A 57,671-nucleotide genomic window follows, 5' to 3' on the forward strand; every position below is an offset into this window, starting at 1 on the left:
GAAGTCAGACCGTAAGGACTGGTGGAGCGCTTAGAAGTGAGAATGCCGGTATGAGTAGCGAAAGACAAGTGAGAATCTTGTCCACCGAATGCCTAAGGTTTCCTGAGGAAGGCTCGTCCGCTCAGGGTTAGTCGGGACCTAAGCCGAGGCTGAAAAGCGTAGGCGATGGCCAACAGGTTGATATTCCTGTACCACCTCCCCGCCGTTTGAGTAATGGGGGGACGCAGTAGGATAGGGTAAGCGCGCTGCTGGATATGCGCGTTCAAGCAGTTAGGCTGATGAGTAGGCAAATCCGCTCATCATAAAGGCTGAGCTGTGATGACGAGGGAATTATAGTACCGAAGTTCCTGATTCCACACTGCCAAGAAAAGCCTCTAGCGAGGCGGGAGGTGCCCGTACCGCAAACCGACACAGGTAGGCGAGGAGAGAATCCTAAGGTGATCGAGAGAACTCTCGTTAAGGAACTCGGCAAAATGACCCCGTAACTTCGGGAGAAGGGGTGCTCTGGTAGGGTGTATAGCCCGAGAGAGCCGCAGTGAATAGGCCCAGGCGACTGTTTAGCAAAAACACAGGTCTCTGCGAAGCCGCAAGGCGAAGTATAGGGGCTGACGCCTGCCCGGTGCTGGAAGGTTAAGAGGAGGGGTTATCCTTTGGGAGAAGCTCTGAATCGAAGCCCCAGTAAACGGCGGCCGTAACTATAACGGTCCTAAGGTAGCGAAATTCCTTGTCGGGTAAGTTCCGACCCGCACGAAAGGCGTAACGATCTGGGCACTGTCTCAACGAGAGACTCGGTGAAATTATAGTACCTGTGAAGATGCAGGTTACCCGCGACAGGACGGAAAGACCCCGTGGAGCTTTACTGTAGCCTGATATTGAATTTTGGTACAGCTTGTACAGGATAGGTAGGAGCCTGAGAAGCCGGAGCGCTAGCTTCGGTGGAGGCGTCGGTGGGATACTACCCTGGCTGTATTGAAATTCTAACCCGCGGCCCTGATCGGGCCGGGAGACAGTGTCAGGTGGGCAGTTTGACTGGGGCGGTCGCCTCCTAAAATGTAACGGAGGCGCCCAAAGGTTCCCTCAGAATGGTTGGAAATCATTCGTAGAGTGTAAAGGCACAAGGGAGCTTGACTGCGAGACCTACAAGTCGAGCAGGGACGAAAGTCGGGCTTAGTGATCCGGTGGTTCCGCATGGAAGGGCCATCGCTCAACGGATAAAAGCTACCCCGGGGATAACAGGCTTATCTCCCCCAAGAGTCCACATCGACGGGGAGGTTTGGCACCTCGATGTCGGCTCATCGCATCCTGGGGCTGTAGTCGGTCCCAAGGGTTGGGCTGTTCGCCCATTAAAGCGGTACGCGAGCTGGGTTCAGAACGTCGTGAGACAGTTCGGTCCCTATCCGTCGTGGGCGTAGGAAATTTGAGAGGAGCTGTCCTTAGTACGAGAGGACCGGGATGGACACACCGCTGGTGTACCAGTTGTCTTGCCAAAGGCATCGCTGGGTAGCTATGTGTGGACGGGATAAGTGCTGAAAGCATCTAAGCATGAAGCCCCCCTCAAGATGAGATTTCCCATAGCGCAAGCTAGTAAGATCCCTGAAAGATGATCAGGTTGATAGGTCAGAGGTGGAAGCGTGGCGACATGTGTAGCTGACTGATACTAATCGATCGAGGACTTAACCAAACTTTAAAAGCGTAAGCTTTACTCAGCAAACTGTTATCTAGTTTTGAGAGAGCAATCTCTTGTCTGGTGGCGATAGCGAAGAGGTCACACCCGTTCCCATACCGAACACGGAAGTTAAGCTCTTTAGCGCCAATGGTAGTTGGGACTTTGTCCCTGTGAGAGTAGGACGTTGCCAGGCCAATAAAAAGACTAGTCATTCAATGACTAGTCTTTTTTGTTTCTAAAAATTACAGCGTGAATTTAACTTTTAAATTATGTTACACTATAGTGGATTCATTTAATTTTTTATTATAAAAGTTCTTTTTGACTTTGTAAGAAACTTCTTTCAAACTGGAGGCTGCATTTTGGGTAAGAAATCAAAAAAAGTACTATACGAATTACAGGAAAATGAAACAATCGCAAGTTGTTTAGATCGAATGAAAAAAGATGGGTATATGCCCGTTCGACGCATGGAAAAGCCTATCTTTGAAGAAAAAGAAATAAATGGTAAAAAAGAGTATGTTCCGGTAAAGCAACAGATTGTTTTCGAAGGGAAAAGTCTCTAAATACGAACATTTTAATGATAAAAATAGTAAACATTCGATTTTTAGGTTGACTTTTTTCCGGTTTGGCTGTTATTATTAAGTTGTCAATTGAGATATCCGAAACCTCATATAATAGTGGGAATATGGCCCACGAGTTTCTACCCGATGACCGTAAATCATTGGACTATGAGGAGAGTACAATTACTAAATAGGTAAACATGATTCCTTTTCAAAAGGAATGTTGATACATGAAACCTAGGGTAGTTGTGGCTTTCCTTTAGTGAGCCATAACGTACCCTAGGTTTTTTTATAACGTGAAAAAGGAGCTTTTATTCATGAATGTAAAAGTTGCTGTTGTAATGGGCAGTCAGTCAGACTGGAGCACTATGAAATATGCGTGTGACATTTTAGATGAATTAAATATTGAATATGAAAAGAAAGTTGTATCAGCACATCGAACGCCGGATTATATGTTTGAGTATGCTGAAACTGCTAAAGAACGAGGGATTAAAGTTATTATTGCTGGCGCTGGTGGCGCTGCTCACTTACCTGGTATGATTGCTGCAAAAACAATTTTACCTGTAATAGGTGTACCGGTTAAATCAAGTAACTTAAACGGTTTAGATTCACTTTTATCGATTGTTCAAATGCCAGGTGGCGTACCGGTAGCTACAGTAGCTATTGGAAAAGCTGGTTCTACGAACGCTGGCCTGCTAGCAGCACAAATCTTAGCAACACAGGATCCAACGTTAAGTGATCAACTTGAAAATCGTAGAGAGTCTATTAAATCATCTGTGTTAGAAAGTAGTGATCAACTTGTCTAATTTACTTATACCTCCTGGTAAAACAATTGGAATCGTAGGCGGTGGACAGCTAGGAAGAATGATTGCACTATCTGCTAAAGAAATGGGTTATTACATTGCAGTGCTTGAACCAACAGAAGATTCTCCTTGCGGTCAAGTAGCAGATATTAAAGTCATTGGCAACTATGATGATAGAAAAGCGGTTGAACAGCTTGCTGAAGTGTCAGATGTCATCACCTATGAATTTGAAAACGTTGATGTTGAGATGATGAAGTGGCTAGAAACAAAATGCTACGTGCCACAAGGCAGTCATTTACTAGCCGTTACACAAAATCGTCGTTTAGAAAAAGAAATGATTACAAAGCTTAATCTAGACGTTCCTGATTACGCAATCGTTACGACTGAAGAAGAACTTTTAAAAGCTGTCGAAACAATTGGTTATCCATGTGTCGTAAAAACTTGCCGAGGCGGATATGACGGTAAAGGGCAAGTTCTAGTGAAAAATGAGAATAATATTCGTGAAGCAGCTGAGCTATTAGCACAGTCGGAATGCATTGTAGAACAGTGGATGAACTTAGATAAAGAAGTATCAGTTATTGTACACCGCAATGCAAAAGGCGAAACGGTATGTTTACCAGTAGCTGAGAACATTCATAAGCATCATATTTTGCACCAAACGATTGTTCCGGCACGTATTACAGCAGATCAAGAAGCGAAAGCTCTTCAATATGCGCAAGAAATAGCAAAAGGATTAGATTTAGTTGGTACATTAGCAGTTGAGATGTTCCTAACTGAAGAAGGTCAGCTTTATATAAATGAAATGGCACCTAGACCTCATAATTCAGGTCATTATTCAATCAATGCTTGTGATCTTTCTCAATTTCAGCAGCATGTAAGAGCCATTTGTAACTGGACCCTAGCACAGCCGACTTTATTAAAACCTGCTGTTATGGTTAACCTATTAGGGGAACATATTGAGAACACAATGGCAAAAATCGAATGTTTAGATGATATGCACTTGCATTTGTACGGAAAAAAAGTTGCAAAAGAGAAGAGAAAAATGGGACATATCACGGTATTAGCTGATAAGATAGATGAGGCGATAGAAAAAGCCGAATCTCTAGGAATTTGGGAAAGAACGGAGGAAGTAACAACATGATTGAACGTTATACAAGACCAGAAATGGCAGCTATTTGGACAGAAGAAAATAAATTTAAAGCTTGGTTAGAAGTTGAAATTCTAGCTTGCGAAGCATGGTCAGAATTAGGACATATTCCGAAAGAAGATGTGAAGTTAATTCGTCAAAATGCATCTTTTGATATTAACCGCATCAATGAAATTGAATTGGAAACGCGTCATGACGTAGTAGCTTTCACTCGTGCAGTATCTGAAACGCTTGGTGAAGAGCGCAAGTGGGTACACTACGGTTTGACTTCAACTGACGTAGTTGATACAGCTCTATCTTATTTATTAAAGCAAGCTAATGAAATCTTGCTAAGTGACGTAGAGCGCTTTGTAGAAGTACTAAAGGAAAAAGCTCAAGAACATAAGTATACGGTTATGATGGGACGTACGCACGGTGTACACGCTGAGCCAACGACATTTGGTTTGAAAATGGGATTATGGTATGAAGAAATGAAGCGTAACCTAGAGCGTTTAAAACGTGCTGCAGCTGAAGTGGAATTCGGTAAAATGTCAGGAGCAGTTGGAACGTTCGCTAACATCGATCCTTTCGTTGAAAAATACGTATGTGAGAAGTTAGGAATTTCACCAGCACCAATCTCTACGCAAACATTACAGCGTGACCGTCATGCACACTATATGTCAGTACTAGCGTTAATTGCAACATCTATTGAGAAATTTGCAGTAGAAGTTCGCGGTCTTCAAAAGAGTGAAACACGTGAGGTTGAAGAGTACTTTGCAAAAGGTCAAAAAGGATCATCTGCAATGCCTCATAAACGTAATCCAATCGGTTCTGAGAACGTAACGGGACTTGCTCGCTTAATTCGCGGCTATATGGTTACAGCTTATGATAATGTACCGCTTTGGCATGAGCGTGACATCTCTCATTCATCGGTAGAGCGTGTCATCTTACCCGATGCAACGATTGCTTTAAATTACATGTTAAATCGTTTTGCAAACATTGTTAAAAACTTAACAGTATTCCCTGACAACATGAAGCGCAACATGGATCGTACACTAGGATTAATTTACTCACAGCGTGTACTGTTAACACTAATCAATAAAGGCATGGTACGCGAAGAAGCATACGACTTAGTGCAGCCAAAAGCAATGGAAGCATGGGAAACGCAAGTTCCTTTCCGTTCTTTAATTGAAGGTGAAGAGCGCATTACTCGCCACTTATCACCAGAAGAGATTGAAGATTGCTTCGATCATAAGCACCATTTAAAAAATGTAGATATGATTTTTGAACGTTTAGGTCTTTAATAAAAAAGGCAAGGCACGTCCTTGCCTTTATCTAAGAAAGTGTATCTGAATATTCTGTATGTAGAGGTGACAGCATGGAAAAGCAAGAGTTACTTTATGAAGGAAAAGCGAAAAAAATTTACGCTACTGATGAGCAAGATGTATTGTGGATTGCTTATAAAAATGAAGCTACAGCATTCAACGGTCAGAAAAAAGCGGAGATTAGCGGAAAAGCACAGTTGAACAATCAAATTAGTAGTTTACTATTTTCAATGTTACATGAGCAAGGGATTACAACTCACTTTGTGAAGCAGCTTTCAGATCATGAACAAGCGGTTAAGAAAGTAGAAATTGTTCCGCTTGAAGTTGTTGTACGAAATGCTACAGCAGGAAGCCTTGCGAAGCGAATTGGCGTAGAAGAAGGTATTCGTTTTGAACAGCCAATCGTTGAACTTTACTACAAAGATGATGCGCTTGGTGATCCATTAATTCTTGCAGAACATGCGATTTTCCTTAAGGCTGCAACTCAAGAAGAGATTGATAGTTTAAAGGCACAAGCACTTCAAATCAACGAAATATTATCGAAATTTTTCAAAGATAAAGATATTTTCTTAGTAGATTTTAAATTAGAATTCGGCCGTACTTCTCAAGGCGACATTATTTTAGCGGATGAAATTTCACCTGACACTTGCCGCTTCTGGGATGTTCATACGAACGAAAAATTAGATAAAGATGTATTCCGCAGAGATTTAGGCGGGTTAACAGAAGCATACGAAAAAATCTTACAGCGAATCGGAGGATAACCCAACCATGTATAAAGTAAAAGTATTTGTCACATTAAGAGAAAGTGTATTAGACCCTCAAGGAGTAGCCGTTAAAAATTCATTGCACCGTATGTCTTATGAAGAAGTAGAAGAAGTACGCATCGGTAAATTTTTAGAGCTAACAATCGACAACACAGATTCATTAGATGAACGCGTAAAAGAAATGTGTGAAAAGCTTTTAGTTAATACAGTAATTGAAGATTACCGTTACGAGGTTGAGGAGGTTGTCGTACAGTGAAATTTGCTGTAATTGTTTTTCCAGGATCAAACTGTGACGTCGATATGTATCATGCTATCAAAGATGAGCTTGGTGAAGAAGTAGATTACGTTTGGCACGATACAGAATCATTAGATCAATATGATGGTATCTTGCTTCCAGGTGGTTTCTCATATGGAGATTACCTTCGTTCAGGTGCTATCGCTCGCTTCTCAAATGTAATGGACGCTGTAAAAAAAGCAGCAAGCCAAGGAAAGCCAGTACTAGGTGTATGTAATGGATTCCAAATTTTATTAGAAGCAGGATTACTGCCAGGTGCTATGCGCCGTAATGAAAACTTAAAATTCATCTGTAAAACAGTGAATTTGAAAGTAGCTAATAACGAAACAATGTTTACAAATGCTTATGGCAAAGATGAAGTAATTGCTATTCCAGTGGCACACGGTGAAGGCAACTACTATTGTGATGAACACACGTTACAAAAATTGATTGAAAACAACCAGATTCTTTTCCAATACGCAGGTGATAATCCAAACGGAAGTCTTCAAGATATTGCAGGGATTACAAACGAAACAGGCAACGTATTAGGAATGATGCCTCACCCAGAAAGAGCGGTAAGCGATCTTTTAGGAAGCGCGGACGGACTTAAATTATTTCAATCAATCGTAAAGCAGTGGAGGGAACAAAATGTCGTTACTTCTTGAACCAAATGTAGAGCAAATTAAAGAACAAAAGTTATATCGAGACATGGGATTAACAGACGAAGAGTTTGCAAATGTAGAGCAACTGCTTGGTCGCACTCCTAATTATACAGAAACAGGTTTATTCTCTGTTATGTGGTCAGAGCACTGCAGTTATAAAAACTCTAAGCCTGTACTGAAAAAATTCCCTATCACGGGTGAAAAAGTATTACAAGGTCCTGGTGAAGGAGCTGGTATCGTTGATATTGGTGACAACCAAGCCGTTGTATTTAAAATCGAAAGTCATAACCATCCATCAGCGATTGAACCTTATCAAGGAGCAGCAACTGGTGTAGGTGGTATCATTCGTGACGTCTTTTCAATGGGAGCAAGACCGATTGCACTTTTAAACTCTTTGCGTTTTGGTGAATTAACATCTCCAAAGGTTCGTCATTTGTTTGAGGAAGTAGTAGCGGGAATCGCAGGTTACGGTAACTGTGTAGGAATCCCAACAGTAGGCGGAGAAATTCAGTTTGAAGCTTCATATGAAGGAAATCCGCTTGTTAACGCTATGTGTGTGGGTTTAATTAATCACGAAGACATTCAAAAAGGTCAAGCTAAAGGCGTTGGCAACACGGTTATGTACGTAGGAGCAAAAACGGGCCGCGACGGTATTCACGGTGCAACATTTGCTTCTGAGGAACTATCTGATCAGTCAGACGAAAAACGTCCTGCTGTACAAGTAGGAGATCCATTTATGGAAAAACTTCTTCTTGAAGCTTGCTTAGAACTTATCAAGTGTGACGCTTTAGTCGGTATTCAAGATATGGGTGCTGCGGGCTTAACAAGTTCTTCAGCAGAGATGGCAAGTAAAGCAGGTTCTGGTATTGAAATGAACCTTGATCTTGTACCTCAGCGTGAAACAGGTATGACACCATATGAAATGATGCTTTCAGAATCTCAAGAGCGCATGCTCATCGTTGTTGAAAAAGGCCGTGAAAATGAAATCGTAGAAATCGTAGAAAAATACGGATTAGAAGCTGTTTCAGTTGGTCACGTAACCGATGATAAGCGCCTTCGTTTAACGCATAACGGAGAAGTAGTAGCAGATGTTCCTGTAGATGCATTAGCAGAAGATGCACCGGTATACCACAAGCCATCTAAAGAGCCAGCATACTATCGTGAGTTCCAAGAGCAGTCAGCATATGCTCCTACTGTTGAAAATCACAGTGATATGTTAGTAACACTTTTAAAACAGCCTACTATTGCAAACAAAGAGTGGGTTTACAACCAATATGACTATCAAGTACGTACAAACACAGTTGTATCTCCTGGATCTGACGCGGCGGTTGTTCGTGTACGTGATACAAATAAAGCATTAGCGATGACAACAGACTGTAACTCTCGCTATTTATACCTAGACCCAGAAGTAGGCGGCCGTATTGCAGTAGCAGAAGCTGCTCGTAACCTTGTATGTTCAGGTGCACAGCCTCTTGCAATTACAGATTGCTTAAACTTCGGTAACCCTGAAAAACCAGAAATCTTCTGGCAAATTGAAAAAGCAACAGACGGTATGAGCGACGCTTGCCGTGAGCTATCGACTCCGGTTATCGGCGGTAACGTATCTCTTTACAATGAAACAAAAGGTGAAGCAATTTACCCAACTCCTGTTATCGGAATGGTTGGTTTGATCGACGATATCAACCATATTACAACTCAATATGCGAAGCAAAAAGATGACTTAATCTATGTTATTGGTAAAGCTGAAGCAGAATTCGCAGGTACTGAGCTTCAAAAAGTACTAGAAAACGGTACGGTATTTGGGCACTCACCTAAATTAGATTTAGCAGTTGAAAAAACACGTCAAGATCAGCTTCTTCAAGCAATTCGTGAAGGTGCAGTTCAATCTGCTCACGATATTGCAGAAGGAGGATTCGCGGTAGCCCTAGCTGAAAAAGTGATGAACGGCAGCGGATTAGGTGTGGACGTAACGGTAGACGGAGAAGCAACAGCAGAGCTATTCAGTGAAACACAATCGCGTTTTATCGTAACGGTTTCTCCAGAGAATAAAGAAAAATTCGAAATGCTTGTACAAGATGTAACATTAGTAGGACGCGTAACAGAAGACGCAACATTAACTGTTAAACATCAAGAAAATGTTCTTGTTCAATTATCAGTTGAAGAATTAACTACTGCTTGGAAAGGAGCGCTTCCATGCTTGCTGAAATCAAAGGCTTAAACGAAGAATGTGGCGTATTCGGTGTATGGGGACATGAAAATGCAAGCCAGATTGCTTATTACGGTTTGCATAGCTTGCAGCACCGCGGACAAGAAGGCGCTGGTATTGCTGTAACAGACGGAGAAAAAGTGACAGTAATGAAAGGCGTCGGTCTTGTTAACGAAGTATTTGGCCACGGAGAGTTAGAGCAACTAAACGGTAAAGCAGCAATTGGACACGTTCGTTATGCAACAGCTGGAGGCGGAGGGTTTGAAAATGTTCAACCCCTTCACTTCCGCTCTCATAGCGGAAGCCTTGCGTTAGCTCATAATGGAAACTTGGTTAATGCAAATGCATTAAAGCATCAGCTGGAAAACCAAGGGAGTATTTTTCAATCAACATCGGATACAGAAGTACTTGCTCATTTAATTAAGCGAAGCGGCTATGAAGATATGAAAGATAAAGTGAAAAATGCTTTATCAATGGTTAAAGGCGCATACGCATTCGTTATCTTAACAGAAGATACGATGATGGTTGCACTTGACCCTCACGGATTGCGTCCGTTATCAATTGGACGATTAGGTGATGCTTATGTAGTAGCTTCTGAGACATGTGCGTTCGATATTGTTGGAGCAGTTCATGAGCGTGATGTAGAGCCGGGTGAATTACTCATTATTAACGATGAAGGTATTCAATCAGAACGTTTCACATTAAATGTAAACCGCGCAATTTGCAGTATGGAATATATTTATTTCTCAAGACCAGATAGCAATATTGATGGAATCAATGTTCACTCTGCTCGTAAAAACCTTGGGAAACAACTTGCAGTTGAGTCGCCAATTGAAGCAGACGTTGTAACAGGCGTTCCCGATTCAAGCATTTCAGCAGCGATCGGTTTTGCAGAACAGTCAGGAATTCCATACGAATTAGGTTTAATTAAGAATCGATACGTAGGCCGTACATTCATTCAGCCTTCACAAGAACTGCGTGAACAAGGTGTAAAAATGAAGCTGTCTCCTGTACGTAAAATTGTAGAGGGTAAACGTGTTGTCATGGTAGATGATTCTATCGTTCGCGGCACAACAAGCCGTCGCATTGTTCGTATGCTTCGAGAAGCAGGAGCAACTGAAGTACATGTACGCATTAGTTCACCCCCTATTAAAAATCCATGTTTTTATGGAATTGACACGTCGTCATCCTCTGAGCTAATTGCTGCTACGCGCTCTGTTGAAGAAATTCGTGAATTGATTGAAGCAGATTCACTTGTTTTCTTAAGCAACGAAGGGTTAGTAGATGCAATCGGCAGACAGTATGAAGGCAACGGCGGACAGTGTATGGCATGTTTCACTGGAAAGTATCCAACTGAAATTTATCCAGATACTGTACACCCTCATGAAAAGGTAACTTGTTAGTTTTAACGTAAAAAAGGAGTGACAACATGTCATATTCATATAAACAAGCTGGAGTTGACTTAGAAGCAGGATATGAAGCTGTTTCACGTATTAAAAAGCACGTAGAACGCACTGCTCGTGCAGGTATTATGGGAACAGTCGGCGGCTTTGGCGGAATGTTCGATTTATCTACATTGAATTTAAAAGAGCCTGTTCTTGTTTCTGGTACAGATGGAGTAGGAACAAAATTGAAACTTGCTTTTCAAATGGATAAGCATGACACAATCGGTGTGGATGCAGTGGCCATGTGTGTAAACGATGTTTTAGCACAAGGAGCAGAGCCTCTTTACTTCTTAGATTATATTGCTTGCGGGAAAGCAGTTCCTGAAAAAATTGAATCGATTGTAAAAGGAATTGCAGACGGCTGTGAACAATCCAACTGTGCGTTAATTGGCGGAGAAACAGCTGAAATGCCAGGTTTATACGAAGAAGATGAATATGATCTTGCAGGATTTACAGTAGGAGCAGTAGAAAAGTCAGAAATTATTACTGGAGATGAGATTAAAGCTGGACAGCTGTTGATCGGTATTTCATCTAGCGGTATTCACAGCAACGGCTACTCTCTTGTACGTAAAATTGTTGATGATCAAGGATTAAATCTTCACGAAACTTACGCTGGTTTTAATGAAAAGCTTGGAGTTGAGTTATTAACACCAACAAAAATATACGTGAAGCCGGTCCTAAAAGCATTACATGCAGCTAAGATTGCAGGTATGGCTCATATTACTGGAGGCGGATTTGTTGAAAATATCCCTCGTATGCTTCCTGAAGGTCTAGGTGTAGAAATCGATTACGGTTCTTGGCCAATTCCATACGTGTTTGATTTCCTTGAAGAGCAAGGCAAGTTGGACCGTAAAGAAATGTTTGAAGTATTCAACATGGGAATCGGATTTGTTTTAGCTGTTGAACCTGAAGATATGAATAAAGTCATTGAAGCAATTGAAAACGAAGGCGAAAAAGCATTTGTTATCGGACGTGTAAAAGAAGGAACAGGTGTTGAGTTTGCTGGAGGGACGTTTGCATGATAAATATTGCAGTGTTTGCTTCTGGAAACGGCAGTAACTTTCAATCCATCTACGAAGCAACTCAGTCAGGTCGATTAAAAGCAAATATTGCGCTTGTTGTTTGTAATAAACCCGATGCATACGTAATTGAACGAGCAAAAGCATGTGGAATACCATGCTTTGTTTGTTCGCCTAAAAACTATGAAGATAAAGAAGCGTATGAAGCAGCAATTCTTGCAGAGCTTACATCAGCTAAAGTAGAATTTCTTGTTTTAGCAGGATATATGCGATTAGTTGGCTCGACGTTGCTTAAGCCATACAAAAATCGTATTGTTAATATTCATCCGTCGCTTTTACCTGCATTTCCTGGGATTGATGCTATTGGTCAAGCTTTTGATGCAGGAGTAAAAGTGATTGGAATTACCGTGCATTTTGTAGATGAAGGAATGGATACAGGACCAATTATTGATCAGCAGGCTATTCGCATTGAAAAAGGCGATACAAGAGAAACCGTTGAGGCCCGCATTCATGAAATTGAACATCAATTTTATCCCGCGGTACTAAATGAATTATTTGAACAAGCCGCAGTTAAATAAATAGGATGTAACCTTGTCAAAAAAGTTTTAATCCTTTACTATGGTAGAGTAGTAGTGAAATAAAGATTTTAAATGAGAGATCGGATCAGGAGGAGTTTACAAAATGACAGCAAAACGCGCGCTTATTAGCGTATCTGATAAAGAAGGTATTGTTTCATTTGCACAAGAATTAAAGGACTTAGGAGTAGAAATTATTTCAACTGGCGGTACAAAACGCACGCTAGAAGAAAACGGCATTGACGTTATCGGAATTTCTGAAGTAACTGGTTTCCCAGAAATTTTAGACGGCCGTTTAAAAACATTGCATCCTAACGTTCACGGTGCTTTATTAGCGTTACGCGATAACGAAGAGCATCAAGCACAAATGAAAGAGCATAATATCTCGCCAATCGACTTTGTAGTTGTAAACTTATATCCATTTAAAAAGACAATTGAAAAAGAGGATGTAACGCTTGCTGAAGCGATTGAGAATATTGACATCGGTGGACCTACAATGCTTCGTTCAGCTGCGAAAAACTATCGTTCTGTCTCAGTTGTAGTAGATCCAAGCGATTACGCAACCGTAGTAGAAGAGTTAAAAGCTGATGGCAATGTTTCGTTTGAAACCAATCAACGATTAGCAGCAAAAGTATTCCGTCATACGGCAGCTTATGATGCATTAATCGCTGAATACTTAACAAACATTACAGGTGAGACAACTCCTGAGAAATTAACAGTAACGTATGAGCGTGTTCAAGGCTTACGATACGGAGAAAATCCTCACCAACAAGCTTCTTTCTATAAAAAGCCGTTAACACAAAAAGGTTCTATTGCAACAGCTACGCAGCTGCATGGAAAAGAGTTATCATACAATAATATCAACGATGCAAATGCAGCTCTTCAAATCGTAAAAGAATTCAAAGAGCCGGCTATCGTAGCGATCAAACATATGAATCCTTGCGGTGTAGGTGTGGGTGAAACAATTGCTCAAGCTTATCAAAAAGCATACGAAGCGGATCCTACATCTATCTTTGGCGGTATCGTAGCAGCTAACCGTCCTATCGACCGTGAAACGGCTATTCAGTTAAAAGAAATTTTCTTAGAAATCATCATTGCTCCTGCGTTCGATCAAGAAGCATTAGATGTATTAACAGCTAAGAAAAACCTTCGTTTACTAACGATAGAGCTTGATGAAAAGGCAGAAAAAGAAGCTTTCTTAACATCTGTAAAAGGCGGCGTGCTTGTTCAGGATGAAGACGTATTCGGATTTGATGACGCAACGATTACTGTTTCAACGAAACGCGAGCCAACGGAAAAAGAGTGGGCAGATTTAAAATTAGCATGGAAAGTTGTTAAAAATGTTAAGTCTAATGCTATTGTACTTGCAAAAGATGACATGACAATTGGCGTAGGGGCTGGTCAAATGAATCGCGTAGGCGCTGCAAAAATTGCGATTGAACAAGCTGGTGAAAAAGCACAAGGTTCAGCTTTAGGTTCAGATGCGTTCTTCCCAATGGGGGATACAGTAGAAGCAGCAGCTAAAGCAGGAATCACAGCTATTATTCAGCCAGGCGGATCAATTCGTGATGAAGAGTCAATTGCAAAAGCAGATGAATACGGCATTGCAATGGTATTTACAGGCGTAAGACATTTTAAACATTAATGAGGTGAAGAACGTGAATGTTTTAGTTATTGGAAAAGGCGGAAGAGAGCATACAATTGCATGGAAAGCTTCAAAAAGTCCACTTGTTAACGAAGTGTTTGTAGCACCAGGAAATCCGGGCATGAGAGATGTGGCAACGATTGTACCAATCGATGAAAGCAGCCAAGAAGAGCTTGTGCTATTTGCAAAAGAAAACAAGATTGGATTAACAATTGTTGGACCAGAAAATCCGCTAATTGAAGGCATTGTTGATCGATTTGAACAAGAAGGTCTTCCAGTCTTTGGACCGCGCAAACAAGCAGCGATGATTGAAGGAAGCAAAAGCTTTGCAAAAGAGCTCATGAAAAAGTATGATATTCCAACCGCAGCGTATGAAACATTTACGTCTTACGAGGAAGCAAAAGCATATGTGGAAAAGCAAGGCGCTCCAATTGTTATTAAAGCAGACGGCTTAGCCGCTGGTAAAGGTGTAACTGTTGCTTTAACAGTGGAAGAAGCTGTAGATACATTACGTGATTTTCTAGTTGACCAAAAATTTAAAGAAGCAAGTGCAAAAGTAGTTGTAGAAGAATTTTTGGATGGTGAAGAATTTTCATTAATGGCATTTGTACGCGGTACAAATGTATATCCAATGGTAATTGCACAAGATCATAAGCGAGCTTTTGACGGAGATCAAGGTCCGAACACAGGAGGCATGGGAGCTTACTCTCCTGTTCCGCAAATCAGTGATGCAGAAGTACAAGAGGCTGTAGAAAACATCTTACTTCCAATGGCTAAAGGATTAGCTGAAGAAGGCTGTGAGTATACAGGAATTCTATATGCTGGTCTGATTCAAACACAAAAAGGGCCAAAAGTTATTGAATTTAATGCGCGTTTTGGAGATCCTGAAACACAGGTCGTACTGCCGCGTATGAAAAGTGATTTAGTCGATGTGCTTCTTCGCATTTTGAAAGAAGAAAAAGTAGAAATTGAATGGGATGATGAAGCGGCTATCGGAATCGTATTAGCAGCAGCAGGCTACCCAGAAGATTATCAAAAGGGTGCGCCAATTAACGGTTTGGATGCGATTAGTGAAGACGCGCTTGTTTTCCACGCTGGTACAGCTTTAGAAAACGACACATACGTTTCAAACGGCGGCCGTGTTCTATTAGTAGGTGCTAAAGGAGCAACTCTTCAAGAAGCGCAGCAAGAAGTATACAAGCAAATGGCTCATATCGATGTAGAAAAAGGCTTTTTCTATCGCAAAGACATCGGCCATCGTGCATTAACAAAAGCAGCTTTAAAATAAAAAAGGAGAGCTTAGGCTCTCCTTTTTACCTTATGAAGGATTATACGTTTCTTCATTTCCATTTGGATGGTGTTCATGTTCATCATGTTTTTGACATGAATCATATGCGTACGTAAGAGGGCAAAAACGCGTGATGCCTTCTGCAACTTTTAAAGCTCCCATTAACCCTAAGAAGATGTATGAATCTTTGTACGGTCTGCGAGATAAACGAGATGTTGTCCAAGAAAGAAGGGTAAAGCCCAGTGTAAGTCGAATTAATGCGTTAACAATACCGATATTTGGTTTCATGTTTTATCACCTTTATTCATAAAATTAATAACAGTTTCTGAATGCGTTTACATCACGGATGTGTTACGATAAAAATACATAGTAAATTAGGGGGAATTTAGCATGCCGGAACAAAGATATCGCTGGAAAAGCAAACATATTAGACAGCAGCTCTTAGTATTAAACGGTCAAAAAGCACCAACTATTGTCTTAAAAGATGCAACATATTTGAACGCTCGAATGAAGCAGTGGAAAAAAGCACATATTTGGGTTTACCAAGATCGTATTGTATACGTTGGCTCAGAGATGCCTAAGCACACAGACGCTTCTACAGAGATTATAGACTGCAGCGATAAATATGTGGTTCCTGGGTATATTGAGCCGCATGTTCACCCGTTTCAGTTATATAATCCCCAGACTTTTTCCCAATATGCAGCCAAGCACGGAACAACGACTTTATTTAATGATAATTTAATTCTCGCTTTACAGCTTGAACAAAAAACGGCATTTTCATTGATTGAAGAAATGAAAACGTTACCACAATCGCTGTACTGGTGGTGCAGATTTGATTCCCAGACGGAAATTGATGAAGAGGCTGACATCTTCTCACATACGAACATTACTTCTTGGCTACAAAATGAAGCTGTCTTACAAGGAGGCGAACTGACAAGTTGGCCGAAGCTTTTAGACGGAGATGATTTAATGCTTCACTGGGTTCAAGAGACAAAACGGATGAGAAAGCACATTGAAGGACATTTCCCGGGGGCGTCAGCATTTACCTTGGCAAAAATGAAATTGCTCGGGGCAGACAGCGATCATGAGTCTATGACGGGGGAAGATGTTGTTGCTCGGTTAACACAAGGCTATGACGTTGCTTTGCGCCACTCTTCAATTCGGCCGGATTTGCCAAAATTGCTTCAGGAGTTAAAAGAGCTTCAGGTAGATTATTTTGACCATATTACGATGAATACAGACGGTTCTCCGCCTTCTTTTTACCAAAATGGCGTGTCAGATATGTTAATTACATTAGCTATTTCAGAAGGGGTTCCCTTGTTAGATGCTTATAATATGGTGTCTGTAAATATTGCTCGCTATTATAACATGGAACATTTGCACGGGCATGTAGCAACAGGCTGTGTGGCTAATATTAATATTTTAGAAGATCCTATGCGGCCTACTCCGGTCTCTGTGCTAGCAAAAGGAAAGTGGATGAAAAAAGAAGGCAAAGAACAAGCATTAGCCTCAGCAGAATTTCCTTGGGAAAAGTTTGGTTTTTCACCGTTAAAGTTGGACTTTGATTTAACGATGGACGATTTTCAATTTTCAATGCCAGTAGGCGTAAAAATGAAAAATGCTGTTATTATGGAGCCGTATTCAATTCACTTGAATGTGAGCGGAGATGTATTAGCCTCTGATCATGATGAAAGTTTTTTAGTGTTGGTGGACCGAGAAGGCAAGTGGCGGATCAATACGCTGTTAAAAGGATTTGCGACAAATGTATCGGGACTGGCGAGTTCATTTTCAAATACAGGTGATTTTATTTTAATTGGAAAATCGAAAAAAGATATGATGTGTGCATTTAAACGTATGAAAGAAATTGGAGGCGGTATTGTCATTACCGAAGATGAGAAAGTAGTATACGAACTGGATCTTCCGTTAAAAGGAGTCATGTCGAATCTGCCGATGGAGGAGTTAAGTAAACGAGAGGTGGAACTCAAGAAAGTGCTGGGTGAGCGAGGATACAAACACGATGATCCTGTCTATTCACTGCTGTTCTTTTCGTCTACACATTTGCCTTATATTCGTATCACGCCAGTAGGAATTTATGATGTTATGAATAAAAAAGTACTTTTTCCGTCTATAATGCGTTAAAATATAAAAGTATCAAATGAATTTGAAATTTGTATGAAATTGGCTGTCTTCATACAGAATGAATGTATGTGCAAACAAATATAGAAACTGTATTTTATAGATAGAAACAACCAGTAAAGAAAGCCAATGATAAAGGAGTTCGATACGATGCAAATCAACAAACTACGAGGAAAAGAATTAGATCAGCTATTTCAAGCGATTTTATCATTAGAAAACATTGAAGAATGCTATCAATTTTTTGATGACCTGTGTACAGTTAATGAAATTCAATCATTAGCACAGCGCTTAGAAGTGGCAAGAATGCTGAGAGAAGGCAACACGTACCATAAAATTGAGACGGAAACTGGAGCAAGCACAGCGACTATTTCCCGTGTTAAACGCTGCTTGAATTATGGAAGCGATGCGTATCAAATGGTGTTAGAACGCCTTCAAGAAGATTCAAATCAAAAGTAAAGCGTATGGCTGAAGCAGCCATACGCTTATTTTTTAATTAAAATTGAGTTGCTTCTTCAATGATATTTTTAAGGTCGCTAATTGCTACACGTTTTTGTTCCATTGTGTCGCGGTTACGGATTGTTACTTGATTGTCCTCTAATGAATCGAAATCGAATGTAATACAGAACGGCGTACCGATTTCATCATGGCGACGGTAACGTTTACCGATTGAACCAGCATCATCATAGTCAATCATAAAGTATTTTGCTAAATCTTCAAAGACAGCGCGAGCTTCGTTAGAAAGCTTTTTAGAAAGTGGCAATACAGCAGCTTTAAATGGTGCTAAAGCAGGGTGAAGCTGCATAACTGTACGAGAAGAGCCATCTTCTAACGTTTCTTCTTCATATGCATCAATCATATAAGCTAATGTTACACGGTCAGCGCCTAAAGAAGGCTCGATGCAGTAAGGTACATAGCGTTCGTTTGTTTCTTGATCAACATATTGGAAGTCTTCTCCAGAGTGTTCCATGTGCTGCTTTAAGTCATAGTCTGTACGAGAAGCTACGCCCCATAGTTCGCCCCAGCCGAATGGGAACTTGTATTCAAAGTCCGTTGTTGCATTGCTGTAGTGAGAAAGTTCATCATCATCATGGTCGCGAAGACGAACGTTTTCTTCTTTCATACCAAGAGAAAGAAGCCAGTTGTTACATGTTTCTTTCCAGTAGTTAAACCACTCTAATTCAGTGCCTGGTTTACAGAAGAATTCAAGTTCCATTTGTTCAAATTCACGCGTACGGAATGTGAAGTTACCAGGTGTAATTTCGTTACGGAAGCTTTTACCCACTTGGCCGATACCGAACGGAAGCTTTTTACGCATTGAACGCTGAACGTTTTTAAAGTTTACGAAAATACCTTGAGCTGTTTCAGGACGAAGGTAAATTTCGTTTGTTGATGTTTCAGTTACACCTTGGTGAGTTTTGAACATTAAGTTAAATTGACGAATTTCAGTGAAGTTAGCTGAACCACACTCAGGACATGTAATTTCATGTTCTTTAATTAAGTCAGCCATTGCATCAAATGAAAGGCCGTCTACGATCATTTCAATGCCTTTTTCTTGAAGTTTTTCTTCAATTAATTTATCGGCACGATGACGAGCTTTACAATCCTTACAGTCGATCATTGGGTCATTAAAGTTTCCTAAGTGACCAGAAGCTTCCCATGTTTTTGGATTCATTAAAATCGCAGCGTCTAAACCAACGTTGTATGGAGATTCTTGAATGAATTTTTTCCACCATGCTTTTTTAATATTGTTTTTTAATTCTACGCCAAGCGGGCCGTAATCCCATGTATTTGCAAGACCGCCGTAAATTTCAGATCCTTGAAATACAAAGCCGCGGTGTTTAGCGTGAGATACGATTTGATCCATTGTTTTTGACATTCTAATTCCTCCTGTAAATGGTAGTGATTCAAGCGAAACAAAAAGAGCGGGTACAAAAAAACTCTCGTCCCTGGGCATATCAACAATATGCCCAGGGACGAGAGTTTTTCCCGCGGTTCCACCCTGGTTGATACAAAATGTATCCACCTTCGTCTGTATATACTCCAGATTGCCTTTTCCTTAAACCATTCTCTAGGCTCCCACCGTCCCTAGTTCGCTTTGTGAAGAGGATTTAAGTACTATTGATCCTTCAGCGTATATCATATGAATTTTAGTAGCTATATATTAGCATATCCTATGCAGAGAAACAATAACCTTGTGCAAAATGGGCTTTTTTTTGTGATGTTTTCTTCCGAAATTTGAGGACAAAACCATATCTTTTATACATATTTTTTGAAAACAAAAAACGTGATGAAAAGTTCGGTTTTCCTTTCATTTCACCCTCTTAGTTTTGTTATAATGAACAAATGGACGAGCGCGAACTTTTAAGTGTAAAGAAATGGAGGAACCTATATGTATGATATTAAAGAGTGGAGACATGTCTTTAAATTAGATCCTAATAAAGAGATTTCAGATGCAGATTTAGAGAAAATTTGCGAATCCGGCACGGACGCCGTTCTTGTCGGAGGATCTGACGGAGTGACTCTAGACAATGTACTGCAGTTGTTAATGCGTATTCGCCGCTACACGGTGCCGTGTGCGCTTGAAGTATCAACCATTGACTCTGTAACACCTGGTTTTGATTCTTATTTCATTCCGACCGTTTTAAACAGCAAAGATCCAAAGTGGATTGTTGACTTACATCATGCGGCGATGAAGGAATACGGAGAGATTATGGACTGGGATGAAATTTTTGTAGAAGGATACTGCGTTCTTAACCCAGAAGCAAAAGTGGCTGGCTTAACGGAAGCGAAAACTGATTTGGATGCAGAAGACGTTGTAGCGTATGCTCGCATGGCTGAACGCATGTTTCATTTGCCCGTTTTCTATCTAGAATACAGCGGAACATATGGAGATCCTGCATTAGTCGCAGAAGTGAAAAATTCGCTAAATGAGACGAAGTTATTTTACGGCGGAGGTATTGTAACAAAAGATCAAGCGAGCGAGATGGGAGAGCTAGCCGATACGGTGATTGTAGGAAATGTTATTTATACAGATTTATCTGAAGCGTTAAAAACTGTAAAAGCGGTAAAAAAGAATATTGCACAGTGAAAAATAAATAAAGTAGAATAGAGAATATATGTTCGATATAGGCGGTGAAAACGTGAATTTTTTAAGTGAAAAATTATTAACAGGATTAAACCCTCAGCAGCAAGAGGCAGTTAAAACAACAGACGGACCATTATTACTTATGGCCGGTGCAGGAAGTGGAAAAACACGTGTATTAACGCACCGAATCGCGTTTTTAATGGCAGAAAAAGAAGTTGCACCTTGGAATATTTTAGCCATTACTTTTACAAATAAAGCGGCTCGTGAAATGAGAGAGCGTGTGGCAAGTATCGTTGGCGGAGTGGCAGAAGATATCTGGATTTCAACGTTCCACTCGATGTGCGTGCGTATTTTACGAAGAGATATTGATCGTATTGGCTTTAATCGTAACTTTACAATTTTAGATTCAACGGATCAGCTGTCCGTTATTAAAAACATTTTAAAAGATCAAAACATCGACCCAAAAAAATTCGATCCGCGCTCGCTATTAGGAAGCATTAGTTCAGCTAAAAATGAACTGAAAGTAGCGGAAGAATTTGATAAAACAGCAGCAGGACCATATGAAGAAGTTGTAAGTAAAGTCTACAAAGAGTATGAAAAGCGTTTAAAGAAAAACCAAGCGCTCGATTTTGATGATTTGATTATGACAACGATTCAGTTATTTAAACGAGTTCCTGAAGTGTTAACGTACTATCAGCGCAAGTTTCAATATATTCATGTGGACGAGTATCAAGATACAAACCATGCACAATATATGCTGGTTCGCTTGCTAGCTGCACGATTTGAAAATGTATGCGTAGTAGGGGATTCAGATCAGTCTATTTACCGCTGGCGCGGGGCTGATATTACAAATATCTTGTCATTTGAAAAAGATTATCCAAAAGCCAAAACCATTTTGCTTGAACAAAATTATCGTTCAACCAAAACGATTTTGGCTGCGGCAAACGGCGTCATTGCAAACAATATGAATCGTAAAGTGAAAAACTTATGGACGGAAAACGGTGAAGGCCAGAAGATTTATCATTACCAAGCAATGAGTGAGCATGATGAGGCACAGTTTGTAGCACGTAAAATTAAAGAAGCAGTAGACAGCGGCAAACGTAAATATAGCGATTTTGCCATTTTGTATCGTACAAATGCACAGTCGCGTGTAATGGAGGAAGTACTGCTAAAATCCAATATTAACTATACAATTGTCGGCGGGATTAAGTTCTACGACCGCAAAGAGATTAAAGATTTGCTTGCGTACTTGCGCTTAATTGCCAACCAAGATGATGACATTAGCTTAGCTCGTATTGTGAACGTTCCAAAACGCGGAGTGGGAGCTACTTCAGTCGATAAAGTAGCCAATTACGGAAACGTTCATGACATTTCTATTTTCAAAGCGCTTGATGAAGTAGAATTGATGGGGTTAACGGGTAAAGCAACAAAAGCACTTCGTGATTTCCAATCAATGATTTCAAACTTAGCTCAAATGCAAGACTATATGTCTGTAACAGAGCTTGTGGAACAAGTATTAGAAAGAACGGGGTACCGTGAAGCGCTTAAAGTGGAAAAAACAATTGAAGCACAAAGCCGCTTAGAGAATATTGATGAGTTTTTATCTGTCACAAAAACGTTTGAAGAAGCAAGCGAAGATAAAAGCTTAGTAGCATTTTTAACCGATTTAGCGCTTGTTGCTGATATCGATAAGCTTGACGACGAGGAAGAAGAAGAGAACGAACAAGTGATTCTGATGACGCTTCACTCAGCAAAAGGTCTAGAGTTCCCGGTTGTTTTCCTAATGGGGATGGAAGAAGGCGTATTCCCTCATAGCCGATCATTATTCGAAGATAATGAAATGGAAGAAGAGCGACGCTTAGCCTACGTAGGGATTACACGTGCTGAACAAGAATTGTATTTATTAAATGCTCAAATGCGTACACTATTTGGTAAAACAAACGTCAATCCAAAATCGCGCTTCATTGGAGAAATCCCAAGCGAGCTTGTGGAATCTTTAAATGAAACGATGCGCAAGCCTGCTACTGGTCGTTCAGGGGCTTCAGCTTCGCCGTTTGCAGCGCGCCGACAAGCGGCCGTGGCAAAAACGAAGCTTGTATCAACGGGCAGTGAATCGATTGGATGGAGCGTTGGAGATAAGGCCGAGCATAAAAAATGGGGAATTGGTACAGTTGTAAGTGTAAAAGGAGAAGGAGACTCAAAAGAATTAGACATTGCTTTTCCTAGTCCTACAGGTGTAAAAAGACTGCTTGCTAAATTTGCCCCGGTTACGAAAGTGTAATCGTGAAAAGGAGCTAGAATATGGAGTTTGAGACAGCAAAATCACGCGTTCAAGAATTACGTGACTTATTAAATCAATATGGTTATGAATATTATGTGTTAGATCAGCCATCTGTTCCAGATGCAGAATACGATAAATTAATGAATGAGTTAATTAAGATAGAAGAATCATTTCCAGAATTAAAAACAGCTGACTCACCTACTCAGCGCATCGGCGGCCAAGTGCTCGATGCGTTTGAGAAGGTTCAGCATCAAACGTCTATGCTAAGTTTAGGAAATGCATTTAATGAAGAAGACCTTCGGGATTTTGATCGCCGAGTGCGCCAAGCCGTTGGAGATGAGTTTTCTTATGTATGCGAACTTAAAATTGACGGCCTTGCTGTATCTCTTCGCTATGAAGATGGATACTTAGTGCTGGGGGCTACGCGCGGAGACGGTACAACTGGTGAAAATATTACTGAAAACTTAAAAACAATTCGCTCTATTCCACTGCGAATTAAAGAACCGTTATCAATGGAAGTTCGCGGAGAAGCATTTATGCCGAGAAAATCATTCGAAGCACTTAATGAAGCAAAAATGGAAAGGGATGAAGTTCCGTTTGCTAACCCGCGTAACGCAGCTGCAGGCTCACTGCGTCAGCTAGATCCTAAAATTGCGGCAAAACGTAATTTAGATATCTTTGTATATGCCATGACTGATACAGGAGAAGTAGAAATCGATTCTCACAGCGAAAGTTTGAATTTACTCGATGAGCTTGGTTTTAAAACAAATAGAGAAAGACAGACGTGTGAAACCATTGATGATGTGATTGCTTACATCGAAAGCTGGCAAACGCAACGTCCAGAACTATCTTATGATATTGATGGCATTGTTGTAAAAGTAGATTCATTTGATCAGCAGGCTGAGCTTGGAACAACGGCCAAAAGTCCACGCTGGGCTATTGCTTATAAGTTTCCTGCTGAAGAAGTTGTAACCAAGCTTGTAAATATTGAGCTGACGGTAGGCCGGACAGGTGTCATTACGCCAACAGCTATTTTGGAGCCGGTTCAAGTAGCAGGTACAACGGTGCAGCGTGCGTCTCTTCACAATGAAGATTTGATTCGTGAAAAAGATATTCGCATTGGAGATTTTGTCGTGGTGAAAAAAGCAGGAGATATTATTCCTGAAGTAGTGAATGTGATTGAGGAGAAGCGAACGGGAGAAGAACAAGAGTTTACGATGCCTACTCACTGCCCGGAATGTGAAAGTGAACTGGTGCGTTTAGAAGGAGAAGTGGCGCTTCGCTGCATTAATCCAAGCTGTCCTGCTCAAATTCGTGAAGGACTTATTCATTTCGTGTCCCGCAATGCGATGAACATTGATGGACTTGGTGAAAAAGTTATATCACAATTATTTCGCGAACAGTTAATTAAAGATGTAGCGGATATTTATACGCTGACAAAACAGCAGTTAATCGAGCTTGAGCGCATGGGTGAGAAATCTGCGGATAATTTGATTGCGGCCATCGAAGCTTCTAAAGAAAATTCGCTTGAGCGTTTGCTTTTTGGTTTGGGCATTCGCCACGTTGGAGCAAAAGCTGCAAAGACGTTAGCTCAGCACTTTGAAACCATAGACAAGTTAACAAAAGCAACGTATGATGAATTAGTGGCAATTAATGAAATTGGTGCCAAAATGGCTGATGCTATTGTCGCTTACTTTACACAAGAAGAGGTTCAAGAACTTATACATGAATTAAAAGAGTATGGAGTAAACCTTACATACAAAGGACCCAAGCTTGTAAGTGTAGAAAATGTAGATTCTGTTTTTGCTGGTAAAACCGTTGTATTAACAGGTAAGCTTGAACAGTTATCTCGCAATGAGGCAAAAGCACAAATTGAAGCACTTGGCGGTAAAGTCACGGGAAGCGTAAGTAAAAAGACAGACCTTGTTGTGGCAGGGGAAGAGGCTGGTTCCAAACTGACAAAAGCTAACGAGCTTGAAATTGAAGTATGGGATGAGGCAAGGCTACTTACGGAATTAAATAAATAAGAGGTGTGTGTAGTTGAAAAAGATATTGTTACTTTCTCTTGCGGTCATGCTTGTAACTTCAGCGTGTGCACCGAACCTTTCGGACGATAAAGAGACTGTTCAACAAACCAACAACAAGAAAGAAAAAGCAGTTATTCCGAAGTATAGTATTTCAGATGATTATTACCGAACAATTCTTCCATTTAAAGCGGGAGTGGCAAGAGGCTTAGTAGCAGCAAACTTAAACAATCGCTTGGATGCGCAAGAATTTGAAACAGGCTTAATGCGCTTATCGACAGATAGCTATTCTCCGAAAAAATATGTGTATCAAGAAGGCCAGTACCTTGATAAAGATACTATTCGCTCATGGTTAAGCCGTAAGCTGAGTGATAAACAGTTTAAAGATCTTCAAAGCAAAACAAAAGATGAGACGGCGAAAAAGAAGCTTAAAAACAATGGGTTAAATCCAATCGATACAGAAAAAGGCGATTTGAAAGCTCGCAACGAAGCGAGTCCAATGTACTTAGCGAACATTACTGAACAAGACTACCTTATTCAAGACGGAGACGACAAGGTAAAACTTGGAGGCGTCACAATTGGTCTGGCGATGAATTCTGTTCATTATTATACAGAAGAAAATGGTTATGCTCGTGAAAAACAACTAACTGATAAAAATATTGAAGAGCAAGGCAAAAAGATGGCCGATGAAATTGTGCAGCGTATGCGTAATATCAAGGGCTTAGAAAACGTTCCAATTCGAGTAGCGTTATTTAAACAAAGTGCTAAGGCTTCTTTAACGCCAGGTAACTTTATGGCTGTAGGAAATGCAGGTTCAAATGATACGGCTGTTGGCAGCTGGGATAATTTAGACGAGCAATATTATTTATTCCCATCATCAGATGCAACAAAAGATCATAGAGACGATGCGATGAAATTTGATGAGTTTAAAGCGCAAATCGAAGACTACTTCCCGAACTTTACAAGCGTAGTAGGGAAGGGGTATTACAAAGATGGACAGCTTCAAAAAATGACGATTGATATTCCCGTACAATTTTACGGAAAAGGTGAAATTGTAGGATTTACTCAGTACGTTGCTGGTTTAATGCTTGATCATTTCCCTTCATATATGGAAACGAGTATCTCTATTAACTCAGTAAGCGGACCGGAAGCTCTCATTGTTAGAAAAGCAGATGAAGACAAACCGTTCGTTCATATTTATGAAGAGTAAGCAAAAAAGACACTGCTCAAGCAGTGTCTTTTTCTAATTCTATGAAATTGCCTCCTATGAAGAAATGGCGTGAGAATTTTGTCTCGTAAACTTAGCAAGATAATAAGCAGCAAATGCAAATGCATCTTGTTCGGTTGTCCGCTCTTCATACGGGCGCTTTTTATCCAGCTCAAATTCTTTCTGATAATAAGGGATGTGATCTTGAATATAGTGGCGCAGCTCGTGAAAGATCGTTTCAATGAGCGGAAGATAGTCATCAAATTTAAAAATAAATATAATGCCCACTTCTCGCCAATAAACGCCCGATGCAAACTGCAGGTATTCTGCTTCTTCTTCTCCAAGATCAGAAACAATTTTATTGGCTTCGCATGAATCACAAAAAATGATAGGAATATGAAAGGCTTTATTTAAACAAGCAAAAACATCTTTTTGCAAGGTGGACAAATCCCACTTGAATTCTTCATCTAATACAAACCATCTTCCGCTTTGCTGATACACAGGGCGCTGGTGGATGACTGACTGTATAAGTATTTTATTCAATTTTTATAGCACCTCTTTTACGGTAAAGTAGTTATTCGTTTTCTTTACTTTCCCAAAGACTAGTGAAATTAAAACATGGTGGTGTGTTCTTCTAAAGCATGTTTCTTTTTCTATCTATCTTTTCTAAAAAGAAGGTTATTTTATACCTATGCAAGAGAGAAATATTTTATGACGAAGGAAAAGTATGGAATGTTGTTTGAATGAAATAGATTTGGTATAAAATAGAAGTGATAAATGTAAGCCCTGTCTTGTCTGGCGGGGTTTTTAATATTTTAGGAACTAGTCTCAGAAATGTTGCCTGTTGCTAGTGAAGTTTGGTATTATCAGTATATTGTAGTGGGACGAATATTCGGAGGTGAAGGAACATGTCAAGAATTTCTGTTGATCAAGTAAAACACGTTGCAAACTTAGCGAGACTTGCGGTGACGGATGACGAAGCAGAACTATTTACAAAACAATTAGATGCTATTATTACATATGCAGAACAATTAGATGAGTTAGATACTACAAATGTAAAACCAACTTCTCACGTATTGGATATGAAAAACGTGATGCGTGAAGATAAGCCAGCTAAAGGCTTACCAATTGAAGACGTAGTAAAAAACGCGCCAGACCACAAGGATGGCTACATTCGAGTACCAACTATTTTAGAATAAGGAAGGAGGCTTTACGATGTCTTTATTCGATCGTAAACTTTCAGAACTACATAGCCTTTTACACAAGAAAGAAGTACGTGTACAAGATTTAGTAGACGAATCATACAAACGTATTAATGAAGTAGATGATAAAGTAGGTGCGTTCTTAGCGCTTAATGAAGACAATGCTCGTGCTTATGCAAAAGAGCTAGATGAAGCATTACAAACAAAAGATGAATTTGGCCTATTATTTGGTATGCCGATCGGTGTAAAAGATAATATTGTCACAAAAGATTTACGTACAACTTGCTCTAGTAAAATTCTAGCAAACTTTGATCCGATTTATGATGCAACAGTTGTTCAAAAATTGCAGGCAGCTGAAGCGGTAACAATCGGTAAATTAAATATGGATGAATTCGCAATGGGTTCTTCAACTGAAAACTCAGGTCTTCAGTTAACGCGCAACCCATGGAATTTAGATTACGTACCGGGTGGATCTAGCGGTGGTTCAGCTGCAGCTGTAGCAGCAGGCGAAGTTCCGTTCTCTTTAGGTTCTGATACAGGTGGTTCAATTCGTCAGCCAGCTGCTTACTGCGGTGTTGTCGGATTAAAACCAACGTATGGTCGCGTATCTCGTTACGGATTAGTGGCATTTGCATCTTCTTTAGATCAAATCGGACCAATCACAAATTCTGTTGAAGATAATGCATACTTACTTCAAGCAATTTCAGGCGTAGACCCAATGGATTCTACTTCTGCTAATGTTGATGTACCGGATTATGTATCTGCTTTAACAGGTGACGTAAAAGGCCTTAAAATTGCTGTTCCAAAAGAATACTTAGGCGAAGGTGTGGGCGAAGAAGCTCGCCAGTCTGTTTTAGATGCACTAAAAGTGTTAGAAGGACTAGGCGCAACTTGGGAAGAAGTATCGCTTCCACACTCTAAATACGCATTAGCTACGTATTATCTATTATCTTCTTCTGAAGCGTCTGCTAACTTATCTCGTTTTGACGGCGTTCGCTACGGATACCGTACAGATAATGCTGAGAACTTAATCGAAATGTACAAGCAGTCTCGAAGCGAAGGCTTTGGAAACGAAGTAAAACGCCGTATCATGCTTGGGACATTTGCGTTAAGCTCTGGTTATTATGATGCTTACTACAAAAAAGCACAGCAAGTACGTACGTTAATTAAGCAAGACTTTGAGTCTGTATTTGAAAACTATGACGTTATCATTGGACCAACTACACCAACTCCATCATTCAAAATTGGTGAGAAAACAGATGATCCATTAACAATGTATGCAAACGATATTTTAACAATCCCAGTAAACCTTGCTGGAGTACCTGGTATTTCTGTGCCTTGCGGCTTATCAAATGGATTGCCATTAGGGTTACAAATTATCGGTAAGCATTTCGACGAAAGCACAATCTATCGTGTTGCTCATGCATTCGAACAAGCAACTGAGCATCATAAAGCGAAACCAGCACTGTAAGGGGTGAGATAAAGATGAACTTTGAAACGATTATTGGTCTTGAAGTACACGTTGAGCTTAAGACAAAATCTAAAATTTTCTCAGCAAGTCCAAACGCATTTGGTGCGGCTCCAAATGCTAACACAAGTGTAATTGACTTAGGTTATCCTGGCGTACTACCTGTGTTAAACAAAGAAGCAGTTGATTTTGCAATGAAAGCGGCGCTTGCGCTAAACTGTGAAATCGCAACAGATACAAAGTTTGATCGTAAAAACTATTTCTATCCGGATAACCCAAAAGCTTATCAAATCTCTCAATTTGATAAACCAATTGGCGAGAACGGTTGGATTGAAGTAGAAGTTAAAGGTGAAACGAAGCGCATTCGTATCAACCGACTTCATTTAGAAGAAGATGCTGGTAAGTTAACGCATACAGGCGATGGCTATTCACTAGTAGACTTCAACCGTCAAGGTACACCTCTAATTGAGATTGTATCGGAAGCAGATATGCGTTCCCCTGAAGAAGCATATGCTTATTTAGAAAAACTAAAATCAATCATTCAATATACAGGCGTATCTGACTGTAAAATGGAAGAAGGTTCACTTCGCTGTGATGCCAATATTTCTTTACGTCCAGTTGGACAAGAAGAGTTTGGTACAAAAGCTGAGCTAAAGAACTTAAACTCATTTAACTATGTGCGCCGCGGTCTTGAACACGAAGAAATTCGTCAAGAAAAAGTGTTATTGTCTGGTGGCCTAATCGAGCAGGAAACACGCCGTTTTGATGAGTCTACGGGTGAAACAATTCTGATGCGTGTAAAAGAAGGATCTGACGACTACCGCTACTTCCCAGAGCCTGACTTATTAGAATTACACATCGACGAAGAGTGGAAAGAACGCGTTCGTGCTTCGATTCCTGAACTTCCAGATGCTCGTAAAAAGCGCTATGTAGAAGAGCTTGGCTTACCTGCTTATGATGCAATGGTATTAACGCTAACAAAAGAAATGTCTGATTTCTTTGAAGCAACACTTGCTGCAGGCGGAGATGCTAAGCTATCTTCTAACTGGTTAATGGGTGAAGTTTCTGCTTACTTAAACTCAAATCAAAAAGAACTTTCAGATGTAGCATTAACACCTGAAGGTCTAGCTGGTATGATTCAATTAATTCAAGAAGGTACAATTTCGTCTAAAATTGCGAAAAAAGTATTCAAAGAATTAATTGAAAATGGCGGAGATGCAAAGAAAATTGTAAAAGAAAAAGGTCTTGTACAAATTTCTGATGATGCAACTTTACGTAAATTCGTAACAGATGCATTAGATGCAAACCCTCAATCTATTGAAGATTTCAAAAACGGTAAGGATCGTGCAATCGGCTTCTTAGTTGGTCAAATTATGAAAGCTTCAAAAGGTCAAGCGAACCCACCGATGGTTAATAAAATTCTTTTAGAAGAAATTAATAAACGCTAAATTTGATAACTAAATGTGAGGTGGGTATCCATCTCACATTTATTATGAGTAAGGGCGATCGCGCTGAAGGTATGAATAAAAACCGAAACGTGAATATTGTATATCAAGGTTAATTTCTTTATAATATGTTTGTTCATGCCCCCTCTTGTTGATGATGTAATGTGAGGGGGCATTCTTTCACTGATAAAAGTAGGAAAAGATTTGTGACAAATTATCATTATTAGGATGATGAATATGAAAAGAGCGAGAATTATTTATAACCCGACATCGGGCCGTGAAATTTTTAAGAAAAACTTACCGGAAGTTTTGCAAAAGCTAGAGCAAGCAGGCTACGAAACATCTTGTCATGCTACAACTTGTGCTGGTGATGCAACAGAAGCTGCTAAAGTAGCAGTAGAACGTCGCTTTGACGTTGTAATCGCAGCTGGTGGAGACGGTACCATCAATGAAGTCGTAAACGGTATCGCTGGACAAGACTATCGTCCGCAGCTAGGTATTATTCCTGTTGGAACAACCAATGACTTTGCTCGTGCCATTAATGTGCCGCGTACGATTGAAGGCGCTATTGATGTCATTGTAGAAGGCGTAACAAAGCCAATTGACTTGGGCTGTGTAACAAATGATGGAGAAACGCATTACTTTGTAAATATCGCCGGAGGCGGCCGTTTAACTGAATTAACATATGAAGTGCCAAGCAAGTTAAAAACAATGCTTGGACAGCTAGCTTATTATTTAAAAGGCATGGAAATGCTTCCTTCTATTAAACCAACATCTGTTGAAATTGAGTATGACGGAAAATTCTTTGGCGGCGAGATTATGTTCTTCCTTGTTTCCTTAACGAACTCAGTCGGCGGTTTTGAAAAGCTGGCACCAGATTCCTCTTTAGATGACGGCATGTTTGATTTAATTATTTTAAAGAAAGCAAATTTAGCTGAATTTATTCGAATTGCGACACTTGCGCTGCGAGGGGAACATATCAATGATCCTCATATTATTTATACAAAAGCGAACCGTGTTAAAATTCATACAAATGATAAAATGCAGTTAAATCTAGATGGCGAGTACGGCGGATTATTGCCTGGGGAATTTGTAAACTTATATCGCCATGTAGAAATCTTTGTTCCAAAAGCAACAGCTGAATTGATGGAAAAAAATGAGATCGCCTAATTGCGATCTTTTTTCATGCTTTTCTTTGTTTGGCTTTGGCTCTTATGGTACAATCAGTTCAGCATTTTCAAATGACTAAAAGGATGTAACGATAAATGGAAAAATTAAAACCACCTGTAGAAAAAAATGAATATATAGATGTTGCGTTTGAAGATTTAACGCATGACGGAGCGGGTGTAGCGAAAGTGAACGGATTTCCTATTTTCGTTCAAAATGCGCTGCCCGGCGAAAGCGGCCAAGTAAAAGTCATTAAAGTAAAAAAAGGCTATGCGTTTGGCAAGCTTATCAAGCACCATACAATTAGTGAACAGCGTGTTGAAGCACCCTGTCCGGTATACAAGCAGTGCGGAGGCTGTCAGCTGCAGCATGTAAGCTATGAAGGACAGCTGCAATTTAAACAAAAGCAAGTAAAAGACGTCATGGCGCGAATTGGCCATTTACCTGACGTTCCGGTACATTCGACGCTAGGAATGAACGATCCTTGGCGCTATCGAAACAAAGCTCAAGTTCCCGTAGCAGAACGAGAAGGCGGTTTGGTCGCTGGGTTTTATCAGCAGCGAAGCCACGACATCATTAACATGGATGCCTGTTTGATTCAGCAGCAGGCAAATGATGATGTTGTTCAAGCTGTCAAATCAATCTGTGAAAAGCATGGCGTTTCTGCTTATCAAGAACAAAAACATAAAGGCTCACTTCGTCATATCATGGCGCGCTACGGACTTGTAACGGGTGAAATCATGGTTGTCATTGTGACTCGTACAGCTGAGCTGCCAAACAAAAAGCGTATTATAGAAGACATTATCGAAGCCGTGCCGAACGTGAAATCAATTGTTCAAAACGTAAACAGCAAGCGCACAAACGTCATTTTAGGGAACCAAACGAACGTACTTTGGGGAGAAGAATATATTTACGATTATATCGGCGACGTTAAATTTGCCATTTCAGCAAAATCATTCTACCAAGTAAACCCTGAGCAAACAAAAGTGCTTTATGACAAAGCGCTTGAGTATGCAGATTTAACAGGAGAAGAAACGGTAATTGACGCCTACTGTGGAATCGGAACAATCTCGTTATTTCTCGCTCAAAAAGCGAAAAAAGTATATGGCGTTGAAATCGTGCCTGAAGCGATTGAAGATGCAAAGCGCAACGCTGAGCTAAACGGTATTCACAACGCTGAATTTGAAGTAGGCGAAGCAGAAGTCGTCATTCCAAACTGGTACAAACAAGGCATCAAAGCGGACGTCATCGTCGTAGATCCGCCGCGAAAAGGATGCGACGAAGCTCTATTGAATACCATCATTGACATGAAGCCGAAAAAAGTTGTCTATGTTTCATGCGGACCAGCAACTCTGGCACGTGACCTAGCTATTTTAGAAAAAGGCGGATATGAGACGGTTGAAGTTCAGCCTGTTGATATGTTTCCGCATACGACGCATGTGGAGAATGTGGCGGTGCTTACATTAAAATAAGAGGATAAATACGTAGATCGCTATCAATGAAATGATAGCGATTTTTTATTTTCCTTATAAATAAAAAGTATAAGTAAATAATTTTATAGTTCTTTTGTCGCAAAATGTCTAAAAGTAAATAGTTATATTTTCTTAAAATTCTGATATTATAGGTCTGTGGTATTATTTTTGGAATATTGATAAGGGGGACCTATATGAAAAAGTCTTTAAGTGCTTTATTGGGAGTAAGTTTATTAGTGTCTGGATTAACGCTAGGCACGGAGTCAAGTTATGCAGAGTCAAGTACTAATTCTAATGTGAAAAAGGCTACGCAACAGTTGAATCCTACTATCCAAATTCCTGCTAATAAAGTGAAGAAAAAAGAAAAAAATTTATTTAGCAGTAGCTCTAAAAAGGAAACTAGAAGAGGAAAGATAACTGAAGCGGATGCAAAAAGAGGATACATAAAAGACGAAATTATTGTTAAGTTTAAAACGAATAAGTCTCTTAGTAGTCTAGGAGATAAAACAGAGGCAAAAGGGTTAAAGTTAAATAAAACGTTAGATAAGAAACTGGGAATTCAAACGTTAAAGTTTGATACGAATGTATCAACTATGAAAGAAATCTTAAAAAGCTTAAATGCCTCCAACGCTGTGGAATATGCTGAACCTAACTATATTTATAAACCAGCAGCTGTTTCAGAGCCATATTATCAATATATGTGGGGATTAAAAAATACAGGTCAGTATATAGATGGAATGGCAGGGAAAAAAGGTATTGATATAAACGCTGAAAGCGCTTGGGTGAAAACAAAAGGAAGTGCTAGTACTACGGTAGCTGTAATTGATACCGGTGTAGATATTTATCACCCGGATTTAAAGGATAATATTTGGAAAAACACTGGAGAAATTCCTGGTGACGGAGTAGATAATGATCATAATGGTTACGTAGACGATGTGAACGGCTGGAATTTTTATGATGGAAACGAAGATGTTTATTATGACGAAACAGAAGATGATCATGGTACTCATGTAACTGGAACAATCGCGGCTAAGGAAAATTCAGTGGGTGTAATCGGTGTAGCACCTAACGTCAAAGTCATGCCTTTAAAATTTATGGGTCCTGATGGCGGTAGCACAGATGATGCCATTGCTGCAATCAATTATGCAAAATCAAAAGGTATTAAAATATCTAATAATTCGTGGGGAGGCGGACAGTACTCTCAGGCTTTATATGATGTTATTAAAAACTCAAACTCTACGTTCATAGCCGCGGCTGGAAACGATGGTGACAACATTGATTATTATGCCGCTTATCCAGCTGCTTTTGACTTACCTAATATCGTTTCTGTAGCAGCGGTAGATAACCAAGGTAATTTAGGCTACTTTTCGAATTATGGGAGTAAAAATGTAGATATAGCTGCACCGGGTGTTTCTATTTTGAGCACGCTTCCTGAGAATAGTTATGGCTATTTCAGTGGAACATCTATGGCTGCTCCGCATGTAACGGGTGTAGCATCATTGGTTTTAGCAGCAAATCCATCTTTCAGTTCTGCACAACTAAAAGATACATTGATGAAAAGTACCACAAAACTGTCATCTTTAACAGGAAAAGTTGCAAGCGGCGGTCTAGTTAACGCTGGATTAGCGGTATCAGCTGATATAGATGGAGAAATACCTGGAGTGTCTTTAAATGGAAATAGCATAAGCTCTACCTTGAACGCTTCCACAGATAAAGATGATGTATATTCAATAAAGTTAACAAAAGGCGAAAAGTTTACGGTGTCGTTATCAGGAGCTGCGGGGACAGATTTTGATTTGTATTTGTATAATCAAAATGCAAAAACTGTAAACTCTAGCGATGGTATCGTAGCTTACTCAGAAAAGTTGAATACTTCAAGTGAAACTTTAACGTTTGTAGCGTCAGCTGATGGTACTTATTATTTAGATGTATACGCTTATAAAGGAAGCGGAAGCTATAAAGTAGATGTGAAGTACGGAGCAACTGCTGGGGTATACGAAGATACTAGTACAAATTTGGCTTATACAGGAAACTGGAGTAAAGTGTCAAACAGCAGTTCATCAGGAGGATCATACAAAGCTGTAAATGAAGCAAATGCTAGCATGCAGTTTGTATTTAATGGAACTGAAGTATCTTTAAATACGCTTAAGGATAATACCCAAGGGCAAGCAAAAGTAACGTTAGACGGCACCGCTTATTGGGTTGATTTGTACGCTGATAAGCCACAGTATAAAGCTACAGTGTTTAACAAAAAAGGATTAAAAGCAGGAAAACATACTCTCAAAGTTGAATGGTCTGGAAAAGTTCATCCTGGAGCTAAAAAGACCGTAACAAAAGTAACGCTAGATTCCATTACAGTTAAATAATCTGAATATGTTTGTTGATTAGGGGCAGCTTTCAGCTTTCACTTTAGGATGCTGTCTCTTCTTAAGTAAAAAAGAGGAGAGACCTTCATGGAAAAGCAATACTTTAATTTAATGTCATTCTTTAACGGTTATGTACGGAGCTATCGAAGAATGAACTTATCAAGTTTACATAATCGATCCATGTTCACAAAACGAGAAATTGATTATTTTGCTCATTTAGGGGAGTTGTTAGGCTTTGATGCCTTTATTGAAGACTCTAAGTTCGATTGCTTGAAAGGTCGTTCTAGACCAATGGATTTATCTTGGTGGAAATGGGATGCTCGATTTGATGACGAATACTTTTTATATCTGGCCTTACATTTAGAACGAGAAAATGTTTGGGAAAAAGATGTCGATACCATTCAAAAGTTATTTTCACAAACGAAAGAAGAATATATTCCTCATAATGTAATAGGAATTCAGTTCGTAGAGTCTTTTGAAAGGATAAAATATCTAAATGAATTGATTCTTCAAAAAAATGCCATTCAAAAGTCTAATGCTTTAATGATTTATCGATATTATGATGCTGAGATTAATTCAGAAAGAATTTATGCGTGCAGCTTTACTCCAAAAGGTATGAGTGAAGTAAGAAAAGCTATATGTGCTCAGGATCAGACGGGGTATTGGTTTATGGTATTTGAAGAAGAATATCAACAAGCTGATTTTGATAACGAGAAAATTAGTATAGAAAGATAAATGGGAAATTCGCTACATGAAAAATCAACCTATTTGAATTTAAAGCGAAAGAGGATACCGCTAAGGTTTTTTCTTTCGCCTTCTTACATTTGTCCACCTCACCAACACTGCAAATTTCTGAATATACTTTTTTTAAGGTTTTCAATATTTTAGGAATTATAATAAAGAAGCAATAAATGAAAACATTATATTTGTGGTAAGAGGTGAAGGGACATCATGTATAGAGCAATTGCTATTATAGCAGGTTCTGTGTTAATTGGATTTGCATACAATTGGTTTTTAATCCCCCATAAAGTGCTAAGCAGCGGTATTAGCGGTATTGCTATGATTATAGGAATTTTAACGCCTGCAAGCACGGGAACAATGAATTTTTTGTTGAATTTACCCCTTTTAATTATTGGTTTTATGAAGTTAGGAAAGCGGTTTGTTTTACATACCCTGCTGTCCGTTGTGGCTTTATCAATTGCTTTATACGTGATTCCCTTGAGAGCTGTTAGTACAGATCCTATTCTGTCAGCTGTTTTTGGAGGAGTTTTAACTGGAATTGGCGTAGGATTTGTTTTTCGTCAGTCAGCTTCGACAGGTGGATTTGATATTATTGCGATGCTTCTTACGCATAAAAAAGAATTTCCGCTTGGCGCTATATTATCAGCGATGAATGCCGTGGTTGTATTTGTTTCAGGTTTTTTTGTGAATTGGGACGCGGCTTTATATACGATGCTTTCGATTTTCGTCACAGGAAAAGTAGTGGATGCGATTCATACTCGCCATATTAAGCTCACGTTAACCATTATTACGAGAAAAGGCGAAGAAATGAAGCAGCAGCTTCTTACGAATTTGGTGCGCGGCGTGACGTTAATGAACGGTGAAGGAGCTTATTCAAGAGAAGACCGTAAAATATTAATGACGGTGATTTCACGCTATGAGCTTGCAAACCTCAAGCAGTTAATTCAATCTGTGGATCCTGAAGCTTTCGTAAATATTACGGAAACGGTAGAAGTAATGGGGCTGTTTCGACGGGATGCCTATTAATATATTTGTTATTTCAGCGCCGATTTATGATAAATAGCCATTTTTATAGTATAAAAGTTATAAAAAAAGCCTTAAGAGTAGTTCTTGAGGCTTTTTTTGCGTAAAATATGAGTAAGAAAATATCGTGTATGAAAAGTATAAAAAAGGGAATTTGATAGAGTACATAAAATATTGACATCAAAAAGGAGAGACTATATGACGGTAGAATATCAGTTAACGAAAAAGAAGTATTACGAAACGTTTATGCAAGAAAATGAAAATCAGCCGCCTGTAAAAGTCCTTGGACAAGCTTATTACGAAGAGCAGCAAAAAGAGTGGTACGACTTATCGCTCATTCGCTTAGCTCAGGGAGAAGTGTACTTCCACAACCAAGATTTTGAATCTGCGATTTTTAAGTGGGAGAATGTAAATGGCGAGTTTAAGCTGTGGGCGAAGAAAAATACGGCCGACGCGCATTATGAATTGGGGTTGTCTACGCTCGCTGAAGAGCTTTACCTATCCATCGAAACGGATTCAAAAGTATTAAAAGCTGAAATAGCGCTGAAGCTGTTTTCGCTTTATACGGACTATAACAATATTGAACGAGCTTATGAAGTCATTAACGAGCTGGTTGCTTCTCAGCCGGATTATCCAAACGTCACGGCGATTGCACGCAGATTTTATGAAGAGCAAGAAGACTTTAACAGCGCAGTGGAGCTTGCGGTAGATGAGTGTATTCGAACGGAATCGTTAAATTGGTTTGCGGTATTAAAGACTTACGTAGATAAAGGATATACAGCAAACTTTATCCCTAACTATTTTTATCAAGTGATGATTTCATTTTACAAAGTGGACCAAGTATATTTCAAACAGCTTGTCTCAGCTTTATGGAAACAATATAAAAGTCAGCCTCCTTATCTTGCTTGGATTAAAACTATCAATGATATTTTCTTGAATATTGAAGTGGGCCTCTATGATTATTGGCAAGAGATTTCAACTCTTTATCAAGAGACGTACACCGACTTAATGGAAAGTGATCATTCTGTAAAGGAATTGCATGAAGTCATTCCGAACGTATTAACAAACTGGCTTAAAATTACCAATAAGTCACGTGCGTTATTTCCGTCTGCAGCCGTGCTTTCATGGAATGAAAAGTTTCCGTCAACTATTGATACCATTACAATCGAAAATGCAGGCAGATTAATTTTTGAGGCGCGTAACGACATTGATGGTCTTGAATATCACTACAAGCTTTGCCATGGCATTATTAAATGGGCTAATGAAAATGGTTTAGAAGTGGGGCATACTTTTAAATGGTGGGTAGACTTTTTATTAGATGCTCATACGACACACTTATTAATTACAGGAACAAATGCTGCAACGTCTTCATTTGTGGGATCGATTACAGAAGAAAAGGTACCGCAAAATCACGAAACAACCTTTGTGTTCATTCATGATGAAGAAGAATCTATCCAGCAAATCGCTGATCAAGAAATCATTCCGATGGAAACGATTGACGGAGCGGAGCAATCTTCTCACCAGGCGCTTGTAGAAGTGAAAAAACCTTTTGCGTTCCTTGATAAGCATAATTGTTCATGCATTGTTACGCCAAGCTTTACAGAACAAGAGGCGCGTAAGCAGGATGCATTTAAATATGCTCCTTTAGCAGATGGTTTACTGTTTGTGCTTGATGCAAAAGAATCGCTGATTGATGAAGAAAGAGAATTATTGCTGGAGATTAAAGAGCATGCGCCAAATACGCCAGTTCATTTTGTTATCAACAATATGGACAGTCTTTATAATCAAGCAACGATTGAGCGAATTACAAAAGAATTTGAAGCAAGCATTGGAGCTGATTTCCCGCAGGCACATGTATTAGCCTATACGCCTCACTACGTATCGAGTCAGCACCACGGAGACTTGGCTCAGTTTATTAAAGCTAATTTCTATTACGATCCAAACGACGTTGGAGTAGAAGAGCGTGCGCGCAGACTGCTGTTCTTCATTCAAAGCATGCTAAAGAGCTTAGTGGAGAAGAGAAATCAAACAGAAAATCATTTGATTGAAAGCATTAAATGGAACGAAGATATGCTTGTGCGATTAAATGGCTTCTTGCATCGAGTGGATGACTTAGAACAAGAAAAAGCAAGTAGTATTGTTTCGGCTTATCACGGCATCAAAGAGGATATTAGCAAAAAGCTAAAAAATAAAATTCCTCGTTTACTCAAAAAGTCTTCAGAATTAGTGAAGGAAGACAGTGATTTTAGTACGGTTCATATTGAGCTGAATAAACAAATGAATATGCGTGTGGAAGAGCACTTGCAGCAAGATGTCCTACCTAAGTTCCGCATTTCTTTAAAGGACTGGATTGCTACATCAAATGAAGAGCTGATTGCGAGTCAAGTAGATATTGAAGAAGTAGCAGAGTCATTAAATAAGATGTACAATGAGCAAAAATTAACGTTAGCCTGCGATTTTAAAGTGCTGGACGACTGGCGCCGCGACGTTAATCGTATGGCTAATCGGGTTCAGCTGGATGAAGAAAATATTTTACTTCGCGTTAATCCAACGCAGCTCTTGTTAAAAGGAGCAGGAAAGCTGTTTTCTTCCATTCTTCAAAATCAAACGCTGCTTTATAATCAATATAAAAAGTACATTGAAAGTCAAGACTATCAAGATATCACAGAATCTATGCTGGCAAAGTTTTTTATGCAATTTAATTTATTTGAGAAAAATTTAGAAGTTGATATTGAACTATTCTTTGAAAAGCCAAAAGAGGTTTTAAAAGAAACGATTGAAGAAACACAGGCGCATATTAATGAAAATCAAGACGTGTTAAGTCATATGAAAGCCAATCCTGAAGCTTACTATGATCCGTTAACATTATTCCAGCTTCGCTTGCGTCAGTATGAGTTAATGGTTAAAGCTACAGAAGAAGTACAATATAACGTATAAAAGGTGGAGCAGGATGTATTTAACGATAAAAGAAGCAGCAGAGTATCTATCTTTTCCTGAAGAATATGTACAGAAATTGATTCAAGAAGGAAAAGTACGGGCTATATTTGATGGTGAAAACTACTTATTAAATAAAGAGCAGTTTAACACCCATTTAGAGCAAATGGAAAAGTACAAAAAACAAATTGAAGAATACCTAAATGAGCCAATCCCTGAAGATATGGACGTAAAAGATGAAGATTGAAGGCAGAAGCAGAAAACAGATGTTTTCTGCTTTTTTTTGGTGTGAAAGTGTTAAAAAAGGTAAGATATGAAAGAAATGTCGAAAAAAGTTGGAATTTCGTTAAAGATGTAGTCTTTTTAGATGCTTTTTTTATATAATGAAAGTATGCTAAACAAAAAGGAGAAGGTCTATGCAACGATCAAGACAGTTAAGGCTGATCTTATTGCTTGCCCTGATTGTTGTCGCTTCGTTTTTAATTATTATTATTTCGAAAACACATGGGATTATAAGTCAGCAAACGACAAAAAAAGTAGAAAACACAAGCGTTGCAATTCTCACCTCTGATGTACTGACGGATCAAAGCTGGGGCAGTCTAGCTTATAAAGGAAAAATCAACATTGAGCAGCAGTACCCTGTTTCGGCTCAAGTTATTAGCGAAGTAAATACGAACAAAAAAATGAAGGAAGCTGCTGAAAAAGTTATTCAAAATGGAACAAAAGTCGTAATTGGACATGGAAGAGAATTTTCTACCGTTTTTACAGAACTAGCTCCTAAGTATCCTCATGTTCATTTCGTCACCATTCACGGTACTTCAATGTATAAAAACCAAACTGTATATACATTTGATCAAACAAAAATAGAGCATCTGGCAGGTACGGCAGCTGCCATGAAGACAAAAACGAAAAAAATTGGATTACTCGATACATTTGCAAAAGAAAAAAATCCAGGATTCGAACAAGGAATCAAAGCGTATGATTCATCGATTGCTTTTTATTATCGAGTTGTAAACAGCCGAGACGATGGAGCAAAAGCAGTAAAGCTGCTCCGCGAGTTAAAAGCTCAAGGTGTCGATATCGTTTATGCTAAAGGAAATTCGTATAATCAAGAAGTTATTCAAGAAGCGAAAACACAAGGAATGTACGTAATAGGATATTTAGATGATCAGGCGTACATGGGTAGGTCTGTTATTTTAACAAGTGTGATAAATGATGTTCCTCAAGCTTACAACGTGATTATGAAAGACTATTTTAGTAAAAAAGGTCTTCCATCTGGAGAAGTCAAACTTGACGCCAGGGACGGTGTTTATAAACTAGCGCCTTTTGGACCGATGTACAGTAAGCGGGAAAAACAAATTTTATATTCGAAAGTTAGAATGTCTACACAGCCAAAGTAACTATGAAAAAGAAAGAGATGATTATGAATCAATTATTTCGCAACATGTCATTCCGTAGCCAAATATTAACGATTCTTCTTTTGATTACATTCATGTTAAGCGGGTTCTCTTTAGTTTTAGTGCATGCCATTGATAAAATGAATCATGTAAGCAACGAAATTAAAGATGAAGATGTTCCTCAAATGGTGTGGCTTTCTTATTGGGAAGAGCAGCTGAACATAAAAGAATACATTGTGAAAAATAATCTAAAGAACCCCACTGTCTCTTTGATAGAAGAATATCAATCATATGATACACGAGTTATTGAAGACAATGAAAAGTATAAGCAGCCTGTGCCAAAATCGTTGATTCCGCTGAAGGAAAAAATAGAGCTGCTGGATTTTAAGATTTCTAATAACGTGCAGGGACTGCTGAAGTACGGAGATATAGAGGGAGCAAAAGAGTATCTTAAGGAAAATTATTTGCCGGATCTGCATCAGATAAAAAAAGATATTAATAGTTCAAAAGAAGAGACGGTTGATTCACTTGATACACTATCAGATACACTGTCTGCCATTATTAAAGATTCATTAATTTTACTATTGATTTTAACAGTAAGTGCTATTGTGGCTTCTCTTTATGCTTCTTATCGCATGAGTGCGAGCCTTACGAAACCAATTGAACAAATGATTGAAAAAGTGAATGACATCGCAGACGGAGAATACGGTCTTGTTCTTCAAGACACAAAGCAAATTGAGTTGAAGCAGCTTTCGGCTTCTATCAATCAAATGTCGGTTAGTTTAGAAGATTCATTTTGGAAAATCATTAAAGATAAAGCGTATCGCCAGCAGATCTTAAATTCACTGCCTGTTGGAATTATTACAATGGAAGATGAGACAAATAGTATATTTGCCAATACCTCAGCAAAGCAGTTTTTAGATCTCGACGAAAAGGATATTTGCGGGTATATGGAAGAATGTCCTGAATATAATACTGAATTTTGGAGCATGTTGAATTCGGGAGAAATTCACGAAAATAAAAAAGTATTATTTGGAACGAAAGAGACGTGCTATTGCTTTTTAGCCTCTCAAACGCAGCTGTTTAACGAGCAGAACGAAAGCATCGGAAGAATTTTTTATTTCATTGATATATCGGATACCGAAGAATTAGAAAAGCGAATGCATCAGTCTGAGAAACTCGCTCTAGTTGGAGAAGTGGCAGCCGGAGCTGCTCATGAGATTCGTAATCCTCTTGCCGTGATTCATGGATTTATATCTCTTATGAATCAGTCTCTTTCTGATGAGGAGAAAAAGCGTTTTTACTTGCCTTTGCTTATGAAAGAGCTAGAGAGGATTAACTACATCATTGAAGAAATGCTGTTGTTATCAAAACCAGGGACTCCGGTGATGAAAAAAGTCAGCATGCAGGAGATTATTAATGAGCTATTGCCTTTGATTACTCACTCAAGCAAATTCACAGAAAAAGATAAGCTTATCTTCGATGTGAAACTGCAGCCGTATATATTAAAGGTAGATGAAAAGCAAATCAAACAAGTTCTTCATAATTTAATTCGAAACAGTATGGAAGCCATGGATGGAGAAGGAGTCATTACAATCTACTCGCAGGTTCATGAAGATAGCTACTGTCTATACATTGAAGATACTGGAAAAGGAATTCCTTTGCATATGCAGCAGTCTCTGTACCAGCCGTTTTCCACTTCAAAGGATAGCGGCACAGGTCTTGGTCTGCCCATTGCTCAGCGTATTCTAGAAAGCCACGGAGGACAGATTAAATTATTATCTACTTCTTCCAGCGGCACAGTTTTTGTTATTAAATTTCCTCTACATTAAGAAAACAGCCTCAAAAGGGCTGTTTTTTAATGTGCTGTTAAAATAAGAGGACCGTTTTTCGTAATCGCAAGTGTATGTTCAAATTGAGCGGATAATTTACCGTCTGTTGTACGAGCCGTCCAACCGTTTTTATCCATTTTAGAATGCCATGTACCAGCGTTTACCATTGGCTCAATTGTAATAACCATACCTTCTTTTAAACGTGTACCTTTGCCAGCTTTTCCGTAGTGAAGAATGGTAGGTGCTTCGTGCATGGTATTTCCAATTCCGTGTCCTGTGAAGTCGCGTACCACAGAGAATTTTTCGCCTTCTACATAGCTTTGAATAGCATGGCCGATGTCACCTGTGCGATTTCCTGGCTGTGCTTGCTCGATTCCTTTTAAAAGCGCTTCGTATGTAACATCTACTAGACGCTGTGTTTCGGCTGAAATTTCTCCAACGGTATGAGTCCATGCGGAATCTGCTAAGCCTCCGTTTAAATTTACAACCATATCAATGGTTACGATATCACCGTCTTTTAACGGTTTAGTTGTTGGAAAACCGTGGCAAATTTCATCATTTAAAGAAGCGCACGTTGCATATTGATATCCTTTGTATCCCTTTTGTTCCGGCGTTGCTCCGTGCTTTGCTAAGTACTCTTCAACAAATTTATCAATTTGCATTGTTGTTATGCCTGGTTTGATCATTTTAGCGATTTCTTTATGACAAGAAGCTAATAATTTACCTGCTTCGTGCATTAAATTAATTTCGCGTTCACTTTTTAATGTGATCATTGTTGTTCACTCCTTTTTGGATGTAACTTTACGAAAAAAGTTGAGCAGCGGTTATAGCGATGAAAGTCGACTATTCATCAGTTCATTTTTCTTTATTTAAAAATCCAAGAAATACAGAAGCCGTCTGCTATGGGGCGATATAAAATCATCCTTAATCATAACGCCCAATGGTAGGAAAATGCAAGATGCAGGCTTAAAAAGGAAGGGTTTGACGATAGGCATGTAGGGAAAACTGATAAATGAACGTTTAATGAAAGCATTCTCTACAACAAATGCGGTATGATATAGTAAAATAAATGAAACAAAACAATTCTTTAGGAGGGGTATAGGAAAATGAGTGAACATGGAAAATTTATTGGATTTGCAGGTACATACACAAAAGCAGGTAGTGAAGGTGTCTATACATTTACGTTAGATACAAAGGCTAAAAAGATTGTAGAAGTAAAAGCCGTGGCTAAAATTGAAAATCCTACATACTTAAATGCAAGTAAAGACAACGAACATCTTTATACAGTTATTAAAGAAGGAGAAAAAGGCGGAGTAGCTGCTTTTAAGATTGATCCAAACACGGGGCAACTAAAGTTTGTAAACAAACAGCTGCTAGACGGTGCGCCTCCTTGCTATGTTTCGGTGAATGAAGACAATACGCTTGTTTTATCTGCTAACTTTCATAAAGGGAGCGTTGAGACGTATTCTGTTAATGAAGAAACAGGGGAAATTGAATATGTAGCATCCGTAGTGGAACACCCTCATTCAGACCTCAAAAAAGGACAAAAAGGAAAACCACACGTACACTATGCCGATTTTACTCCTGGAGAAAAGCACGTGGCCGTTGTGGACTTAGGTATTGATGAAATCGTGACATATGAAGTGGAAGAGAATAAATTGAAGGAAGTCAACAGTCTTTCTACATCTGTTGGTTCGGGTCCTAGACATTTAACGTTCCATCCAAATGGCCGCTATGCCTATGCAATGACAGAATTCAGCTCTGAAGTTTTATTTTTAACTTATGACGAAGGCAAAGGAAGCTTTACTCAACAACAAGCTACTTTAGCGATCCCGGCTGATTTTACAGAAAATAATCAAGGGAGTGCGATCCACATTTCTTCAGATGGCCGCTTTGTCTATGCAGGAAACCGCGGACATAACTCGATTGCAACATTCAAAGTAGATCAGGATTCTGGACAGTTAACATTCGTAGAATGGACAGGCACTGAAGGCGACTGGCCGCGCGATTTTGTTTTGGATCCAACGGAACAATTTATTGTAGCGTCTAATCAAGAAACAGGAAACTTGGTACTGTTTGAAAGAGACCAAGAAAGTGGAAAGCTAACGCTTCTTCAATCTAATGTTACGGTTCCAGAAGCTGTGTGCGTAAAGTTCCTCCACTATAAGTAATCGATGTAAAAAGCAAGACCTGATCAAAGAACAGTCAGGTCTTGCTTTCAAACCTAAGCGGCTGTCACTCCCCTTGCGGGGTTAGTGCCATCCGCATAGGTGAACCTTTGAGGGAATAATCAGGTAGTGCGCGTTCCTTAGTACGATTTATGATCGTGATTTTTGAAAAGTGCATAATCTATATATGGAAAAAAGATCAGACAAAAGTAGTTTAGTGGAAGGAAGGTCCGAACGATGAATTGAGATTCTTTATGGAGAATCTCAATTCATCGTTCGGATTTTTTCATTGGCATAGTAAACGTAGGTTTCATGTATATAGTAGCTTCTAGCGGTTGATTGGAGGGCAAGACGAAGACTCCTGCGGGAAAAGCGGAACAGGTGAGACCCCGCAGGAGCGTAAGCAACGAGGAGGCTCAACGGCCGCCCGCGGAAAGCGAAGTCTTGCACGGAAATCAAGAGCGGTGTTAAAAGTGATCCATACTAATTCATTTATCCCATTTGTTCGTCTTTAAATTGAATTTATTTTGTTATTTCTCAATCTCTTTTTTTTTCTGGGGTTATAGTAGAATGAAGAGAGAACGCATGAAAGGCTGAGGTGAGAAGTGTGGAAGATATTTGTAAATATCCAATTGTGCAAGCTCCCATGGCAGGAGGAGTTTCGACGCCTAAACTAGCTGCAGCAGTATCTAATAGCGGAGGGCTAGGGTTTTTAGCCGCGGGATATAAAAGCGCGCGTGAATTGGAGCAGGAAATTATAGAGATGCACTCACTTACGAAAAAACCTTTTGGAGTGAATCTGTTTGTTCCGACAAATGAAAAAGTAGCAGTTGATGCACTTGATTGTTATCAAAAGGAACTGTCAAAAGCAGCTGAATATTTGGAGTGTGAAGTTGGTATACCAAAGAATGATGATGATGAATGGAGTGCCAAGCTCGACATCATTCAAAAACATCGAGTACCTGCTGTGAGCTTTACGTTTGGGTGCCCGGATCGAGAGATTGTAGCAAGTTTAAAAGGAATTGGAAGCCGTGTTTTCGTTACGATTACAACACCTCAAGAAGCCGAAGTAGCTTTGAGAGCAGGAGCGGATGCGCTATGTTTGCAAGGAATTGAAGCCGGCGGCCATCGGTCTACTTTTTTAGAGAGTTCAGTGGACTATCAGCTCATGAATTTGCTAAAAGAAGTCCGTCTAATCACTAAAAAGCCATTGATTGCTGCAGGAGGGTTGATGAGGGGGTCTGACATTAAACGCGTGTTACAAGAAGGAGCTTCTGCTGCACAGTTAGGTACAGCTTTTATTTGTTGTCCAGAAAGCGGAGCGAGTGCTCTTCATAAAGAAAGCATTCTTCAAAAGCGTTTTAATGAAACAGGTGTCACACGAGCTTTTACAGGAAAACGTGCTAGAGGATTTGTGAATTCTTTTTTTACTTTCTATGATAAATCGGCACCATCTGCTTACCCTCATATTCATTATATGACAAAGCCTATTCGAGCAAAAGCTACAAAAATGAATAATCCAGAGTACACTTCTTTGTGGGCAGGAACTGGATTTACGCTGGCAAAAGAGCTGCATGCACATCTTATTGTGGAAGAGCTTGTACAAGAACTAAATGAATGATGAGAATTACGGTGTTGCTTGCTTTAAGTGCAAGCAGCTTTACATAAAGAAGGTGAACTCATATGCAAAATAAATTTACGATTGGGCAAATGGCCAGACTGCATGATATTCCGGTTAAAACACTTCGCTATTATGATGAAATTGGCCTGTTCGAGCCTTACGAAGTTGATCCACAAACCGGTTATCGATATTATACGTTAGAACAATTTAAAAAATTAGATATCATTGTCTATTTAAAGCTGATGGGAGTTCCGTTAAAAGAAATTAAAAGAAAGATGGAGCACAGCAGCTTGGATGAATTTATTGAAACTTTAGCTGAATATCAGCAGGTAACAAAAGAAAAAATTCGTCACCTTCAAAGAGTGAATACGCAGTTAACAACTCGAATGAAGGAATTAGAACAGACGAGACATATTAACCAAATAGGAGCCCCGTTCATCAAACACCTTCCTTCTCGGGAAGTTGTGCAAGTAAAAGCAGAGGTAGGTACGTTAGATGGGACTGAAAGTGTTCTGCGTGATTTAAAAAAGAAAATTAGTCATATTACCCCGATTATGATTGGGAAAGTAGGGTTTATGCTATCGGTAGAAAATACGAAGAAACAACAATTTACAGATTACGATGGCATTTTTTTATTGGTCGAAAGCGATGTTTCTTTTAAGCATGAACTCGTTACGTTAATACCTGAAGGTGATTACGCATCTATTTATATGAGAGAAAAGAGAGATACCACAGGAGTCTATTACGATGCGCTGCTGAACTTTATTAAAGCGGAAGGGTACAAAGCAGAAGGTCCTTTCTTAATTCGGAGGATTGTAGATTCATTTATTTCACATCATGAAGAAGAGCGGCTGACTGAAATTCAAATTCGAATTACGGCTTGACTATCCAGTAGCTGGAGGGTTTAAGATGAGCCTATTGTAGAACTGCTGAAGGGAGAGACAACAATAGATGAATCAGCAAAGTATTTCCCAAGGAATGTCTTTAAGCCGAGGAAATCGCATTTTATTTATTTTAATTTTGGGTTCACTAAGCGCATTTGGACCGTTATCAATCGATATGTATTTGCCAGCGCTGCCGACGCTTGCGAAAGAACTGCATACTTCAGCTTCTTTAGCGCAGGTCAGTCTGACAGCTTGCTTATTGGGCTTAGCATTTGGGCAAGTGGTCATGGGGCCATTCAGTGATATTCGCGGAAGGAAAAAGCCGCTTGTAGCAGCATTAATCACCTATGCGATCGCTTCTATTTTATGCGTGTTTGCGCCTTCTATTTGGATTTTTATCGTTTTGCGATTTATTCAAGGAATGGCAGGAGCAGCAGGAATGGTTATTTCAAGAGCGAGCGTACGAGACTTGTTTTCAGGTTCGGATTTAACAAAGTTTTTCTCCATGCTTATGCTTGTAAATGGTTTAGCTCCCATTTTAGCTCCGGTTGCTGGCGGACAGCTGCTGACGATTATGTCGTGGCGAGGAGTATTTGGTGTGCTAGCAGTGATTGGTGCACTAATGTTTTTTGCCGTTTTATTTGGTTTAAAAGAAACGCTTCCGCTCGAACGCCGTAAAGAAGGTGGATTAACAGAAGTACTGCGTACGTTTGGCGTATTGCTAAAAGATGGTGTCTTTGTGGGATATGCGCTGGCGCAAGGTTTTATTATGAGTGCCATGTTTGCTTATATTTCAGGTTCTACATTTGTCCTTCAAGACATTTATGGCCTGTCTCCGCAGATGTTCAGCTTTGTTTTTGCGATTAACGGTTTTGGACTCATTATAGCTACTCAAGTGACAGGACGTTTAGCGGGTAAAATAAAAGAAGCTACTCTTCTTATGTATGGATTGCTTCAAGCAGCCGTTGGAAGCGTGCTTTTAGTGGCTGTGATTGCTACTCACATGTCCGTTATTTTGGTCTGCATCTCTCTTTTCTTTGTAGTATCGAGCGTAGGAATTGTAAACACAACCGTTTTTTCACTCGCTATGCAAAATCAAGCTTCGAACGCGGGAAGTGCTTCAGCGCTTCTAGGGTTGCTTCCGTTCTTGCTCGGAGCAGCCGTAGCTCCTCTTGTTGGTCTTGGAGGAGGGCAAAATGCTCTGCCGATGGGCATTGTGATTATGGTCTGTGATTTATTAGCATTAGGTGTGTACATGACGTTAGTGAGAAGGAAAACTGCATCATAAAAAAGCTACTTGGCTCTCAGCAGCCAAGTAGCTTTTTTAGTTATTGAGCTTTGTGCTCGTGATTTTCAAACGGCATTGTAACGCCAAGCTTTTGAATTTCTTTTTTTGCATCTTCCAAAATGGTTTCAGCTTTCGCTTTTGTTTCAGCATCTACCCCGCTTAGAAACTCTTTCTTTTTAGCAGGAAAATTCACGCCCAGTTTTTTTAATTTGGCTTCAGCTTGTTCCTTAGTCAGGGTGCCATCGCGCAGCTGATCCATGATAGCTTCAGCTTTTTTCTTCGTAGCCGCATCTAAATTGTTAAAAGGACCGCCTTTATGTTCAGGAAAATTCACGCCCAGTTCTTTTAATTTGGCTTCAGCTTGTTCCTTAGTCAGGGTGCCGTCGCGCAGCTGATTCATGATAGCTTTGGCTTTTTCTTTAGTAGCTGCATCTAGATTGCTGAAGGGGCCGTCTTTGTGCTGAGGCAAGCTTACGCCGAGCTTCTGTAATTTTTCCTGTGCTTTTTTCATAATATCATCAACTTTTTGTTGTGTTGTATCATCCGTATTTGTTGTACTGCCATTTGTTCGCTCTACAACTGTTGAAGAGCTTGTTTCATCTTTGCTTGCTGCAAATGCCGTGGAATTTGCAGCGGCCATAACTCCTAGTGTTAAACCGCTTGCCATGATATAACCGAATAGTTTCTTTTTCATGCTGTTGTCACTCCTTAAAAGTTATAGGGGGGTGGTACAGAGCTGTCCACAGTTGTTAATGTAACCACCAATAGTGAAAAAATGGTGAAAATAGATAAAAAACGAAAAAATATAGACGTTTGTTGAACTATACAGCTCTTTTATTGGATAACAAAATGAAATCCGATATGATTTTATCTAAACAACAGTAAAAAAGAATGGAGACTTTATATAGATGAATGTTCTTAAAAAATTGGCAATAGCTTTGATAGTTGTGATAGCGGTAAGCCTGGTATTTTTGTTTCGCGATGAGTTAAAGCCAGGTCCAACGCTAGAAGATTTTTCAGGAGCAACTGAGTTACATCCTGTCGTAGAAGAAAAGAAAAATAAACTTGTTCAACAAGCAAGTGACCAAGGAATCTCGATTGTCATCACGGAAGGTTTCCGTTCAAAAGAAGAACAAGATAAGCTTTATGCAAAAGGCAGGACGGAAGAAGGCAACATTGTGACCTATTCAAAGGGCGGCCAGTCCTACCACAACTATGGACTAGCTATTGATTTTGCTATTCAGTCAAAAGATGGACGAGTTATTTGGGATATGGAATATGACGGTAATAACAACAATAAATCTGATTGGATGGAAGTTGTAGCTATAGCAAAAAAATTAGGATTCGAATGGGGAGGAGATTGGAAAGGGTTTAAAGATTATCCGCATTTTCAAATAAGTCCGGAAAATATAACAGACGACACACGCTAATAAAGCGTGTGTTTTTTTAAAGGAACAACATAATTTCATTATATTTATGTCAGAACCTCTAACGCGACTGAAATCTTGTACTTTCTTTTTTGTTAATTTTTTGACAAGAGAATTATATATATTAATATAATAAAAACACAAACGGATGAGTAGAAAGAAAAGTGATTAGAGAAAAATGCCCTATAAAAATGAAAGACAATTTGTATAAAGATATGCGTTAACTAATATAATCTATTGATTAAGCTTATACAAGTACCTTCAGCCTAGCGAACGTATGCTTACATATCGGCGGATGCCGACAAAACCTTTTATTTTTCTAGCATATTTTATTTGAAGATAGTTCATTTTGATTACAAAAAAGAGATAATTTGTCAACTGTTGACTTTGTTTTGAGGGTAAGAATATAATTTTTAATATATTTTAAAAATTTTAAAAATTTAAATATTTATTGTTGTTCGCAGATTAGGAGGGGGAAAATGATTGTTTTTGAGGGAGTGAATAAATATTACGGTGACTTTCACGTATTAAAAGATATCAATTTAACGATTAAAAAAGGGGAAGTTGTCGTCGTAATTGGACCGTCGGGTTCGGGTAAAAGCACGATGCTGCGATGCATAAATTATTTAGAAACAATATCTAACGGACAGTTAACGGTAAATAATATATTGGTCGCGGATAAAAAAACAAATATTAACAAACTACGCCGCAATATAGGTATGGTGTTTCAGCATTTTTATTTATATCCGCACAAAACGGTTTTAGAAAATATCACGTTAGCACCTATGAAAGTATTGGGACAGTCGTCAGAAGAAGCTAAGAAAACAGCTCTATACTATTTAGATAAAGTCGGAATCGGTGAAAAAGCTAACGCCTACCCGTCCCAGCTTTCAGGCGGGCAGCAGCAGCGGGTAGCTATTGCGAGGGGACTCGCGATGAAGCCAGAAATTATGCTTTTTGATGAGCCTACCTCTGCTCTTGATCCAGAAATGATTGGAGAAGTGCTGGATGTCATGAAAACATTGGCTAAAGAAGGAATGACCATGGTAGTTGTAACTCATGAAATGGGGTTTGCAAAAGAAGTAGCGGACCGCATTGTATTTATGGATCAAGGAAAAATCTTAGAAGAGGCAACTCCGGCTGAGTTCTATGAAAACCCGCAAGAAGAAAGGGCACGTTTATTTCTTAGCCGTATTTTAAATCATTAATTGTTTAATAGGGGGAGTAATATGAAAAAATCAAAAACGTTTTTAAAGGCAGCTGTGCTTTCATTAGCAGCGGCTATGATGTTAGCGGCTTGTGGAGGGAAAAGTGAAGAAACGAGTGGATCATCAGCTAAAAAAGATGCGCTCACTGAAATCAAAGACCGAGGGAAAATTGTTATTGGAGTTAAAAATGATACGCGTTTGTTCGGATTAAAAAATCCGAAGACAGGTGAAGTGGAAGGTTTTGATGTTGATATTTCTAAGCAGCTGGCTAAAGAAATTTTAGGGGATGAAAACAAGGTAGAATTTAAAGAAGTTACGTCTAAAACAAGGGTTCCTCTTCTTCAAAAAGGAGATATTGACGCTGTTGTTGCGACAATGACTATTACAGACGAACGTAAAAAAGAAGTAGATTTTACGGATGTATATTTCCAAGCCGGACAGTCTCTGCTTGTGAAAAAAGGCAGTAAAATTAAAAGCATCGATGATTTGAAGAAAGGTACTAAGGTGTTGGCTGTTAAAGGATCAACTTCAGCTATTAATATTCGCGAAAAAGCACCAGAGACAACGGTATTAGAATTTGAAAACTATGCAGAAGCATTTACAGCTTTAAAATCTAAGCAAGGAGATGCTTTAACAACTGACGATGCTATTCTTTATGGAATGGCTGATGAAGATCCTTCTTATGAATTAGTAGGAAAGCCGTTCACAGAAGAGCCTTATGGCATTGCTGTGAAAAAAGGAAACAAAGAGCTTGTAGATGCATTAAACGATGCGCTTAAAAAGATAAAAGACTCTGGAAAATATGATGAAATTCACGACAAGTGGATCAAACAATAAGCGTACAGTTTTCTTTTCTCAGGATGAGCAGCATTATGCTCATCCTGCTTGTTTAGTTGAAAGGAGGAAGAAAATTGTTGGATTTTTCAATTCTGACGAACAATATGGATCTTTATTTAGAAGGTTTTAAGTACACCATTATCGCCAGTCTGATCGCTTTAGTGGCCAGTTTTGTACTTGGTACGATCATTGCGGTAATGCGAATAGCCCCTCTCAAAATAGTAAATGTAATTGGTACGGTCTATGTAGAGTTCATTCGGAATATTCCCCTTGTGGTTATCGTCTTTTTTATTTTTATTGTGGCGGGAATCAGCGGTACAGCAGCCGGAGTGCTGGGACTAACTATTTATACGGCAGCTTTTATAGCCGAAGCTATACGAGCGGGAATTATGGCAGTTCCAAAAGGGCAGCTTGAAGCGGCACGTTCATCTGGCCTCACGTACGGTCAGGCGATGCGGTTCATTGTATTGCCTCAAGCCATTAAAATCGTCATTCCTCCTCTTGGGAATCAATTCATTAATTTAGTCAAAAACTCATCCGTGTTAGGGATTGTTGCTGGTTTTGATTTAATGTATCAGGCGGATCTTGTTTCCTCTCAAACTTACGTAGTGTTTGATGTATATATTTTTGTGGCTCTGTTCTATTTAGTTCTAACCATTCCGTTAAGCTTAGGAGTTGGTTATCTTGAGAAACGTTTTGGTAAAACAAGCTGAAAGGAGTGAAAGTGATGGATTTTATGGGTGCTTATTCTCCTGATCACCTTTCCTTCTTAATGGAAGGATTTTGGGTCACTTTAAAAGTAGCATTCATTTCGATTGTGTTAAGTTTTCTTATTGGAAGTATAGTAGGTATTTTAAGGTATGCTCGTATTCCAGTTCTGTCTCATGTACTTGCTTTTATCGTAGAAATTATCCGGAATTTGCCGCTGCTTTTAATCATCTTTTTTACATACTTTGCTTTACCTGAAATCGGAATTGATATGGAAATTACGTCAGCAGCGATTGTGGCCCTCACTGTATTTGAATCTGCTATGATTTCAGAAATTATCCGAAGCGGATTAAAATCAATTGAAAAAGGACAAATCGAAGCGGCACGATCATCAGGTTTAAACTATTATCAAACGCTTCGTTTCGTTGTGCTGCCCCAAGCTTTGCGGAGAATGGTACCTCCTTTAGTTAGTCAATTTATTTCCTTATTAAAAGATACGTCGCTTGCAGTAGTAATCGCACTTCCTGATTTGCTGCATAACGCTCAAATCATTTACGGCCAGAAACAAAGTTACGTGGTGCCGATGTTTCTAATCATCGCGATGATGTATTTTATTGTAAACTATGCTTTATCCATCATTGCACGAAAACTAGAAGTCAAAAGGGTGTAGATACTCTTTTGACTTTATTTTTGGAAAATAAATAACATTGACAATGTATTGATTCAACGCATAAAATGACTAAAGTAACAGTGGTAAAATCAGATCATTTTCATTCATCATAGAGAAGAAAAACAGTGTTGGTTCACCCCCTACTGAATATCCGGTAGGGGTTTTTGCGCAAGAAGTGATTTGGTTAAACTAACACGTAAAATGAACAGAAGGGACGGGCATCATGGAAAAACAAGATCAAAATTTAAAAAAAGGTCTGTTACCTCGCCATGTGCAGCTCATTGCGCTTGCCGGTATGATTGGGACAGGCATTTTTAAAGGCAGTGCTGATACGCTAGGTATTGCAGGACCAAGTGTTGTACTGGCGTATTTATTTGGCGGTCTTATCTTATTTATTGTAATGACAGCATTGGCGGAGATGGCAATTGTCTATCCGAATATGAACGTACAAAATTTAGTGCATAAGGCATTCGGTACGCAAACCTCTTTTATTGTAGGGTGGCTGTACTGGGTGAACTGGATTGTCGTGACAGTTGTTGAACTGCTTGCGGGAGGAAGCTTTTTGAAGTTTTGGTTCCCTTCTGTACCTCTTTGGCTCCTAAGCTTTCTCTGTGCAGTGCTGATTGTAGGGATGAATTTATTTCAAGTGAAGTATTACGGAGAAATTGAGTTTTGGTTTGCCGGTATTAAAGTAATTGCTCTTACTGCTTTTATCATTTTGGGAGCTTTCATTTTATTCGGTGTGATTCCAAGTGATGTGCAAAACCCTTGGGCAAATTATACGGCTCATGGAGGCTTTTTCCCTCACGGCATGAGCGGTGTGCTTAGTGCCTTTTTAATTGTGATGTTCTCTTACGGTGGAGCTGAATTAATTGGTGTGGCCGTAACGGAAACAAAAGATGTGAAAAACGTCTTACCGAAAGTGATCAAAGGCACAGTATGGCGAGTGATTGGATTTTATATTTTGCCTATTTTAATTATTTGCGGCCTTATGCCTTGGAATTCTGTATCAGGGCAAGAGAGTCCGTTTGTGCAAGTGTTTAGTATCACTGGACTTCCGGGAGCGGCTCATATTATGAACTTTGTTTTATTGACGGCCGTTTTATCAGCAGCCAATTCAGGGATGTATGCAACGTCGCGTACGCTTTATGCTATGGCTCAAAGCGGAGAAGCATCCAAGCGCTTCTTGAAAGTTTCAAAAAACGGTATTCCGATTAACGGTTTGATGATTACGGCTGCTTGTATTTTAATAGGTGTGTTTTTAGCCTATAAAACGCCGGATAATGTAATTAGTTATTTAATGACCATTCCTGGTTTCACGATTATTCTTATTTGGGTGAGTATTTGTTTAGCTCAATTAAAGCTGCGTAAAGGATATAAAGAAAAGCCGTTTTTCGCATTAAAGTGGTTTCCTTATACAACGCTTTTTGCAACAGCAGCACTGCTTGTTATTTTTGTATCATTTATGTTTAATAAAAACAATGTGATTGGATCCAGCGTATGTGCGGTTATCCTGGTCGTACTCCTTATTTTTTCATTTATTAATAAAAGTCGAAAAGAAAAAAAGTTTGAAGTATAGCAAAAAGGCAATATACTAGAAAGACGAGGGTAAAAGCTTGTCTTTCTTTTTTTTTGCGGAAATTTCTGTATCGCGTTACATATTTCTAGATGAAATGTTTAGTTAAATAAATAAAGGATGAGGACTATAATGGAATCAAATAATGTATTTACAACAAACCCAAAGAAGAAATCAAAGCACTTAGCCGTGATTTCTTTGGCGATTATGGGAGTGGGCTTCGTTGCGACAATGCCTTTTGGTCATTCAATTTGGGGTCGGTTGCTTCAAGGTGGGTTCGAAGCTGGGTTAGTCGGCGGATTAGCGGATTGGTTTGCTGTTACGGCTCTTTTTCGTCACCCTTTAGGCATTCCTATTCCCCACACTGCGCTGCTTCCTAAAAACAGACAGCGTATTACAAGAGGGCTAGTCTCAACCCTTGAAAACGACTGGTTGTCAAAAGAAAGTATTCAAGAAAAAGTAAAAAGAATTGCGTTTACACAGCGTTTGCTTCCGATTGTTCGAAAAGGTGTTCATTCGGAAACGATTCAACAAAAAGGAACAGCACTGCTTGTTGATGCGATTAATCGTGTGGATACAGATAAAGTCGTTCCTATTATTGAAAAAGAGCTCAAATCATCGCTTTTAGCAATAGAGTTAAAGCCTATTGTGCATTCGATTGTTGGAGAAGTGGTAAAAAATCAGTATGATGAAAAAGCGCTTGATGTTCTTTTAAATAAAGGAGAGAGCTGGATTAAAAAAGAAGAAACGCAGTATCAGCTCGGAAGTATTGCTAAAAATGCGCTTGATAATATTGAGCTTGATGGTATTTTACAATTCGCTCTCAAATCATTTCAAAGCATGATTAATGAAGAGAAGCTAGGATCTATTTTGCAAAATTTATTGCTTTCTATTACAGGGCGTCTTCGTAACGAAGATGATGAATACCGCCTTGTTTTGGTAAATGGAATTAGAAAAGAGCTGCAGGGCTTGGAGCAGAATGAAGACCTTCTTGGAAAATTAGAAGCATGGAAACAAAAAACGATTAATGAATTAAATGTAACGAATAAATTAACAGAAATCGTTGATAAAATGAAAGTGAAAGTGACAGCATTCATTGAAAGCCCTGAATTTATGAAAAGTTACGCCGTTCCTTACGTAGAGAGCTGGCTGAATGCTCTTGAAGCGGATGCAGAGCGTCAAGAAGCAATTGATACGGCTATTCAAAAGCAAATCATGAGCTTTGTAGACGAGAATCATTCGAAAATTGGACAGCTTGTTCAAGAAAACTTAGATAAATTAGATGATGAAACACTTGTGGATATGATGGAAAACAATGTCGGAAAAGATTTGCAGTGGATTCGAGTGAACGGCGCTCTATGTGGATTCTTGATTGGTATTGTATTAACGGTTATTAAATTAGCGGTATAAAAAAGAAGCACGCTCCTTTTGGAGCGTGCTTTTTCTATTAATCATCTATTTCTACACTGATTACGTCACCGTTTTTCGCATCTACTGAAACAGTTGCTTCACGTTGATCAGCAGTGTCAATTTCAATTTCATATACTAAACGGTTGTTTTCTTGGTCTAAATCCGTTTCGTTAACGGTTCCTTTAGCACTTTTTAAAGCTGTTTTTATCGCTTGATCTAATGAAATGGCAGGGGAAGCGTTTTGGAGATTCTCTTCTTTCTCATCATCATCTTTTGGGTCTTCATCAAATTCAATGATTTTACCGCTGCTGCTGTCAATATCTACATCGTATTCTTTATTACCTTTTGTGATGTCTACTTCATATTGTTTAACGCCGTCATCTACGGCTAATTGGATATTTGTAATGTCACCGCCGTCTGTTTTTTGAAGAGCAATGTCTTTTGCCTTTGCTTCTTCAATCGTTGTGGTTTGCTTCTTGGCATTGCTTTTGGACTGATCTGTCATGGCATATGCACTTGCACCTAATCCACCGACTAATACTGCACTGGCTAAAACGGTTGTAATAACTTTCATATGTTACGGCCTCCTTGATTTGTTGTTAAGACTATCTTAGCCAATGAACTTTAAAGGAAAAGAAGAAGAAGTTTAAAATTTTCTTAGAAATAAATAAAAATGGATAAGAAAAAGCACAGCTTTCTGCTGTACCTTTTAATCATCATCATTTTCATAGGTGATGGA

Annotated in this window: 50 protein-coding genes, 2 rRNA genes and 1 riboswitch (1 of these 53 running past the window's edge); of the genes, 45 read left to right on the forward strand and 7 right to left on the reverse strand. The window is 39.3% G+C overall.

Annotation, left to right across the window (positions count from 1 at the left end):
* The 15 genes from MMB69_RS23400 to purD all read left to right on the forward strand — a co-directional run.
* Positions 1–1,681, forward strand: a 23S ribosomal RNA gene (locus MMB69_RS23400); the annotation flags it as partial.
* Between the two features lie 62 nt (positions 1,682–1,743).
* Positions 1,744–1,859 (forward strand): 5S ribosomal RNA (rrf, locus tag MMB69_RS23405).
* Between the two features lie 166 nt (positions 1,860–2,025).
* A complete protein-coding gene (locus MMB69_RS23410; RefSeq protein WP_014461942.1) occupies positions 2,026–2,226 on the forward strand; it encodes an NETI motif-containing protein in 201 nt (66 codons plus the stop codon).
* A gap of 84 nt (positions 2,227–2,310) precedes the next feature.
* Positions 2,311–2,412: riboswitch (purine riboswitch) on the forward strand.
* Positions 2,413–2,540: 128 nt separating this feature from the next.
* A complete protein-coding gene (gene purE / locus MMB69_RS23415; RefSeq protein ID WP_013055034.1) occupies positions 2,541–3,029 on the forward strand; it encodes a 5-(carboxyamino)imidazole ribonucleotide mutase in 489 nt (162 codons plus the stop codon).
* Complete coding sequence (purK, locus tag MMB69_RS23420) at positions 3,022–4,167, forward strand: 5-(carboxyamino)imidazole ribonucleotide synthase (protein WP_013081438.1); 1,146 nt, start codon at positions 3,022–3,024, stop codon at positions 4,165–4,167. Before purE ends, purK begins: the two co-directional genes overlap by 8 nt.
* A complete protein-coding gene (purB, locus tag MMB69_RS23425; protein WP_277448502.1) occupies positions 4,164–5,456 on the forward strand; it encodes an adenylosuccinate lyase in 1,293 nt (430 codons plus the stop codon). The genes purK and purB overlap by 4 nt, the downstream gene beginning before the upstream one ends.
* Positions 5,457–5,530: 74 nt before the next feature.
* Positions 5,531–6,238: a phosphoribosylaminoimidazolesuccinocarboxamide synthase gene (gene purC, locus MMB69_RS23430; RefSeq protein WP_128821365.1), complete on the forward strand. Its 708-nt coding sequence runs from the start codon at positions 5,531–5,533 to the stop codon at positions 6,236–6,238.
* 7 nt (positions 6,239–6,245) lie between these two features.
* Positions 6,246–6,497 (forward strand): phosphoribosylformylglycinamidine synthase subunit PurS, encoded by a 252-nt coding sequence (purS, locus tag MMB69_RS23435; protein ID WP_221785707.1) that lies wholly within the window; start codon positions 6,246–6,248, stop codon positions 6,495–6,497.
* Positions 6,494–7,180, forward strand: coding sequence for a phosphoribosylformylglycinamidine synthase subunit PurQ (gene purQ, locus MMB69_RS23440; RefSeq protein ID WP_013055039.1), 687 nt, complete (start codon positions 6,494–6,496; stop codon positions 7,178–7,180). Before purS ends, purQ begins: the two co-directional genes overlap by 4 nt.
* On the forward strand, positions 7,164–9,395 hold the full coding sequence (gene purL, locus MMB69_RS23445; protein WP_221785705.1) for a phosphoribosylformylglycinamidine synthase subunit PurL: 2,232 nt from the start codon (positions 7,164–7,166) through the stop codon (positions 9,393–9,395). The genes purQ and purL overlap by 17 nt, the downstream gene beginning before the upstream one ends.
* Complete coding sequence (gene purF, locus MMB69_RS23450) at positions 9,371–10,786, forward strand: amidophosphoribosyltransferase (RefSeq protein ID WP_013055041.1); 1,416 nt, start codon at positions 9,371–9,373, stop codon at positions 10,784–10,786. Before purL ends, purF begins: the two co-directional genes overlap by 25 nt.
* A 26-nt stretch (positions 10,787–10,812) precedes the next feature.
* Positions 10,813–11,850: a phosphoribosylformylglycinamidine cyclo-ligase gene (gene purM / locus MMB69_RS23455; RefSeq protein WP_028412529.1), complete on the forward strand. Its 1,038-nt coding sequence runs from the start codon at positions 10,813–10,815 to the stop codon at positions 11,848–11,850.
* Positions 11,847–12,425 carry a phosphoribosylglycinamide formyltransferase gene (gene purN / locus MMB69_RS23460; RefSeq protein ID WP_221785704.1) on the forward strand — a complete coding sequence of 193 codons (579 nt, stop codon included), beginning with the start codon at positions 11,847–11,849 and terminating at the stop codon, positions 12,423–12,425. The genes purM and purN overlap by 4 nt, the downstream gene beginning before the upstream one ends.
* A gap of 103 nt (positions 12,426–12,528) precedes the next feature.
* Positions 12,529–14,067, forward strand: a complete 1,539-nt coding sequence (gene purH / locus MMB69_RS23465; RefSeq protein WP_221785703.1) for a bifunctional phosphoribosylaminoimidazolecarboxamide formyltransferase/IMP cyclohydrolase — start codon at positions 12,529–12,531, stop codon at positions 14,065–14,067.
* Positions 14,068–14,080: 13 nt separating this feature from the next.
* Complete coding sequence (purD, locus tag MMB69_RS23470; protein WP_025752919.1) at positions 14,081–15,355, forward strand: phosphoribosylamine--glycine ligase; 1,275 nt, start codon at positions 14,081–14,083, stop codon at positions 15,353–15,355.
* A gap of 30 nt (positions 15,356–15,385) precedes the next feature.
* Here purD and MMB69_RS23475 read toward each other — a convergent pair whose 3' ends face one another.
* On the reverse strand, positions 15,386–15,643 hold the full coding sequence (locus MMB69_RS23475; RefSeq protein ID WP_016762773.1) for a YgaP family membrane protein: 258 nt from the start codon (positions 15,641–15,643) through the stop codon (positions 15,386–15,388).
* A gap of 102 nt (positions 15,644–15,745) precedes the next feature.
* Between MMB69_RS23475 and MMB69_RS23480 the strand changes: the two genes are divergently transcribed.
* Positions 15,746–17,494 carry an adenine deaminase C-terminal domain-containing protein gene (locus MMB69_RS23480; RefSeq protein WP_221785702.1) on the forward strand — a complete coding sequence of 583 codons (1,749 nt, stop codon included), beginning with the start codon at positions 15,746–15,748 and terminating at the stop codon, positions 17,492–17,494.
* Positions 17,495–17,641: 147 nt separating this feature from the next.
* Complete coding sequence (locus MMB69_RS23485; protein ID WP_013055048.1) at positions 17,642–17,947, forward strand: YerC/YecD family TrpR-related protein; 306 nt, start codon at positions 17,642–17,644, stop codon at positions 17,945–17,947.
* A gap of 37 nt (positions 17,948–17,984) precedes the next feature.
* Here the strand turns inward: MMB69_RS23485 and MMB69_RS23490 are convergent, their stop codons facing one another.
* Positions 17,985–19,367: a glycine--tRNA ligase gene (locus MMB69_RS23490; RefSeq protein WP_193426970.1), complete on the reverse strand. Its 1,383-nt coding sequence runs from the start codon at positions 19,365–19,367 to the stop codon at positions 17,985–17,987.
* Positions 19,368–19,880: 513 nt separating this feature from the next.
* Here MMB69_RS23490 and pcrB point away from each other — a divergent pair.
* The 4 genes from pcrB to MMB69_RS23510 are packed head-to-tail and all read left to right on the forward strand — an operon-like array spanning position 19,881 to position 26,091.
* Positions 19,881–20,579, forward strand: a complete 699-nt coding sequence (gene pcrB / locus MMB69_RS23495; protein WP_221785701.1) for a heptaprenylglyceryl phosphate synthase — start codon at positions 19,881–19,883, stop codon at positions 20,577–20,579.
* Positions 20,580–20,631: 52 nt separating this feature from the next.
* A complete protein-coding gene (gene pcrA / locus MMB69_RS23500) occupies positions 20,632–22,857 on the forward strand; it encodes a DNA helicase PcrA (protein WP_346843252.1) in 2,226 nt (741 codons plus the stop codon).
* 20 nt (positions 22,858–22,877) lie between these two features.
* The gene (ligA, locus tag MMB69_RS23505) at positions 22,878–24,884 is read left to right on the forward strand and encodes an NAD-dependent DNA ligase LigA (protein ID WP_277448505.1); all 2,007 of its coding nucleotides are present in this window, start codon (positions 22,878–22,880) and stop codon (positions 24,882–24,884) included.
* A 13-nt stretch (positions 24,885–24,897) separates the two neighbouring features.
* Positions 24,898–26,091: a CamS family sex pheromone protein gene (locus MMB69_RS23510; protein WP_243550160.1), complete on the forward strand. Its 1,194-nt coding sequence runs from the start codon at positions 24,898–24,900 to the stop codon at positions 26,089–26,091.
* A gap of 54 nt (positions 26,092–26,145) precedes the next feature.
* Here the strand turns inward: MMB69_RS23510 and MMB69_RS23515 are convergent, their stop codons facing one another.
* A complete protein-coding gene (locus MMB69_RS23515) occupies positions 26,146–26,631 on the reverse strand; it encodes a DUF3920 family protein (protein ID WP_221785697.1) in 486 nt (161 codons plus the stop codon).
* 365 nt (positions 26,632–26,996) lie between these two features.
* Here MMB69_RS23515 and gatC point away from each other — a divergent pair, with 365 nt between their 5' ends.
* From gatC to MMB69_RS23575, 12 genes are all read left to right on the forward strand, one after another.
* Complete coding sequence (gene gatC, locus MMB69_RS23520; protein ID WP_013055055.1) at positions 26,997–27,287, forward strand: Asp-tRNA(Asn)/Glu-tRNA(Gln) amidotransferase subunit GatC; 291 nt, start codon at positions 26,997–26,999, stop codon at positions 27,285–27,287.
* A 16-nt stretch (positions 27,288–27,303) separates the two neighbouring features.
* Complete coding sequence (gatA, locus tag MMB69_RS23525) at positions 27,304–28,761, forward strand: Asp-tRNA(Asn)/Glu-tRNA(Gln) amidotransferase subunit GatA (protein WP_013055056.1); 1,458 nt, start codon at positions 27,304–27,306, stop codon at positions 28,759–28,761.
* Positions 28,762–28,775: 14 nt separating this feature from the next.
* Positions 28,776–30,206: an Asp-tRNA(Asn)/Glu-tRNA(Gln) amidotransferase subunit GatB gene (gene gatB, locus MMB69_RS23530; RefSeq protein WP_013055057.1), complete on the forward strand. Its 1,431-nt coding sequence runs from the start codon at positions 28,776–28,778 to the stop codon at positions 30,204–30,206.
* A 234-nt stretch (positions 30,207–30,440) separates the two neighbouring features.
* A complete protein-coding gene (locus MMB69_RS23535; protein ID WP_016762783.1) occupies positions 30,441–31,373 on the forward strand; it encodes a diacylglycerol kinase in 933 nt (310 codons plus the stop codon).
* 95 nt (positions 31,374–31,468) lie between these two features.
* Positions 31,469–32,842 (forward strand): 23S rRNA (uracil(1939)-C(5))-methyltransferase RlmD, encoded by a 1,374-nt coding sequence (gene rlmD, locus MMB69_RS23540; protein ID WP_013081455.1) that lies wholly within the window; start codon positions 31,469–31,471, stop codon positions 32,840–32,842.
* A gap of 194 nt (positions 32,843–33,036) precedes the next feature.
* On the forward strand, positions 33,037–35,208 hold the full coding sequence (locus MMB69_RS23545) for a S8 family serine peptidase (protein ID WP_221785695.1): 2,172 nt from the start codon (positions 33,037–33,039) through the stop codon (positions 35,206–35,208).
* Positions 35,209–35,295: 87 nt separating this feature from the next.
* Entirely contained in the window at positions 35,296–35,943 is a 648-nt protein-coding gene (locus MMB69_RS23550) for a hypothetical protein (RefSeq protein WP_221813526.1), read from the forward strand.
* 216 nt (positions 35,944–36,159) lie between these two features.
* The gene (locus MMB69_RS23555; RefSeq protein ID WP_013055060.1) at positions 36,160–36,975 is read left to right on the forward strand and encodes a YitT family protein; all 816 of its coding nucleotides are present in this window, start codon (positions 36,160–36,162) and stop codon (positions 36,973–36,975) included.
* A gap of 195 nt (positions 36,976–37,170) precedes the next feature.
* Complete coding sequence (locus tag MMB69_RS23560) at positions 37,171–39,909, forward strand: P-loop NTPase family protein (RefSeq protein ID WP_264408777.1); 2,739 nt, start codon at positions 37,171–37,173, stop codon at positions 39,907–39,909.
* 13 nt (positions 39,910–39,922) lie between these two features.
* Positions 39,923–40,153: a helix-turn-helix domain-containing protein gene (locus tag MMB69_RS23565; protein WP_013055062.1), complete on the forward strand. Its 231-nt coding sequence runs from the start codon at positions 39,923–39,925 to the stop codon at positions 40,151–40,153.
* Between the two features lie 169 nt (positions 40,154–40,322).
* Complete coding sequence (locus MMB69_RS23570) at positions 40,323–41,306, forward strand: BMP family ABC transporter substrate-binding protein (RefSeq protein ID WP_221785692.1); 984 nt, start codon at positions 40,323–40,325, stop codon at positions 41,304–41,306.
* Between the two features lie 23 nt (positions 41,307–41,329).
* Positions 41,330–43,135 (forward strand): ATP-binding protein, encoded by a 1,806-nt coding sequence (locus tag MMB69_RS23575; protein ID WP_221785691.1) that lies wholly within the window; start codon positions 41,330–41,332, stop codon positions 43,133–43,135.
* Positions 43,136–43,161: 26 nt separating this feature from the next.
* Here the strand turns inward: MMB69_RS23575 and map are convergent, their stop codons facing one another.
* Positions 43,162–43,908 (reverse strand): type I methionyl aminopeptidase, encoded by a 747-nt coding sequence (map, locus tag MMB69_RS23580; RefSeq protein WP_221785690.1) that lies wholly within the window; start codon positions 43,906–43,908, stop codon positions 43,162–43,164.
* Positions 43,909–44,241: 333 nt separating this feature from the next.
* On the opposite strand from map, the gene MMB69_RS23585 reads away from it, so the two are divergent.
* The 5 genes from MMB69_RS23585 (at position 44,242) to MMB69_RS23605 (ending at position 49,096) form a co-directional block, all read left to right on the forward strand.
* A complete protein-coding gene (locus tag MMB69_RS23585) occupies positions 44,242–45,306 on the forward strand; it encodes a lactonase family protein (RefSeq protein WP_221785689.1) in 1,065 nt (354 codons plus the stop codon).
* A gap of 332 nt (positions 45,307–45,638) precedes the next feature.
* Complete coding sequence (locus tag MMB69_RS23590) at positions 45,639–45,818, forward strand: hypothetical protein (protein ID WP_264408778.1); 180 nt, start codon at positions 45,639–45,641, stop codon at positions 45,816–45,818.
* 92 nt (positions 45,819–45,910) lie between these two features.
* On the forward strand, positions 45,911–46,924 hold the full coding sequence (locus tag MMB69_RS23595) for a nitronate monooxygenase (RefSeq protein WP_264408779.1): 1,014 nt from the start codon (positions 45,911–45,913) through the stop codon (positions 46,922–46,924).
* A gap of 62 nt (positions 46,925–46,986) precedes the next feature.
* Positions 46,987–47,808, forward strand: coding sequence for a MerR family transcriptional regulator (locus MMB69_RS23600; RefSeq protein ID WP_221785249.1), 822 nt, complete (start codon positions 46,987–46,989; stop codon positions 47,806–47,808).
* A 67-nt stretch (positions 47,809–47,875) separates the two neighbouring features.
* The gene (locus MMB69_RS23605; RefSeq protein WP_221785250.1) at positions 47,876–49,096 is read left to right on the forward strand and encodes a multidrug effflux MFS transporter; all 1,221 of its coding nucleotides are present in this window, start codon (positions 47,876–47,878) and stop codon (positions 49,094–49,096) included.
* 40 nt (positions 49,097–49,136) lie between these two features.
* Here MMB69_RS23605 and MMB69_RS23610 read toward each other — a convergent pair whose 3' ends face one another.
* A complete protein-coding gene (locus MMB69_RS23610; protein ID WP_264408781.1) occupies positions 49,137–49,790 on the reverse strand; it encodes a hypothetical protein in 654 nt (217 codons plus the stop codon).
* Between the two features lie 214 nt (positions 49,791–50,004).
* Here MMB69_RS23610 and MMB69_RS23615 point away from each other — a divergent pair, with 214 nt between their 5' ends.
* From MMB69_RS23615 to MMB69_RS23645, 7 genes are all read left to right on the forward strand, one after another.
* The gene (locus MMB69_RS23615) at positions 50,005–50,526 is read left to right on the forward strand and encodes a M15 family metallopeptidase (RefSeq protein ID WP_221785252.1); all 522 of its coding nucleotides are present in this window, start codon (positions 50,005–50,007) and stop codon (positions 50,524–50,526) included.
* Between the two features lie 476 nt (positions 50,527–51,002).
* Complete coding sequence (locus MMB69_RS23620) at positions 51,003–51,731, forward strand: amino acid ABC transporter ATP-binding protein (RefSeq protein WP_221785253.1); 729 nt, start codon at positions 51,003–51,005, stop codon at positions 51,729–51,731.
* Between the two features lie 21 nt (positions 51,732–51,752).
* Complete coding sequence (locus tag MMB69_RS23625; protein WP_193422712.1) at positions 51,753–52,568, forward strand: transporter substrate-binding domain-containing protein; 816 nt, start codon at positions 51,753–51,755, stop codon at positions 52,566–52,568.
* 74 nt (positions 52,569–52,642) lie between these two features.
* On the forward strand, positions 52,643–53,281 hold the full coding sequence (locus MMB69_RS23630) for an amino acid ABC transporter permease (RefSeq protein ID WP_264408782.1): 639 nt from the start codon (positions 52,643–52,645) through the stop codon (positions 53,279–53,281).
* A gap of 14 nt (positions 53,282–53,295) precedes the next feature.
* On the forward strand, positions 53,296–53,946 hold the full coding sequence (locus MMB69_RS23635; RefSeq protein WP_264408783.1) for an amino acid ABC transporter permease: 651 nt from the start codon (positions 53,296–53,298) through the stop codon (positions 53,944–53,946).
* Positions 53,947–54,169: 223 nt separating this feature from the next.
* Positions 54,170–55,525 (forward strand): amino acid permease, encoded by a 1,356-nt coding sequence (locus MMB69_RS23640; protein ID WP_221781179.1) that lies wholly within the window; start codon positions 54,170–54,172, stop codon positions 55,523–55,525.
* 129 nt (positions 55,526–55,654) lie between these two features.
* Complete coding sequence (locus tag MMB69_RS23645; protein WP_277448508.1) at positions 55,655–56,932, forward strand: DUF445 domain-containing protein; 1,278 nt, start codon at positions 55,655–55,657, stop codon at positions 56,930–56,932.
* Positions 56,933–56,969: 37 nt separating this feature from the next.
* On the opposite strand, the gene MMB69_RS23650 is transcribed toward MMB69_RS23645, so the two are convergent.
* Both MMB69_RS23650 and MMB69_RS23655 read right to left on the reverse strand, forming a co-directional pair.
* On the reverse strand, positions 56,970–57,506 hold the full coding sequence (locus tag MMB69_RS23650) for a PepSY domain-containing protein (RefSeq protein WP_264408786.1): 537 nt from the start codon (positions 57,504–57,506) through the stop codon (positions 56,970–56,972).
* 135 nt (positions 57,507–57,641) lie between these two features.
* Positions 57,642–57,671, reverse strand: partial view of a PepSY domain-containing protein gene (locus MMB69_RS23655; RefSeq protein ID WP_155016977.1) — the final stretch only. It continues 546 nt past the right edge of the window; 30 of the gene's 576 nt are visible here — the last part of the coding sequence; the start codon falls outside the window, past its right edge; the stop codon is at positions 57,642–57,644.

This window comes from Priestia sp. P5 (assembly GCF_029522155.1).
Classification (GTDB): Bacteria; Bacillota; Bacilli; order Bacillales; family Bacillaceae_H; genus Priestia; species Priestia megaterium_E.

Bases quoted from the DNA above. Each gene is read 5' to 3' on its own strand.
- map (WP_221785690.1), bottom strand. From the start codon at position 43,908: ATGATCACATTAAAAAGTGAACGCGAAATTAATTTAATGCACGAAGCA.
- MMB69_RS23475 (WP_016762773.1), bottom strand. From the start codon at position 15,643: ATGAAACCAAATATCGGTATTGTTAACGCATTAATTCGACTTACACTG.
- MMB69_RS23550 (WP_221813526.1), top strand. From the start codon at position 35,296: ATGGAAAAGCAATACTTTAATTTAATGTCATTCTTTAACGGTTATGTA.
- MMB69_RS23575 (WP_221785691.1), top strand. From the start codon at position 41,330: ATGAATCAATTATTTCGCAACATGTCATTCCGTAGCCAAATATTAACG.
- MMB69_RS23600 (WP_221785249.1), top strand. From the start codon at position 46,987: ATGCAAAATAAATTTACGATTGGGCAAATGGCCAGACTGCATGATATT.
- MMB69_RS23480 (WP_221785702.1), top strand. From the start codon at position 15,746: ATGCCGGAACAAAGATATCGCTGGAAAAGCAAACATATTAGACAGCAG.
- MMB69_RS23615 (WP_221785252.1), top strand. From the start codon at position 50,005: ATGAATGTTCTTAAAAAATTGGCAATAGCTTTGATAGTTGTGATAGCG.
- MMB69_RS23555 (WP_013055060.1), top strand. From the start codon at position 36,160: ATGTATAGAGCAATTGCTATTATAGCAGGTTCTGTGTTAATTGGATTT.
- purS (WP_221785707.1), top strand. From the start codon at position 6,246: ATGTATAAAGTAAAAGTATTTGTCACATTAAGAGAAAGTGTATTAGAC.
- MMB69_RS23640 (WP_221781179.1), top strand. From the start codon at position 54,170: ATGGAAAAACAAGATCAAAATTTAAAAAAAGGTCTGTTACCTCGCCAT.
- gatC (WP_013055055.1), top strand. From the start codon at position 26,997: ATGTCAAGAATTTCTGTTGATCAAGTAAAACACGTTGCAAACTTAGCG.
- MMB69_RS23645 (WP_277448508.1), top strand. From the start codon at position 55,655: ATGGAATCAAATAATGTATTTACAACAAACCCAAAGAAGAAATCAAAG.
- MMB69_RS23545 (WP_221785695.1), top strand. From the start codon at position 33,037: ATGAAAAAGTCTTTAAGTGCTTTATTGGGAGTAAGTTTATTAGTGTCT.
- purN (WP_221785704.1), top strand. From the start codon at position 11,847: ATGATAAATATTGCAGTGTTTGCTTCTGGAAACGGCAGTAACTTTCAA.
- purF (WP_013055041.1), top strand. From the start codon at position 9,371: ATGCTTGCTGAAATCAAAGGCTTAAACGAAGAATGTGGCGTATTCGGT.
- MMB69_RS23620 (WP_221785253.1), top strand. From the start codon at position 51,003: ATGATTGTTTTTGAGGGAGTGAATAAATATTACGGTGACTTTCACGTA.
- MMB69_RS23485 (WP_013055048.1), top strand. From the start codon at position 17,642: ATGCAAATCAACAAACTACGAGGAAAAGAATTAGATCAGCTATTTCAA.
- purB (WP_277448502.1), top strand. From the start codon at position 4,164: ATGATTGAACGTTATACAAGACCAGAAATGGCAGCTATTTGGACAGAA.
- MMB69_RS23535 (WP_016762783.1), top strand. From the start codon at position 30,441: ATGAAAAGAGCGAGAATTATTTATAACCCGACATCGGGCCGTGAAATT.
- MMB69_RS23560 (WP_264408777.1), top strand. From the start codon at position 37,171: ATGACGGTAGAATATCAGTTAACGAAAAAGAAGTATTACGAAACGTTT.
- purL (WP_221785705.1), top strand. From the start codon at position 7,164: ATGTCGTTACTTCTTGAACCAAATGTAGAGCAAATTAAAGAACAAAAG.
- MMB69_RS23570 (WP_221785692.1), top strand. From the start codon at position 40,323: ATGCAACGATCAAGACAGTTAAGGCTGATCTTATTGCTTGCCCTGATT.
- gatA (WP_013055056.1), top strand. From the start codon at position 27,304: ATGTCTTTATTCGATCGTAAACTTTCAGAACTACATAGCCTTTTACAC.
- MMB69_RS23490 (WP_193426970.1), bottom strand. From the start codon at position 19,367: ATGTCAAAAACAATGGATCAAATCGTATCTCACGCTAAACACCGCGGC.
- MMB69_RS23625 (WP_193422712.1), top strand. From the start codon at position 51,753: ATGAAAAAATCAAAAACGTTTTTAAAGGCAGCTGTGCTTTCATTAGCA.
- MMB69_RS23565 (WP_013055062.1), top strand. From the start codon at position 39,923: ATGTATTTAACGATAAAAGAAGCAGCAGAGTATCTATCTTTTCCTGAA.
- MMB69_RS23635 (WP_264408783.1), top strand. From the start codon at position 53,296: ATGGATTTTATGGGTGCTTATTCTCCTGATCACCTTTCCTTCTTAATG.
- rlmD (WP_013081455.1), top strand. From the start codon at position 31,469: ATGGAAAAATTAAAACCACCTGTAGAAAAAAATGAATATATAGATGTT.
- MMB69_RS23610 (WP_264408781.1), bottom strand. From the start codon at position 49,790: ATGAAAAAGAAACTATTCGGTTATATCATGGCAAGCGGTTTAACACTA.
- gatB (WP_013055057.1), top strand. From the start codon at position 28,776: ATGAACTTTGAAACGATTATTGGTCTTGAAGTACACGTTGAGCTTAAG.
- purE (WP_013055034.1), top strand. From the start codon at position 2,541: ATGAATGTAAAAGTTGCTGTTGTAATGGGCAGTCAGTCAGACTGGAGC.
- MMB69_RS23585 (WP_221785689.1), top strand. From the start codon at position 44,242: ATGAGTGAACATGGAAAATTTATTGGATTTGCAGGTACATACACAAAA.
- purH (WP_221785703.1), top strand. From the start codon at position 12,529: ATGACAGCAAAACGCGCGCTTATTAGCGTATCTGATAAAGAAGGTATT.
- purC (WP_128821365.1), top strand. From the start codon at position 5,531: ATGGAAAAGCAAGAGTTACTTTATGAAGGAAAAGCGAAAAAAATTTAC.
- purM (WP_028412529.1), top strand. From the start codon at position 10,813: ATGTCATATTCATATAAACAAGCTGGAGTTGACTTAGAAGCAGGATAT.
- pcrB (WP_221785701.1), top strand. From the start codon at position 19,881: ATGTATGATATTAAAGAGTGGAGACATGTCTTTAAATTAGATCCTAAT.
- MMB69_RS23605 (WP_221785250.1), top strand. From the start codon at position 47,876: ATGAATCAGCAAAGTATTTCCCAAGGAATGTCTTTAAGCCGAGGAAAT.
- MMB69_RS23650 (WP_264408786.1), bottom strand. From the start codon at position 57,506: ATGAAAGTTATTACAACCGTTTTAGCCAGTGCAGTATTAGTCGGTGGA.
- ligA (WP_277448505.1), top strand. From the start codon at position 22,878: ATGGAGTTTGAGACAGCAAAATCACGCGTTCAAGAATTACGTGACTTA.